This window comes from Rubellimicrobium rubrum (assembly GCF_006152115.1).
Lineage (GTDB): Bacteria > Pseudomonadota > Alphaproteobacteria > Rhodobacterales > Rhodobacteraceae > Rubellimicrobium > Rubellimicrobium rubrum.
The window spans coordinates 1-57519 of sequence record NZ_VDFU01000024.1 but is presented as its reverse complement, the minus strand read 5'-3'; the positions used below and the strand labels follow the sequence as shown (position 1 = coordinate 57519).

General features: G+C 65.7%; 46 protein-coding genes, 4 pseudogenes and 1 riboswitch (1 of these 51 only partly in view). Of the genes and pseudogenes, 28 read left to right on the top strand and 22 right to left on the bottom strand.

The genetic code is table 11. From position 1 onward, the window contains the following. The 12 genes and pseudogenes from FHG66_RS16380 to FHG66_RS16325 form a co-directional block, all read left to right on the top strand. A protein-coding gene (locus FHG66_RS16380) for an ABC transporter permease (protein ID WP_139078129.1) crosses the window boundary here: on the top strand, positions 1-457 show its 3' portion. Its footprint begins 344 nt before the window's first position; only the last 457 of its 801 coding nucleotides appear in the window; the start codon falls outside the window, past its left edge; the stop codon is at positions 455-457. A gap of 23 nt (positions 458-480) precedes the next feature. Further along, positions 481-1095 carry a cysteine hydrolase family protein gene (locus tag FHG66_RS16375; RefSeq protein WP_139078128.1) on the top strand — a complete coding sequence of 205 codons (615 nt, stop codon included), beginning with the start codon at positions 481-483 and terminating at the stop codon, positions 1093-1095. After that, the gene (locus tag FHG66_RS16370) at positions 1092-1838 is read left to right on the top strand and encodes a hypothetical protein (protein ID WP_139078127.1); all 747 of its coding nucleotides are present in this window, start codon (positions 1092-1094) and stop codon (positions 1836-1838) included. Before FHG66_RS16375 ends, FHG66_RS16370 begins: the two co-directional genes overlap by 4 nt. Continuing rightward, positions 1835-2665 (top strand): MBL fold metallo-hydrolase, encoded by an 831-nt coding sequence (locus FHG66_RS16365; RefSeq protein WP_218013877.1) that lies wholly within the window; start codon positions 1835-1837, stop codon positions 2663-2665. Before FHG66_RS16370 ends, FHG66_RS16365 begins: the two co-directional genes overlap by 4 nt. Before the next feature lie 164 nt (positions 2666-2829). Continuing rightward, positions 2830-2939, top strand: a riboswitch (guanidine-I (ykkC/yxkD leader). A gap of 68 nt (positions 2940-3007) precedes the next feature. Next, a complete protein-coding gene (locus FHG66_RS16360; RefSeq protein ID WP_139078126.1) occupies positions 3008-4075 on the top strand; it encodes a putative urea ABC transporter substrate-binding protein in 1068 nt (355 codons plus the stop codon). Between the two features lie 10 nt (positions 4076-4085). Next, positions 4086-4814: an ABC transporter permease gene (locus FHG66_RS16355; protein WP_246082651.1), complete on the top strand. Its 729-nt coding sequence runs from the start codon at positions 4086-4088 to the stop codon at positions 4812-4814. Positions 4815-4900: 86 nt separating this feature from the next. Further along, positions 4901-5737, top strand: a complete 837-nt coding sequence (locus tag FHG66_RS16350) for an ATP-binding cassette domain-containing protein (RefSeq protein WP_139078125.1) — start codon at positions 4901-4903, stop codon at positions 5735-5737. Beyond that, positions 5734-6531, top strand: a complete 798-nt coding sequence (locus tag FHG66_RS16345) for an urea amidolyase associated protein UAAP1 (protein WP_342777494.1) — start codon at positions 5734-5736, stop codon at positions 6529-6531. Before FHG66_RS16350 ends, FHG66_RS16345 begins: the two co-directional genes overlap by 4 nt. A 4-nt stretch (positions 6532-6535) precedes the next feature. Beyond that, complete coding sequence (locus FHG66_RS16340; protein WP_218013876.1) at positions 6536-7129, top strand: urea amidolyase associated protein UAAP2; 594 nt, start codon at positions 6536-6538, stop codon at positions 7127-7129. Between the two features lie 3 nt (positions 7130-7132). Then, positions 7133-10636 (top strand): 5-oxoprolinase/urea amidolyase family protein, encoded by a 3504-nt coding sequence (locus FHG66_RS16335; protein ID WP_139078123.1) that lies wholly within the window; start codon positions 7133-7135, stop codon positions 10634-10636. After that, positions 10633-12435 carry an allophanate hydrolase gene (atzF, locus tag FHG66_RS16330; RefSeq protein WP_246082649.1) on the top strand — a complete coding sequence of 601 codons (1803 nt, stop codon included), beginning with the start codon at positions 10633-10635 and terminating at the stop codon, positions 12433-12435. The genes FHG66_RS16335 and atzF overlap by 4 nt, the downstream gene beginning before the upstream one ends. A gap of 1299 nt (positions 12436-13734) precedes the next feature. Then, positions 13735-14473, top strand: a pseudogene (locus FHG66_RS16325) (IS6 family transposase). A 531-nt stretch (positions 14474-15004) separates the two neighbouring features. On the opposite strand, the gene FHG66_RS16320 reads toward FHG66_RS16325, so the two are convergent. Further along, positions 15005-16300: an ABC transporter substrate-binding protein gene (locus FHG66_RS16320; RefSeq protein WP_139078122.1), complete on the bottom strand. Its 1296-nt coding sequence runs from the start codon at positions 16298-16300 to the stop codon at positions 15005-15007. 797 nt (positions 16301-17097) lie between these two features. On the opposite strand from FHG66_RS16320, the gene FHG66_RS16315 reads away from it, so the two are divergent. The 4 genes from FHG66_RS16315 (at position 17098) to FHG66_RS16300 (ending at position 21420) form a co-directional block, all read left to right on the top strand. Next, the gene (locus FHG66_RS16315) at positions 17098-17301 is read left to right on the top strand and encodes a hypothetical protein (protein ID WP_139078121.1); all 204 of its coding nucleotides are present in this window, start codon (positions 17098-17100) and stop codon (positions 17299-17301) included. Positions 17302-17920: 619 nt separating this feature from the next. Beyond that, on the top strand, positions 17921-18316 hold the full coding sequence (locus tag FHG66_RS16310; RefSeq protein WP_139078120.1) for a DUF6481 family protein: 396 nt from the start codon (positions 17921-17923) through the stop codon (positions 18314-18316). A gap of 547 nt (positions 18317-18863) precedes the next feature. Further along, a complete protein-coding gene (locus tag FHG66_RS16305) occupies positions 18864-19637 on the top strand; it encodes an SDR family NAD(P)-dependent oxidoreductase (protein ID WP_139078119.1) in 774 nt (257 codons plus the stop codon). A gap of 163 nt (positions 19638-19800) precedes the next feature. Beyond that, positions 19801-21420: a GMC family oxidoreductase gene (locus FHG66_RS16300; RefSeq protein ID WP_218013875.1), complete on the top strand. Its 1620-nt coding sequence runs from the start codon at positions 19801-19803 to the stop codon at positions 21418-21420. Positions 21421-21444: 24 nt separating this feature from the next. Here FHG66_RS16300 and FHG66_RS16295 read toward each other — a convergent pair whose 3' ends face one another. The 11 genes and pseudogenes from FHG66_RS16295 to FHG66_RS16250 all read right to left on the bottom strand — a co-directional run bounded on the left by FHG66_RS16295 (position 21445) and on the right by FHG66_RS16250 (position 30700). Next, entirely contained in the window at positions 21445-21978 is a 534-nt protein-coding gene (locus FHG66_RS16295; protein WP_139078118.1) for a flavin reductase family protein, read from the bottom strand. Between the two features lie 59 nt (positions 21979-22037). Then, positions 22038-23264 carry an acyl-CoA dehydrogenase family protein gene (locus tag FHG66_RS16290; protein WP_139078117.1) on the bottom strand — a complete coding sequence of 409 codons (1227 nt, stop codon included), beginning with the start codon at positions 23262-23264 and terminating at the stop codon, positions 22038-22040. A 66-nt stretch (positions 23265-23330) separates the two neighbouring features. Then, on the bottom strand, positions 23331-24110 hold the full coding sequence (locus FHG66_RS16285) for an alpha/beta fold hydrolase (protein ID WP_139078116.1): 780 nt from the start codon (positions 24108-24110) through the stop codon (positions 23331-23333). Positions 24111-24132: 22 nt separating this feature from the next. Then, on the bottom strand, positions 24133-25146 hold the full coding sequence (locus FHG66_RS16280) for a zinc-dependent alcohol dehydrogenase (protein WP_139078115.1): 1014 nt from the start codon (positions 25144-25146) through the stop codon (positions 24133-24135). A 10-nt stretch (positions 25147-25156) separates the two neighbouring features. Next, positions 25157-26194, bottom strand: a complete 1038-nt coding sequence (locus tag FHG66_RS16275; protein ID WP_139078114.1) for a branched-chain amino acid ABC transporter permease — start codon at positions 26192-26194, stop codon at positions 25157-25159. A gap of 4 nt (positions 26195-26198) precedes the next feature. After that, positions 26199-27056, bottom strand: a complete 858-nt coding sequence (locus FHG66_RS16270; RefSeq protein WP_139078113.1) for a branched-chain amino acid ABC transporter permease — start codon at positions 27054-27056, stop codon at positions 26199-26201. Next, the gene (locus FHG66_RS22775; RefSeq protein ID WP_342777495.1) at positions 27043-27297 is read right to left on the bottom strand and encodes an ATP-binding cassette domain-containing protein; all 255 of its coding nucleotides are present in this window, start codon (positions 27295-27297) and stop codon (positions 27043-27045) included. Before FHG66_RS22775 ends, FHG66_RS16270 begins: the two co-directional genes overlap by 14 nt. Before the next feature lie 70 nt (positions 27298-27367). Then, a pseudogene (locus tag FHG66_RS22770) lies at positions 27368-27769 on the bottom strand (ATP-binding cassette domain-containing protein); the annotation flags it as partial. After that, positions 27766-28494 carry an ABC transporter ATP-binding protein gene (locus tag FHG66_RS16260; protein WP_139078112.1) on the bottom strand — a complete coding sequence of 243 codons (729 nt, stop codon included), beginning with the start codon at positions 28492-28494 and terminating at the stop codon, positions 27766-27768. The pseudogene FHG66_RS22770 and the gene FHG66_RS16260, both read right to left, overlap by 4 nt. A gap of 14 nt (positions 28495-28508) precedes the next feature. Beyond that, a complete protein-coding gene (locus FHG66_RS16255; RefSeq protein ID WP_139078111.1) occupies positions 28509-29804 on the bottom strand; it encodes an ABC transporter substrate-binding protein in 1296 nt (431 codons plus the stop codon). Between the two features lie 77 nt (positions 29805-29881). Then, entirely contained in the window at positions 29882-30700 is an 819-nt protein-coding gene (locus FHG66_RS16250) for an SDR family NAD(P)-dependent oxidoreductase (RefSeq protein ID WP_139078110.1), read from the bottom strand. 396 nt (positions 30701-31096) lie between these two features. Here FHG66_RS16250 and FHG66_RS16245 point away from each other — a divergent pair, with 396 nt between their 5' ends. Beyond that, positions 31097-32710 (top strand): XylR N-terminal domain-containing protein, encoded by a 1614-nt coding sequence (locus FHG66_RS16245; RefSeq protein WP_139078109.1) that lies wholly within the window; start codon positions 31097-31099, stop codon positions 32708-32710. Between the two features lie 462 nt (positions 32711-33172). Here FHG66_RS16245 and FHG66_RS21685 read toward each other — a convergent pair whose 3' ends face one another. Then, the gene (locus tag FHG66_RS21685; RefSeq protein ID WP_176556290.1) at positions 33173-34357 is read right to left on the bottom strand and encodes a calcium-binding protein; all 1185 of its coding nucleotides are present in this window, start codon (positions 34355-34357) and stop codon (positions 33173-33175) included. A 392-nt stretch (positions 34358-34749) separates the two neighbouring features. On the opposite strand from FHG66_RS21685, the gene FHG66_RS21680 reads away from it, so the two are divergent. Beyond that, a complete protein-coding gene (locus tag FHG66_RS21680; protein WP_176556289.1) occupies positions 34750-34914 on the top strand; it encodes a hypothetical protein in 165 nt (54 codons plus the stop codon). Between the two features lie 557 nt (positions 34915-35471). Here FHG66_RS21680 and FHG66_RS16230 read toward each other — a convergent pair. From FHG66_RS16230 to FHG66_RS16220, 3 genes are all read right to left on the bottom strand, one after another. After that, on the bottom strand, positions 35472-35996 hold the full coding sequence (locus tag FHG66_RS16230) for a hypothetical protein (protein ID WP_139078106.1): 525 nt from the start codon (positions 35994-35996) through the stop codon (positions 35472-35474). A 237-nt stretch (positions 35997-36233) separates the two neighbouring features. Beyond that, positions 36234-37208 carry an alpha/beta fold hydrolase gene (locus FHG66_RS16225; RefSeq protein ID WP_139078105.1) on the bottom strand — a complete coding sequence of 325 codons (975 nt, stop codon included), beginning with the start codon at positions 37206-37208 and terminating at the stop codon, positions 36234-36236. Between the two features lie 205 nt (positions 37209-37413). Then, positions 37414-38193, bottom strand: a complete 780-nt coding sequence (locus tag FHG66_RS16220) for an SDR family NAD(P)-dependent oxidoreductase (RefSeq protein ID WP_139078104.1) — start codon at positions 38191-38193, stop codon at positions 37414-37416. Positions 38194-38364: 171 nt separating this feature from the next. On the opposite strand from FHG66_RS16220, the pseudogene FHG66_RS22380 reads away from it, so the two are divergent. The 7 genes and pseudogenes from FHG66_RS22380 to FHG66_RS16195 form a co-directional block, all read left to right on the top strand. Continuing rightward, a pseudogene (locus tag FHG66_RS22380) lies at positions 38365-38719 on the top strand (DDE-type integrase/transposase/recombinase); the annotation flags it as partial. Positions 38720-38902: 183 nt separating this feature from the next. Next, positions 38903-40396 (top strand): catalase, encoded by a 1494-nt coding sequence (locus FHG66_RS16215; protein WP_139078103.1) that lies wholly within the window; start codon positions 38903-38905, stop codon positions 40394-40396. Positions 40397-40869: 473 nt separating this feature from the next. After that, complete coding sequence (locus tag FHG66_RS16210) at positions 40870-41148, top strand: HlyU family transcriptional regulator (protein WP_139078102.1); 279 nt, start codon at positions 40870-40872, stop codon at positions 41146-41148. Between the two features lie 151 nt (positions 41149-41299). Further along, positions 41300-41949 (top strand): annotated as a pseudogene (locus FHG66_RS22980) (DDE-type integrase/transposase/recombinase). 495 nt (positions 41950-42444) lie between these two features. Then, on the top strand, positions 42445-42897 hold the full coding sequence (locus FHG66_RS16205; protein WP_139078101.1) for a (2Fe-2S)-binding protein: 453 nt from the start codon (positions 42445-42447) through the stop codon (positions 42895-42897). Further along, the gene (locus FHG66_RS16200) at positions 42897-45188 is read left to right on the top strand and encodes a xanthine dehydrogenase family protein molybdopterin-binding subunit (protein ID WP_139078135.1); all 2292 of its coding nucleotides are present in this window, start codon (positions 42897-42899) and stop codon (positions 45186-45188) included. Before FHG66_RS16205 ends, FHG66_RS16200 begins: the two co-directional genes overlap by 1 nt. 14 nt (positions 45189-45202) lie before the next feature. Next, positions 45203-45628 (top strand): hypothetical protein, encoded by a 426-nt coding sequence (locus FHG66_RS16195; RefSeq protein ID WP_139078100.1) that lies wholly within the window; start codon positions 45203-45205, stop codon positions 45626-45628. A 607-nt stretch (positions 45629-46235) separates the two neighbouring features. Here FHG66_RS16195 and FHG66_RS21675 read toward each other — a convergent pair. After that, entirely contained in the window at positions 46236-47843 is a 1608-nt protein-coding gene (locus FHG66_RS21675) for an NTP transferase domain-containing protein (protein ID WP_176556288.1), read from the bottom strand. A 528-nt stretch (positions 47844-48371) separates the two neighbouring features. Here FHG66_RS21675 and FHG66_RS16185 point away from each other — a divergent pair. Then, positions 48372-48659 carry an SH3 domain-containing protein gene (locus FHG66_RS16185; RefSeq protein WP_139078099.1) on the top strand — a complete coding sequence of 96 codons (288 nt, stop codon included), beginning with the start codon at positions 48372-48374 and terminating at the stop codon, positions 48657-48659. Between the two features lie 535 nt (positions 48660-49194). Here the strand turns inward: FHG66_RS16185 and FHG66_RS16180 are convergent. The 3 genes from FHG66_RS16180 to FHG66_RS16170 all read right to left on the bottom strand — a co-directional run bounded on the left by FHG66_RS16180 (position 49195) and on the right by FHG66_RS16170 (position 52254). After that, the gene (locus tag FHG66_RS16180; RefSeq protein WP_139078098.1) at positions 49195-50601 is read right to left on the bottom strand and encodes a TRAP transporter large permease; all 1407 of its coding nucleotides are present in this window, start codon (positions 50599-50601) and stop codon (positions 49195-49197) included. Positions 50602-50605: 4 nt separating this feature from the next. Further along, positions 50606-51178 carry a TRAP transporter small permease gene (locus FHG66_RS16175; RefSeq protein WP_139078097.1) on the bottom strand — a complete coding sequence of 191 codons (573 nt, stop codon included), beginning with the start codon at positions 51176-51178 and terminating at the stop codon, positions 50606-50608. Between the two features lie 98 nt (positions 51179-51276). After that, positions 51277-52254: a sialic acid TRAP transporter substrate-binding protein SiaP gene (locus FHG66_RS16170; RefSeq protein ID WP_139078096.1), complete on the bottom strand. Its 978-nt coding sequence runs from the start codon at positions 52252-52254 to the stop codon at positions 51277-51279. 518 nt (positions 52255-52772) lie between these two features. Between FHG66_RS16170 and FHG66_RS16165 the strand changes: the two genes are divergently transcribed. After that, positions 52773-53813, top strand: a complete 1041-nt coding sequence (locus FHG66_RS16165; protein ID WP_139078095.1) for an L-idonate 5-dehydrogenase — start codon at positions 52773-52775, stop codon at positions 53811-53813. A gap of 99 nt (positions 53814-53912) precedes the next feature. Here the strand turns inward: FHG66_RS16165 and FHG66_RS16160 are convergent, their stop codons facing one another. Further along, positions 53913-55088, bottom strand: a complete 1176-nt coding sequence (locus tag FHG66_RS16160) for an alpha-hydroxy acid oxidase (protein WP_139078134.1) — start codon at positions 55086-55088, stop codon at positions 53913-53915. A 480-nt stretch (positions 55089-55568) separates the two neighbouring features. Between FHG66_RS16160 and FHG66_RS16155 the strand changes: the two genes are divergently transcribed. Continuing rightward, positions 55569-56399 (top strand): transglutaminase-like domain-containing protein, encoded by an 831-nt coding sequence (locus FHG66_RS16155; RefSeq protein WP_139078094.1) that lies wholly within the window; start codon positions 55569-55571, stop codon positions 56397-56399. Positions 56400-56586: 187 nt separating this feature from the next. Here the strand turns inward: FHG66_RS16155 and FHG66_RS16150 are convergent. Continuing rightward, positions 56587-57519: alpha-E domain-containing protein (locus FHG66_RS16150; protein WP_139078093.1), on the bottom strand; the 933-nt coding region annotated here is incomplete at its 5' end.

The following is a 57519-nucleotide window of genomic DNA, read 5'->3' as shown; positions in this document are numbered from 1 at the left end:
GCTGGGCTTCTTCTGGGCCTTCCTCGGTGGGCTCGGCTCGATCTGGGCAGGGATCGTCAGCCACGCGGCGCTGTTTCTCGCGCTGCCGCTGGTCACCATCTCGATTGGGCTGCAGGCCATCGATCGCGCGCATCTGGATGCGGCTGCCACCATGGGCGCAACCGACGGTGTGATCTTTCGCACGATCGTCCTGCCCCAGACGCTGCCCTACACGATCTCGGGGTTCTTCTTCGCACTCGTACTGTCGTTTAACGAGTTCATCGTGATGTTCTTCGTCTCCGCCTCCGCGTTTGCGACCGTCACGCTCCAGATCTTCAACTCACTGCGCAACGGCTACACCCCAACCATGGCCGTGGCTGCCGTGGCCTTCATCGCCGTGTCCATCGCCGTGTTTTCCGCCGTCGCCCGCTGGGGGGACCTGCCGCGCCTGATGGGCGCGGACCAGTCCCGCCACTAAGCCCTCCAGAAAGGAAATCCCCCATGCCTGTCCAGCCAACGATCGTCGGGAACGCCGTCCTGGTCGTCATCGACATCCAGAAATCCGCCTTCATGGATGACAAGGCCGGCATCCCTATCATGCCGGGCTACCGCGCCAACATGGAGCGCGCCCGGGGCGTGGTGGATGCCGCCCATGGAGCCGGGATCCCCGTCGTGTTCATCCAGGAGATCCATCGCCGCGACATGGTGGACTACGGCCGCGAGCTGGATGGGACCGAAGACGTCCACTGCATGGAGGGAGAGCCCGGCACCCCGCCTGCCTTCGAGGAGATGGGCCGTCTGCCCGGCGACTACTTCATCCACAAACGCCGCTATTCGGCGTTCTTCGGCACCGAACTCGAGATCCTTCTCAAGGGTCTCAAGGCGCAGACCCTCATCCTGATCGGCGGGCTGACGGATGTCTGCGTGCATTATACCTTCGCCGATGGCCACCAGAACGACTACTACTGCCGCGTGATCGCTGATTGTGTCGGAGGGTCCTCCCTTGCGGCCCATGAGGCCTCTCTGAGGGCGATGGAATACCTTCAGACGGGTGCCGTGCTGACGGCCGATCAGATCATGGCCGAACTGGGTGGCCGAAGCGCGGCTGCCGCGTGATCTCACCGGCCGACCTGCAGGGCCACTGGCGGCGCAACTGGCTGCGTGCCCCGGGAACGGAGGACCTGACGACCCGTGTGCATTGGCTGCAGGCCGGCCAGTGGTGCGCCGACATCCGAGTGCCTCTGAGCCGCCCCGGCCTCGAGGCCGGAGGGTCACTCTCCGACATGGCGCCAAGTGATCTTGCCATCCTTCTTTCGGCCGAGGGCTTTGCTGGGCGCGTCACGCTCGATGGCGACCTTTGCACCTGGCATCGCGAATGGAACTGGCGGGGCTTCCCCACCCCGGTCGACGCCGGGATCCTGCGGTTCGACTCGTTCGGTCGGCTGGTCGAAGATGGCGCACATAGCGACTACAGGGAGGAATGGCAGTGCGTTCTGACCGGCCCATGGATAGCCGAGGCGGTGGAAGCGGATGGCGCCGACGGACTGCTGCTCAGCCATGATGCCGGGTTCGTTCTGGCGCTCGGACAACGTGGGGCACCGTCCTGGCCCGGGCTGCCGGAAGCCCTGCGAGATGGCAGCGCCAGCGCCGAGGAAGCCTCGGACGTTTTCGCCTCGGTCTATGTGCTGGGGCACTGGTCGGGGGAGGAGGGGATAGCTGACCTCTCCACCCAGCCCTTCTGCGAGGGCCATGCGGTGCTCTCGCGCCGAGGCGACCGCGCGCAACTCGTCTTGCCCAATTTCCACGGGCGCATGGTCGAGCAGACCCTCCGCCTGTCCGAAATTCCCGTTAATCCATGAAGTGCGAGACCATCCTGCCCCTTCCGATTGCCGAGACGTGGTATCAGGCCACACAGATCGACGCCGACACCACCCTGATCATCGAGCCGCATGTTCATGTGCTCGAGCAGGCCAACATGTGGCTGGTCCAAGGCCGGGATCGAGACATGATCCTCGACACAGGAATGGGCGTGGTGCCACTGCGCCCTTTCCTCGACCACCTGCGCCGCGATCCTGACAAGCCCATCGTATGCGTGTCGTCGCACACCCATATCGACCATATCGGCGCGGCCCATGAGTTCGAGACCCGCCTTGTCCATCCTCTGGAAGCCGAGGAGATGGCGAGGCCGTCCGGCCTGCATTCGCTGTTCAGGCGCGACATGCCTGAACGCCTGCTGCAGACCTTCCTCGATGCGGGCTATCCGCCGATCGGCGAGATGCTGATCGAGGCGCTGCCCCATGAGGGATACGACCCCGAGAGCTATCGCCTGCGGGGCGCCCAGGCGACTGGGCTCCTGAACGAGGGCGATACGCTCGATCTTGGGGGCCATCTCTACGAGGTGCTCCACCTGCCTGGCCATTCGCCGGGGGGCATCGGGCTCTTCGAGCGGACCACGGGCATCCTGTTCGCGGCTGACGCAATCTATGACGGGCCTCTGATCTATGACGGCCCAGGCATGAGCGTGGCGGCCTATCGGGACACCTTCGCCAAGCTTCGTGCCCTGCCGGTGACCACCATCCACGGCGGCCACGACCCGAGCTTCGGGCGCGAGCGGATGCTTGCAATCATCGATGCCTACGAGGCGCGCTGGGCTTCGGAAGAGGCTGCCTTGCCTCGTGAGACCTGAGTCGGGTGGAAACCTGCCCCATCCAGCCTGCCACCGGTGCCTAGTCTGCCCATTTTCCTGGCACTGTCGGTTCTGCGTTGCCCGTTCCGGCGGCAGTGACACTCTCCTAGCCTAACGCGTCGCGCTGTCCATTGCCGGTGCCCCGCGATCCGGCATCCTGAAGAGGAGTTGACGGCTAGGGTTCCGGCGCCGTGGGGCGCGGCTGGTCCGAGAGCTGTCACCGCACGGGAGAGACATCCCCGGCGGCGCACGGCGGGACAAAAACCCGGGAGACCTCGTCGAGCCACGGGATTGGCTGCACGAAGGTTCGTCCATTCCCAACTGAACAGGAAAGGAAGAACCATGATTTCACGCCGCACCACGCTTCTGGCCGGGCTCACGGCGCTCGGAACGCTCGCGCTGCAGCCCGCGATGGCCCAGACCCGAACGGACTTCCGCGTCGCTTGGTCGATCTACGTGGGCTGGATGCCTTGGGGCTATGCCGCCGAGACGGGGATCGTGAAGAGATGGGCAGACAAGTATGGCCTGACGATCGAGGTCACGCAGTTCAACGACTACGTGGAGTCCATCAACCAGTACACCGCCGGCGCCTATGATGCGGTGACGGTCACGAACATGGACGCGCTGTCGATCCCGTCGGCCGGTGGTGTGGACACCACGGCTGTCATCGTCGGGGATTTCTCGGCCGGCAACGACGCCGTGTTTCTCAAGGGCCCGGGGACGCTTGCCGATGTCGCAGGTCGGCCGGTGAACCTCGTCGAGTTCTCCGTCTCCCATTACCTGCTCGCCCGGGCGCTCGACTCGGTCGGCCTGACCGAAGCGGATGTCACCGTGGTCAACACGGCCGATCCCGACATGGTCGGTGCCTTCCAGACCGACGACGTGACCGCGATGGTGACGTGGAACCCCATGGTGGCCGAGATCGAGGCCCTGCCGGATGCGACGAAAGTCTTCGACTCGGGCCAGATCCCGGGAGAGATCATCGACCTGATGGTGGCGAACACCGCCGTGCTGGCCGAGAACCCCGATTTCGGCAAGGCGTTGGCGGGCATCTGGTACGAGACTGCCGCGCTGATGACATCGGACACGCCCGAAGGCGCGGCGGCACGGGCAGCCATGGGCGCGGCCTCGGGAACCGACCAGGCGGGGTTCGAAAGCCAGCTTGCCGCGACGCGGCTTTTCGACGTGCCTGCCGACGCCGTGGCCTTCACTACCTCGCCCGAACTCTCGGAGACCATGGATCGCGTCCGCACCTTCCTGTTCGACAATGGGCTACTGGGAATGGGGGCTGCCTCTCCCGATGTCATCGGCATCGAGCTGCCGGGCGGAGCGGTGCTGGGTGACGCAGCCAACGTGAAGCTGCGTTTCACGGCCGATTACATGCAGATGGCTGCCGACGGCGCGCTGTAAGGGCTCGGCGATGCGGCTCATCAATCTTCGCCCGGACCGGGGGGCACGGATCATCCTGGGCGCGCTGCCCTTTGTGGTGCTCGCTCTCACCTATGTTGTCGGCTCGGCGCTGCGACTGGCGGACAACCCGTCGGACAAGCTTTTGCCGGCTCTCTCGGCCATGGCGCGAATGGTGGAGGTCATGGCGTTCGCCCCGGACCAGAGGACAGGGGACTACCTTCTCTGGGCAGACACCGCGGCCAGCCTGAAACGCCTTGGATCGGGGCTGGCGATCGCCACGGCCATCGCTTTGTTCGTCGGCCTCCTGACCGGAGTGCTGCCGGTCGCGCGTGCGTTGCTGGGCCCCTTCGTCGCCTTTCTGTCGATGGTGCCCCCGCTCGCGCTGCTGCCGGTCCTGTTCATCGTGCTGGGCCTGGGCGAAGTATCCAAGATCGCGCTCATCGTCATCGGCGTGGCCCCGATCCTGACACGCGACCTCGCGCTTACCGCCGCCGATCTTCCCCGCGAGCAGATCGTCAAGGCCGAGACGTTGTCAGCCTCGACCTGGCTCATTGCATTACGGGTGGTGCTGCCTCAGATCATGCCACGCCTGATCGACAGCCTGCGACTGCAACTCGGCCCCGCTTTCCTGTTCCTCATCGCGGCGGAAGCGATCTCGGCGGAGGCCGGCCTCGGCTACCGCATCTTTCTTGTCCGCCGCTATCTCTCGATGGACATCATCTTTCCTTACGTCGCCTAGATCACGCTTCTCGCCGTGGCGATGGATCTGAGCCTGCAGGCGCTCCGACGCTGGGCCTATCCCTGGGCCGAGCCGGAGGCGCCGACATGAGTGGGCTGGTGATCGAGGGGCTCTGGAAGGAGTACGGGCAGCAGGTCGTCCTGGAGAACATTCATCTTACGATCGCGCCTCGTGCCTTCGTGGCGCTCGTCGGTCCGTCGGGCTGTGGAAAGACGACGTTTCTCCGAATGATGCTGGGGCAGGAACGGCCGACGCGCGGAACGATCCTGATCGACGGCGTGCCTCTGCCGCCCGAACCGGGTCCCGATCGCGGGGTGGTGACGCAGCGCTACTCCGTCTTTCCGCACCTGACCGTGCTGCAGAACGTGATGCTGGGGCCGGAACTTCGGGCGTCCCGGCTGAGCGGACGGGTCTGGGGCGCCGCGAGGCGAGGCTTGGCCGATCGGGCCAGCGCCCTCCTGGCGGAAGTCGGGCTGGCTGGGGCCGAGCACAAGTTTCCCGCCCGGCTGTCCGGCGGGATGCAGCAGCGGCTTGCGCTGGCCCAGGCCCTCATGATGCGGCCCAGGCTCCTCCTGCTCGACGAACCCTTCGGCGCGCTCGACCCTGGCATTAAGGTCGAGATCCACGCGCTGATGCGGCGACTTTGGCATGAGCACGAGATGACGGTCATCATGGTCACCCACGACATGCGCGAGGCCTTCTCCCTTGCCACGCGGGTCATCGCCTTCGATCGCCGCCGCAACCGCCCCGAAGAACTCGAGCGCTACGGCGCCTCCGTGACCAACGACATCTCCATCTGGCCGCCTCGCGTGGCAGGACAGCAGACGCTTTACGACGCCGACATTCCGCCCGGTCGGGACGACCCGACTCTGACAGGGATTGCCACCGGGACGACCCGGGCCGCCCAAGGAACCCGTGCATGATGCCGCACACTCCCCGTTCGCCAGAGGCCATGGCTGCCGATCGCGCCCGCTATGAGGAGCACCAACGCAGAGGCCTGAACTTCGCGCCCAAGGCTCCGCCTTCGCCAAGCCCTCGCCCCGCCCCCACAGCCGAAGATGTCCTTCATGTTCGGTCGGTGCCGGGCGGTTGGTACACGACGATGGCGATAAACCAAGGTCAGGTGCTGCGCCTCCAGGCGGGGGGATTGGGCGGCAGCGTCTCGCTCGCTGCGTGGGCGGCGCGGGATTCGTCGGAACGGCTGAACCTGGCCGATACGGTCAAGGTCCAGTGGACGACCGACCTTGGGAAAGGTCGGGTGCTCTTCTCGGACATGGGCCGCGTCATGCTGTCCATCATCGAGGACAGCTCCGGCGCGCATGACGCCCTGACCGGCGGCTCCGGCCCCACCGGCGCGGGGACGCCGAACGAACGCAACACGCGCGACAACATGATCCTCGCCGCCGCGAAACTGGGCCTGGACCGGCGCGACCTGCCGGCTCTGCTGACCTTCTTCGCTCCGGTCCGGGTGGATGCGGCGGGGCGGTTCTTCTGGAATGCCGCGCTGCTGTCTGGCGACGACTGGGTGGAGCTTCGGGCTGAAATGCCGCTGACGCTCGCTCTGTCGAACAACCGTCACCCGTTGGACGCCAGCCTTGCTGAGGTGCCGCCTGTCACGATCACGCTGCGGAAGCCGGGACCCGTGGGAGAAAACGACCTCTGCCGAAGTGCGACGGCCGAGGCGATCCGGGGCTTCGAGAACAATGCAAGGGGCTGAGGCGATGCAGGTCCACGACATTCCCGCCGAACGACCCTGGTCCGGCATCGTCCGCAAGGGACAGACGATCCGCATCATCGATACCTATGGCCAGCAGGCCATCGACACCATCTTCTACAATGCTCACGACTTCGGCGAACGCTACTCCGCGCAGGACACGATGCGCGCGCAAGGGGCTGCCTACATCACGACGGGCACGCGGATCATGTCCTCGGAGGGCCGCGTCATGCTGACGGTCACCGCGGACACCGCCGGGCGGCACGATACCTGCGCGGGCTGCTGCTCGTGCGAGTCCAACACCGTTCGCTTCGGAGAGGAAACCCGCCATCTCCATGCCTGCCGCGAAAATTTCATCCTCGAGCTGGCGCGTCACGGCATGACGAAGCGCGACATCGTGCCGAACATCAACTTCTTCATGAACGTGCCGATCAGCCCGAACGGCGCGATGACGATCGATGATGGCATCTCTTCGCCGGGCGATCATGTGGAGATGGTGGCCGAGATGGATGTGCTTTGCGTCATCTCGAACTGCCCGCAGATCAACAATCCTTGCAACGGTTTCGATCCGACCCCGATCTCGGTCGAGATCTCGGGGTAGATCATGTTCAAGTCCGTCCTTGTAGCGAACCGCGGCGAGATCGCGGTGCGCATCATCAGAACCTTGCGCGCCATGGGGATCTCTCCCGTGGCGGTCTGGTCCGACGCCGACCGCTTTGCGCCGCATGTCCGGCTGGCCGACCAGGCCGTTCGTCTGGGCCCCGCGCCTGCGGCCGAAAGCTATCTGAACGCCGAGGCCGTGATTGCGGCCGCGAAGGCCACGGGGGCCGAGGCGGTCCATCCAGGTTACGGCTTCCTGTCCGAGAACGCGGACTTCGCAGAGGCGCTCGCGGCGGCAGGCATCACCTTCATCGGGCCGTCGCCGCCGCAGATCCGCGCCTTCGGGCTCAAGCATACGGCGAGGGAGCTGGCGCAGGCCGCCGGAGTGACGCTGCTGCCCGGCACCGGGCTGCTGCCGGATGTGGACGCGGCGGTGACTGCGGCAGCCGCGCTCGGCTATCCGGTCATGCTGAAATCGACGGCGGGCGGGGGCGGCATCGGGATGAGCCGATGCGACGACGAAGCCGCGTTGCGCGCCGCGTTCCAAGGCGTGGAGCGCACGGCAAAGGCCAGTTTCGGCGACGCCCGCGTGTATCTGGAACGCTTCATCGCCCGCGCGCGGCACGTGGAGGTGCAGGTCTTCGGCAATGGCCACGGCCGGGTCGTGGCGCTGGGCGAGCGGGACTGCTCGCTCCAGCGGCGCAACCAGAAGGTCATCGAGGAGACTCCGGCGCCGCGCCTGCCCGACGCCCTGCGCAGACGGCTCCTTGGCGAAGCCGAGGCACTCTGCGCCAGCGTCGGTTATGCCTCGGCCGGGACGGTGGAGTTCATCTATGACCCCGATCGGGAGGAAACCGCCTTCCTTGAGGTCAACACCCGCTTGCAGGTCGAGCACCCGGTGACCGAAGCGGTCCTTGGGATCGACTTGGTGGAATGGATGGTGCGGCAAGCCGCCGGCGAAGACCCGATTCCCGCGGTTCTGCCGCAGCCCAGGGGCCACGCCATCGAGGCACGGCTTTATGCCGAGCAGCCGCATGCGGGCTTTCGTCCTTCGGCCGGGCGGCTGACGGAGGTCGCCTTCCCCGAGGGCGTCCGGGTCGATGGCTGGATCGAGACGGGCACAGTGGTCGAGCCCTACTACGACCCGATGCTGGCCAAGATCATCGTGCATGGCCCGGACCGCCCTGCCGCCATCACCACCCTCCGCAAGGCCCTCGCGGCCGCCCGCGTTGCAGGGGTCGCCACGAACCTCGCCTACCTCTCTGCCATTGCGGAATCGGATATCTTCTGGGCGGGCGATGTCACCACCTCGGCCTTGGCCGCTTTCTCCTTTGCGCCCCAAGGGGTCGAGGTTCTCGCTCCGGGTGCGCAATCGAGCCTGCAGGAACTGCCGGGCAGGCGAGGGCTCTGGCATGTGGGGGTGCCGCCGTCTGGACCGATGGATCCACGCAGCCTGCGCAATGCCAACCGCCTTCTGGGCAACCCGCCGGACACCGCGGCGCTGGAACTGACGATGACTGGCCCGACCCTGCGCTTCCTGTCGCCCGCCCGGGTGGCGCTGGCGGGTGCGCGAATGCGCATGGAGCTGAACGGCGCGCCGATGCCGGGCCTGGTCGTCGATGTCCCCGTAGGCGGAGTGCTGGCGCTGGGCAGCATCGAAGGGCCGGGGCAGCGCGCCTATCTGGCGGTCGAGGGGGGCTTCGCCGCGCCCGAGATACTGGAGTCCCGCGCAACCTTCGCGCTGGGCGGCTTTGGCGGTCATGCCACGGGCGTGCTGCGGACAGGTGACTTCCTGACCTTCGCGGGGAATCCTGTCGGCACCCCTGCCGTCCCCGAGCCGGCGCCTTTGACACGGGACTGGACTCTTTCAGTGGTCTATGGCCCGCACGGCGCGCCGGACTTCTTTGCTCCCGACGATATCGAAACCCTGTTCTCGTCCCCGTATGACGTGCACCACAACTCCGACCGGACGGGCGTGCGCCTGATCGGCCCCCCGCCGCGCTGGGCGAGGGCCGACGGAGGCGAGGCGGGGCTTCACCCCTCGAACCTCCATGACAACGCTTACGCGGTGGGCGCCATCGACTTCACCGGCGACATGCCGATCCTTCTGGGACCTGACGGCCCGAGTCTCGGCGGTTTTGTCTGCCCGGGCGTGGTGGCGGCGGAGGACTTGTGGAAGCTGGGCCAGTTGCGGCCCGGTGACACCGTGCGCTTCATCCCAGCCGAGCGACCGGCCGATCCGGTGGCCGGGCCGGCCTACAATGACGCGGGCTCGCCGATCATGTGGCAGGCCGGGGATGGCATGGCGGTGACCTACCGGCGGCAGGGGGATGAGAACCTGCTGGTCGAGTACGGACCGATAACCCTGGCTATCGCTCTTCGGCTCCGAGTGCACCTGTTGATGCGGGCCGTGGCAATGGCGGGGCTGCCGGTCATTGACCTGACGCCGGGCATACGGTCGCTACAGATCCATTACGACTCCACCCGCATCACCCGGTTGGACCTGATTGCGGAGCTGCAGCGGATCGAGGCGGCCCTGCCTATGGCCGGATCGGTTCGGGTTCCCAGCCGCATCGTACATCTACCCTTGTCCTGGAACGATCCCCAGGCCGAGCTCGCCATGCGCAAGTATCAGGAGCTGGTGCGTCCGAACGCGCCCTGGTGCCCGTCGAACATCGAGTTCATCCGCCGCATCAACGGCCTGACCGACGAGGCCGAGGTGCAGCGCACCATTCTAGACGCGCGCTATCTGGTGCTGGGCCTGGGCGATGTCTATCTGGGCGCGCCCGTCGCGACGCCCGTGGACCCTCGACAGCGCCTCGTGACGACCAAATACAACCCTGCTCGCACTTGGACGCCGGAGAACGCCGTAGGCATCGGCGGCGCCTATATGTGCATCTACGGCATGGAAGGGCCCGGCGGCTATCAGCTGTTCGGCCGCACGGTCCAGGTCTGGAACACTTGGCGCCGAACGCCCGTCTTTGCCGGTCGACCCTGGCTGCTCGACTTCTTCGACCAGATCCGGTTCCACCTCGTTTCCCCCGAGGAATTGGCCGACGCGCGCACGGCCTTTCCATACGGTGCTTATCCCTTGCAGATCGAGGAAACCGTGTTCGACTGGTCGGCCGAGGAGGCCGCGCTCTCACGCGAAGAGGCCAGCATCACCACCTTCAAGGCGCGCCAGCAGGCAGCGTTCGAGGCCGAGCGCACGCGCTGGCGCGAGGAGGGGCTTGACAGCTTCACCCCGTTCGATGCCCCGTTCGCGCCGGCGGCGGATCTGCCGCCCGGATGCATCGGGGTGGAAAACCCGGTGCCGGGCAGCTTGTGGAAGTTCCTTGCCGTGCCCGGCGCTCGGGTGATGGCAGGGGAACCGGTTGCAATCATCGAGTCGATGAAGATGGAATTCGCGGTGAACGCCCCTGTCACAGGTCGGCTGCGCAGCGTGAACGGCATCCCGGGGCGGACGGTCCGCGCGGGCGAAATCCTTGCAGTGATAGAGAGCGAATGATGCTTCCCCCGATGATGACGATTGCGGCTCTGAACGCCGCCTACGCAGGCGGCCATACGCCGCTCGACGTGGTGGAGGAAGTGATCCGCCGCCGCGATGCAATACCCGACCGCGCCGTGTTCATCACCGAGACACCGGCCGAGGCCCTGCGCGCCGCTGCCCAAGCCGTGATGGCTGGCCCGCGCGACCTGCCGCTCTGGGGCATCCCCTTTGCGGTCAAGGACAACATCGATGTCGCGGGCCTACCCACCACCGCGGCCTGCCCGGCCTATGCCTATGCGCCCGACCAGGATGCGACGGTCATCGCCCGGCTGCGTGCCGCAGGCGCTATCGTCATCGGCAAGACCAACCTCGACCAGTTCGCGACGGGCCTGAACGGCACGCGTTCACCGCATGGCGCACCGCGCTCGGTTTTCAGCGCCGATCACGTCTCGGGCGGGTCTTCGTCGGGGTCGGCGGTCGCTGTCGCCTCGGGCCTCTGTGCCTTTGCGCTTGGCACCGATACGGCTGGCTCGGGCCGGGTGCCCGCCGCCTTCAACAATCTCGTCGGCATCAAGCCCACACCCGGACTTGTCCCAAACACCGGTGTCATTCCGGCCTGCCGGTCTGTGGATGTCGTCACCGTTCTTGCCGGTTCGGTGGAGGACGGTGTGGCCGTCCGCCGGGTCATGGATGGATTCGACGCCGCTGATCCGTTCTCCCGGCCAGCCGTGCCCGCCGCGCTGCCGCCGCGCTTGCGGATCGGAGTCCTGCACGGCACCGAGCGTGAATTCTTCGGCAACGCAGAGGTTGAAGCCCTGTATGATGCCGCCATCGCGCGGGCGCAGGCGCTGGGGGCGACAATCCTGCCCTTCGACTACGCCCCATTCCGCGAAGCGGCGGCGCTGCTCTACGAAGGCCCTTGGGTAGCCGAACGATTGGCGGCCGTCGAAGGGTTCCTTGGGACCAACGCGGATGATTTCGACCCGACGGTGAGGAGGATCATCGAAGGCGCCAAGGGGCGGACGGCGGTCGAGGCCTTCAACGGTCTTTACCGGCTGAAGGCGATCTGTCAGCAGGTCGCCCCCGTCTGGGAGGCCGTGGATGTGCTGATGCTGCCGACCGTGCCCACCACCTGCACCGTGGTCGAGATGCTTGCCGACCCCATCACGCGGAACAGCCAGTTCGGGCGTTATACGAATTTCGTCAACCTCATGGGCCTTGCGGCGATCGCCGTGCCTGCGGGGTTCGGGCCCTCGGGGCTGCCCGCCGGTGTCACGCTGGTCGGACCAGCCTTCAGCGACGATGCGCTGGCACCATTCGCCGCTGCCCTGCATGCGGCCGCCGCTTGCGGCGCAGGTCGCGACCGCCAGGCGCAAGTGCCGGCGGCGCCCTTGCCCGAACTGCCGTCGGGTTGGCTCCCTATCGCGGTTGTAGGTGCTCATCTGACCGATATGCCGCTCAACCACGAACTGACCGGGCCGGGTGGCGTAAGGCTTTCCGAGACCACGACGTCACCAGAATACCGTCTCTACGCCCTGCCGGGCACCGTGCCGCTGAAGCCGGGGTTGCTCCACGACCCGGCCTTTACCGGCCCCGGCATCGCGGTCGAGGTCTGGGCGCTTCCCGCAGCCGCCTTCGGGGCCTTCGTCTCACGTATCCCGGCTCCCTTGGGCATCGGTAAGCTGACGCTCGCCGACGGCAGCGCGGTCAGCGGGTTCCTGTGCGAGGCCCATGCGTTGGATGGGGCAGAGGAGATCACCTCCTTCGGTGGCTGGCGGGCTTATCTCTCGTCCAACGCTTTACGGGAAAGCACGTAAAGGCGAGAAAGATCAGAGATGATGTGCGTGGCGGCACCCAGGTCCTTGTGGTTGCCATGTGACTGGCTTCAAGATGGCAGGATGCACGACGTGAGTGGATGGAATCCGTGAAAAGCGGATCGCCTTTGATCCGAGGAACAGTCGGCCGCTCGGGAGCAGTTTTCTCACGTCATGGGCGTGAAGGGGGCAGGCGCTCCCCAAGGCGGTGAGGGGGCCTTCGAAGCTGCAGGGCATCTGGTCACTCGCAAGACGTTCAAGTGACTCCTGCTACTTCGCCGATGCGACATGGGCAGGCCCGCACCCGCCTGTTGCGGCCTGACGAACTGGTTCAACTCTGCCACGCGCTCCTCAGCGAGGTTCCCTGTTGGTCTGGCCGGAGCACGGAGCGGACTGGTCGGCTCAGGAGCGCGAACAGCCTGCGCAGGGAGGGAGGGAACTGCGCCGATGGAGCCACCAAGCTCTCACTCGACATCAAGGCGCCGTTCGGCTTGTCGTTGCGGCGAGCGATCAGCTGGATAGCAAGCGTGCCGACGAGCGGTCACTCCCATTACTGCGGGGCAGGAGCTTGGCGTTCTGCCGCTTCAGACCCGATTGGCCTGCGGGCCAAGTCTCAGATGACTTGTGCAGCAAGTGCGACTGTCGTTCCAATCTCTGGAATGAAAAGCAGAGTTTACCGTCGCAGGACCTCTTTCGCAGCATCTTGGCTGAGGAGCCTGCCAGCCCTGACCGCTAGAGCCATGAACAGCAAGTTGCGCAGGCGAAGCACATAGAAACTGGCGTTCCGCATTTCACACCTCTCAATGCCGTCACCTGCACTGACCGAAGTCCCTGAGTGCCCCGAGGTGACTGCCAGTGTCGCTACAGCTTGTCTTCGCACCGAAGCGCATCCGGGGGCCGTCCAGGTCTCCGAAGAGCGTGAAGGAGACGCCGCGGGGTCATGGCCTCAGCGCATCCATACTCTCCAGCCCCCACCCCTGAGGTCTGCCTCGACAGGCAGGTCGGGGAGCGTGGACCGAAGGCTCACCCGGTCACCATCGTCATGGCTGCGCAACCACTGACTGGTCGCTTGCGCCACAGCAATGCACACCGGAGCGTCGTCATGCTTGCGAGCGTAATACAGGGATCGTCTGAAGGCCTCGGCGATGTGGAGTGAGCTGCTCATGGATGCAGCCTATCGGGAGCGCTGGCACTTCGCCTTGCCAAGAGTGAGGCGCAGCCGCACGACACGCACTATTCCGTCGCACAGCGCTTGGAATAAGCAGAGTGCTCGATGCTTAGGCATTTCCTTCATGAGGTGCGATGACTCTGTCAGAGCGATGCCGCCTAAGCGGGGCGCGGCACAAGCTACCCTACCGAGGACGACACAGCGCAGCCCCGAGATCATCCGGCTGGCGGTGAGGATGTCTGTCTGGTTCCCCTTGTGGCTCCGGAATGTGGAGGACCTGCTCCACGAGCGTGGGATAGAGGTCAGCCACGAGACGGTACGGTTCTGGTCGATGCGCTTCGGCCCGATGTTCGCGGCCGAGACCCGCAGGAAGCGGGCAAGCGGTATGCACTCGTCCCAGTGGCGCTGGCACCTCGACGAGGTGTTCGTGAAGATCAACGGCGTGCAGCACTCTCTCTGGCGGGCGGTAGACCACGAAGGCGAGGTGCTCGAGGCCTTGGTTTCCAAGACGCGGGACAAGAAGGCTGCCCTGAAGTTCCTGCGCAAGTTGATGAAGCGGCATGGACGAGCCGAAGAGTTCGTGACGGTCGGTCTGCGCTCCTACGGGGCCGCTCTCGAACAGGTGGGGCTGAGGATAAGCAGGTCACTGGTCGCTGGGAGAACAACCGGGTCGAGAACTCCCACTAGCCATTCCGACGATGCGAGCGGGCTATGCTGCGCTTTCGACAGATGCATAGCCTACAGAAGGTCGTCGCCGTCCATTCCTCTGTTTGCAACGGTTTCAACTCGGATCGGAGCCTCTCAAGCCGCAATGTCCACAAGGCCGCTCGGACCGCCGCTCTCGCCGATTGGCGGCAGTTCTGCGCCGCCTAAGGTTGGACGCACCCGCCCAAACAGAGACTGGTACGCATCTGTCTGACAGCACCGCCATAGAATAGCATTTCCTGCAAACAGTTCGATCCGGCTCGTTGGTCGCCCCACATTCTGGCCCACATTGCAGATTCGCTGGACAGTGATGAGGCTGTGGTGGAATCGGAGTTCCATCCTTGCGGACTGGGCGCCGAAGTGGGCCATCCGAGGCTTGGATGTGACCCACGACGCCACGGCCGAGCGTGACCTGCCGACACTCCAACGGGGTGCACAGCGATCCTCTCCCTCCGCCTGGGCGCCTTGAGCGCCACAGCCAGCAGGTTAAACTCGACCACATGGCCCCGGACCTAGTCGTCAGGGCCAATCACCTCATCCGTCTGATCGGGACTTGGTTCGTGGCCCTCGTGGAGGCCGGCGGTCCAATGCGTCGCGCCCAAAGGCCGAAGACACGACCGCTCCCGCTCCGATCGTCATGCCGCCAAATCAGCACTTGCTGAACGGCGCCATCCGGACATGACATGACCTGAGGCTGGCTTACTCGAGAACGTCCTCGATATCAGCTTCGACGTCCTCAAGCGCGGTGGCGGCTTCTTCCTCACCCGAGATCACGCTGTGGACTGCGGTGAAGAACACCGTCGAGACTTCGTTATAGTCCTGCTGTGTGGGCGCGGAGGGCCGTGGCACGGCGTTCTGGAACACCTCCAGCCACCGCTCGAAGTACGGGTTGGCTGCCAGCACCTCAGGGTCTTCATAGAGTGCCTGGAGCGTGGGAAGATTGCCTAGATTGATGGCCCGGAACTCCTGCGCCTCGGCCGAAGCGAGATAGACCGCAAGGTCGATCGCGATCTCCTGGTTGTCGCTGTAGCGGGACACCGCCATGTTCCAGCCTCCCAGCCCCCCGGCCGACTGTGCACCCTCGCCTTCACCCATGGGCAGCGGCGCGACGTCGAACTTGCCTGCCACCGCTGACTCTTCGCCTTGGCTCAGGGCATAGGCATAGGGCCAGTTGCGCATGAAAACGGCGTTGCCCGTTTGCCAGACGCCGCGTGCCTCCTCCTCCCCATAGGCCAACACACCCTCGGGCGAGATGGTGCCGACCCAGCCAGCTGCCATCTCCAGCGCCGCGACCGCCTGCGGGTTGTTGATCGAGATCGTGCCATCGGGCTCGATGATCTGGCCACCTCCATAGGACTTGATCCATTCCAGTGCGTTGACGGTCAGGCCTTCGTAGGCGTTGCCCTGCCAGACAAAGCCCCAAAGCTCTGAATTGCCCTCGGCGCGCTCGGCGTCCTGAATAGCCTGGGCGGTGGACGTTAGCTCGGCCCAGGTAGTCGGAACCTCGAAGCCGTGCTTCTCTAAAAGGTCGGTCCGATAATAAAGCGCCGGGGCGTCGGTCTGGACCGGCAGCGCCACAAGCTTGCCGTCCACCGTCTGCGACTCAATGATCGAGGGAAAATTCGCCTCGATCAGGCTAGCCTCGATCAGGCTAGCCTCGGTGGCCGCCTCGGTCAGGTCCACAAAGTGCTCGGCGAGTTGCGGCGCCCAGATCACGTCGGTCTGGAACAGATCGATGTCCGCGTTCCCGGCGGAAAGCCAGAGCCGGTACTGGCCGAAGTTGTCGGTAGTCGATGATGGCATCGGCACGAGCACCGCGTCGTGCCCGGTCCGTTCCTCCCACGGTGCAACGAGCGCATCGAAGCTGGTGACGATATTGCCGGTCGAACCAATTACGACCGTAATCTCGACAGCGCCCGCGGCTGACGCCACCACTGTCGATGCGGCGACCAGGACCGTCAGCTGCAGCGCGGCCGACTCCAATTTGTGGATCATCGATGTATCTCCCCCGGTTGCAAACGTTTCGCTGCCCTCGTCTCTCCACGTCCCGACCGCTCCGCCCGATGATCTCGAGGCCATGGTGCGTTCTGTCAGCTCGCATCCCGGGGGTTCGCGCTCCGCATAATTTCAGACCTACCCCGTGCTTCGGGTCCGTCAATATCCTGCCAGCATGTGAACGCTGCCGCATCGGTGACATCGACGGCCTGCTCAGAAAGAACTGCCCTGGTAAGTTCGAGGCGCGGCTGGACGGCCTCTGTCATGGCGTTCCTCTTGGAGTTCAGTCAGGCAACGTCGGACGCATGCCCGAAAGGATGAAGGTCATGGCGAAAGGGAACGGCTTTTGCAGATAGGTCCGAGAGAGCCGGTCTGACCGGTCGCACGTTGACATCGTCGAGTCTCGCTCGGCCCCTGTCTCCTCAAGATGTCGGGCTGTTGCCGGATCTCGCCAAGTAGCGGCACCTGTTTACCAGCTGACATTCTGTCCGTGGAGGTCAAAGCACGGAAACTGACAGAGCAATGCACATACGCCTTCCGCGGGACAGCAACGGGTGCTCCCGCTTACTGCTTGAAGCCTCGAACTGTGCATCTCGACAGCAGACTGACTGGGGCGACCATGGGTCAAGTTCGCACATGCCCTTACTAGGCCGACGATGCAGTCGGCCTCACTGAGCCCTTCGCGGTGCTCCGGCCCAAGGCCCTGCGGCGGCCGAAGGCCCGCCTTGTGATCACCTGTTCGTGAGTGCCATTGTGAGGTTGCGGGCCGGACGGCCCGGAGTGGCATGGAGGGTGCAATGGCGAACGGACAAACCGGTGGATCGAGGACGATCGGCTATATCGTCGGAGGAGTCATCCTTCTCCTGCTCCTCGCCTGGCTCTTGGGCTTTTTTGGTGGCGACGCGGAGGTCGACGAGGAGGCGGTCGTAACCGAGGAGGGCGTAGCAACAGGCGAGGCAGCCGAGGAGGCGGCGGAAGACGCGGAATACGCCGCCGACTGAGCCCGCTGCGGTAAAGACTCCGGCCGTTCAGCCTCTTGGGCCACGGCCGGACCCGAACCAACGTCGATCATGGGGAGTGAGGGGTAGGTCAGAGCGCGCGGGCGTTGACGTCAGCTTCGGCGGCTGCTAGATCGCTGAAAGGCCGGAGCTGGAAAGCCCGGGGCAGTGTCAGAGGAACTAGGCTTCAGCGGGGCAGGAGGGTCTGCCCAGGGTTGCCGGATCGTCAGGGGCAGCCCGTTTCGCTCCCTTGAGACCAGCCTCGAGATCATTCGCTTGGCGCCGTCAGCCTCGTGCGGAGCGTCTGACCCTGACAGCCGTTTAAGGCGATCCGTGCGGGTCGGCCTGCAAGGGATTGACATGCTGTGTTACCGTCGCTATCGGCCAGAGACCGATATTTGCTTGCCGAGCTTTGGTTGTTGCGCGATCAGCATCGCGCCCTGAGCAGACCTCCCTTTCAAACATCGCCATCATCTGTCCATGATGCTTGGCCTCATGGTTAAAGACGGCGCGTCTCGCAAGTGACCTGGACGGTTGCGGGAGGGTCACCGCCGTACGTGCCTCATAACGGGCCACAAAGGCCAGACCGTCAGGCCAACGACACTTTCAGCAGGACACATCCTTGAGAAACGCCAAAGACAACGATCTAGCCGACCGCCGCAGTGCCGCTGCCGATGCGAAGGCCGCTCTGCTCCAAACCTACCGTGCCACGAAAGACGCTGCGGAACCGACCCGCCTTGCACGGCAGGCCGAGCGACTGGCGGTAGCCACGGCCAGAGACAAACGCCGCGAGGAGCGGGATCGATTGAAGCTCGAGGAACTGGAGCGGCAGCAGGAGCAGGAGCGCATCCATGCTGAGGCTGTCCAGTATCAGGCAGCAGCCAATGTTGCAGCCAGGGCCCAAGCCGAAGCGCTCGAGAAGGCTGATAACCTGATCGCCCGGGTCATCAAGGATGAGGCGGCACGGAAGGCCGCACGCGACCAACGCTATGCCAATCGCAAGACAAGACAGCAGTAGCGGCCCTTCGCCCCGTGGCGGCTGCTCGAAGTCGTTCGGGTTCGTGGTGCGTGTTGAGGAACCGCCGGCCCCCAAGCCGGCGGCGTTTGTCGTTGACGTTCGAGCGCAAACCCACCGGCCTGACCACTGTCGCTCTGGCGAACTGGATCGCGTAGTCCGTGGTCGCGCGTAGAGGGTACTAGCGGCGTCCGGCACTGGCACGGGCTGAGACCGACCCGCAGCAGCAGGCCTGCCGGGGCCCAGACCTGCAAGGGTAGATGAGAGGATGACGATCAGGCGCAACTGCAGCCAGGACACCCGGTGGTGCTGTCAGGGCCCGACAGCCCGCTCCATCGATCGGGACCTAGCGTGCGGACCTCAGCGAGGCCATCGGCCAGATGCACCGCACCAGAGGGCCAGAGACATGGCTAAGCCCGCCGGTGTCGTCACCCATCAAATCGGGCCTTGCTGACACGGGGACCATCCAGACATGATCGCCGCAGCGGCCTTGGACTGCTGGCTGAAGTCGCGGGCGGGGGATAACTGCGTGGCAATCTCAGGGGACGGAATGGACGACCTGCCGAGCTTCGACCTGTCTGGCCAGGTGGCGCTGGTCACCGGCGCCGCCCGCGGCCTTGGCCGCTCCATCGCACTGGCGTTGGCCCATGCCGGAGCCGACATGGCGTTGGGTCTGAGAAGTCCCGAGGCGGACGGAGGCGTCGCCGCCGCGGTCGAGGCGATGGGGCGGCGCGCCCTGAGGCTCGACATGGATGTCACCGACCTGCCTGCCTCCCGGCAAGCCATCGACAGGACGGTCGCGACCATGGGGCGTCTCGACATCCTCGTGAATAACGCCGGGGGTGGCATCGGCGGCATGGCGCTCGATGTGACCGAGGCCGACTTTGGCGCCGTCATGGACCTGAATGTCCGATCCGCGTTCTTCCTGTCGCAGCATGCCGCCAAAGCAATGATCCGGGCGGGGCGGGGCGGCCGGATTGTCAACCTGTCGTCGCAGGCTGCGCTTGTGGCGCTTCCTGGCGAGGCGTCCTACTGCATCGCCAAGGCCGCCCTTTCGCACATGACGCGCTGCCTCGCGGTGGAGTGGGGACAGCATGGGATCACCGTGAACGCCGTTGCGCCGACGTTCATCGAAACACCTGGCACTGCGGCCGCCCTTTCGGACCCCGCCTTCCGTGCCGATACGCTGGAGCGAATTGCTGCGCTGCACCGGATCGGCCAGCCCCGGGACGTGTCAGGCGCTGTCGTGTTCCTGGCGTCCCCTGCCGCCTCGCTGGTGACCGGACACACGCTCGTGGTGGACGGAGGGTGGACCGCCCGGTAGTGCCTGCTTCCCTCATGACGAGATGGGCGGGCTCGGAAGCGTTACTCCTTGATCGGTGTTCACCGGCGCCTCACCTGGTGCTAACCGTGGTAGACGGGTCAGCAGCTCTCGCAGGTCTAGCACGTCTGCAACATCAGAGCCGCTGCGCGTACGGATTGAAGACATGCATGGATCCCTTGCCGAAAGTCTGGGCGACTTCGATATCGTCATCGTCGGCGCGGGCTCTGCCGGCTGCGTGCTCGCCAACCGCCTGAGCGCCGATCCGCGCTGCCGTGTCCTCCTGCTCGAGGCCGGGGGGAGCGATAACCGTTTCTGGGTGCATGTGCCCGTGGGCTATCTCTACAACATGGGCAACGCTGCGGTGGACTGGTGCTTTCGGACCATCGACCAAGCCGGCTTGAACGGCCGGGGCCTGAACTACCCGCGCGGCAAGGTCCTGGGCGGATGCTCCTCGATCAACGGCATGATCTATATGCGCGGGCAGGCGGCCGATTATGACACCTGGCGCCAGATGGGGAATGTGGGCTGGGGTTGGGACGACGTTCTTCCCTATTTCAGGAAGTCAGAGGATCACTATGGGCCTTCTGACGATGTCCACGGGACCGGCGGTGAACTGAAGGTCGAGAAACAGCGGCTTCACTGGCCTATCCTCGACACCATCGCGCGGGCGGCCCAGGAACTGGGGATTCCTGCCACCGACGATTTCAACGGCGGCGACAACGAAGGGGTTGGCTATTTTCCGGTCAACCAGCGCGGAGGCGTTCGCTGGAACGCGCGAAAGGCCTTTCTGAAGCCTGTGGCGCGCCGGGAGAACCTCCGGATCGAGTCGCACGCCCATGTGGAGCGGCTTGAGATCCGCGAAGGTCGTGTCGTCGGCGTGCGCTTCCGTCAGAAGGGGCGGGTCTGGTCCGCGCTCGCGCGGGGCGAAGTGGTGCTGGCCGCTGGCGCCATCGGTTCGCCGGGCCTTCTCGAACGGTCGGGGATCGGCCATCCCGAGGTGCTCCGCGCCGCTGGGATCGAGGTACGCCACGCCGTGCCCGAGGTCGGTCGCAACCTGGCCGACCACCTCCAGATCCGCACGGTATTTGCCATCCAGGGCGCGCGCACCCTGAACGAGCGGGCGTCGTCATGGATCGGGCGCGCGACGATAGCGGCAGAATACGCGCTCCGGCAGTCCGGACCCATGGCCATGGCACCCAGCCAGCTCGGGATCTTCACTCGGACCGGCCCGGAATTCGAGACACCCAACATCGAGTACCATGTCCAGCCGCTCTCGCTGCCGGCCTTTGGACAGCCGCTGGATCCTTTCCCGGCGGTCACCGTGTCGGTGTGCAACCTCAGGCCGGACAGCCGGGGCAGCGTCCATGTCGTCTCGCCCGATCCCGATGCGCCTCCGAGGATCGATCCGGATTACCTGTCCACCGAGTCCGACCGCAGGGTGGCCGTGCAGAGCATCCGGCACGCACGACGCCTCATGGCGACCGAGACGATGCGCGCCCATGACCCCCGGGAACTGAAGCCCGGGGCTTGGATCACCTCGGACGAGGAGTTGATGGGGGCGGTTGGGGACATCGCGACCACCATCTTCCATCCGGTCTCGACCGCCCGCATGGGGATCGACCCGGGGGCGGTCGTCGGACCCGACTTGCGGGTGCGTGGCGTGGACGGCTTGCGGATCGCCGACGCCTCGATCATGCCAACGATCCCATCGGGCAACACCCATGCGCCCGTCACGATGATCGCCGAAAAGGCGGCCGACATGATCCTGTCGACGGCCCGGTGAAGGCGACGTCCGCCCCTGTGCGACCTAGATCGCGACTTCCAGGACAGGGCGGACCCCGTGCCACTGCCGGTTCAGGTAGACCATCGACAGTTCCTCGTCCCGCGCCTCGGTTTCGGAAACCTCGCCGTCGAGCAGCTCGGCCACGATGAGGGTCGCCCCGGTGACCTGCAGCTCGTGCAGGGTACGGGCGCGGAACCAGATGCCGACGTCGGTGTAGCGTGGCTCGCCGGTGGGCAGCCGGGCCCAGGCCATTCCGGACCCGAACCGGTCGACGCCGCTGGTCGCGCAAAGTTGCGCCAGCGGCATGTCCTTGTGCCGCAGGAGGTGGATGACCATCGTCTTGGCCCGAAGGATCGCCCCGGCGGTCGAGGACTGCGCCGAGAGCGAGAAGGCCACGGTCGGTGGCGCCGCGCTCACCGAGATGAGCGAGCTCACGGTCAGGGCGACAGGCTTGTCCCCTGAGTCGGCGGCGATGACGGCGACGCCGGCCGGATGGTTCCGGAACGCCGCGCGGAAGGCCTTCGAAAGCCCAGGGTCGGAGGGGGTGTCGGCGATCATCGGGCAGGGGCCTCGTTCGAAGGTTGGCGGGGCGGCGAAACTGGCCGCCCCTGCCGGAGTCATTTCTTCTCGATCAGGTCATAGAACTGCCAGACCCGATCGCTCCAGATCCCGCCGATCTCGCGGCCTGCGTTCATCACGACGCTCGGCGCGATGGTGAAGTGGTTCGCCGCCACCAGCATCTCTCGGTAGATGCGCTGGATGGGGCCGCGACGGAGGCCGGCGCCGCCCGCTGCCCGGTAGGCGAACTCGCAGGCGTCCACGCCCGCCTCGTGAACCTCGGACTTGGCGAGGTGGGCAAGGCTGATCTGCCGGGTGCTGACCTTGGTGCCGCTCTCGACCGTCGCCTCGATGTCGCGCCAGACCTCGAAGAGGAAGGCGCGGGCCGCCCGGACGCGCGCCTCGGCGCGGCCGAAGTCATACCAGAACTTCTCGCTTTCGCCGATCATCCCGGCCCGGCCCGTCTTGCTGCGGGCAAAGTTGGCGATCTCGTCCATCATGCGCCGTGACGCGCCGATGGCCCAGCCCGAGTGCCCGATCGCGGCAAGGCCCACCACACCCAGGCTGAAGAACTCTTCCTGCCGGAGCGGCGGGGCGGTCAGGATCGGGAACACCATGTCGTCCGCGATGAAGACGTCCTCGGCGGCATAGTCGATGCTCCCGGTCGCCTTGAGGCCCAGCACGTCCCAGTTGCCCAGCACCTTGTGTTCGGAGATCGGCGCGTGGGCGCAGAGCACGATGACGTTGCCGTTCTCGTCCTTGGCAGGCTTGCCCGTGCCGTCGTCCAGAAGCGCGGCGCTGTGCGAGTAGGTGGCGTGGGTAAAGCCCGAGCCGTAACTCCACTTGCCGTTCAGGACGTAGCCGCCCTCGACCTTCTTGAGCATGCCCGTCGGCGCGCCCTGGCCCGAGAAGCGGTTGTCGGTGCCGGGTGCAAAGAGCCGCTCCACCGCGCTGTCAGGCAGGAAGGCCGCCGACATCGCGCCGATGCAGGCATGCACCATCGACACCCAGCCGGCCGAGCCGCTGTGGTAGGTGATGGCCTCGATCAGCTCCAGGCCCTTGGTGGGCGAAAGCTGGGTGCCGCCTAGGGACTCGGGGGCAAAGATGTGTGACATGCGAAGGGACTTCAGCGCTTCGAACGTCTCGGCGTTGAGTTCGCCCAACTCGTCGTTCGCGTCGGCGTTGGCCTCCAGAATCGGTCCGATGGCCTCGATCCGGGCAAGAAGCTCCGCGTGGTCGGTCGAGGTGCCCCAGTAGCCGGAGTCATGCTTGAGTGGTGCGTTCATGTCGTGTCCTCCTCGGTTGCTTAACGCCGCAGCCTCGTGATTCGAGCCGGGCCTGTTCGGGATGCGTCAGCCGGCGAGGAAATCGCCGATGGCGGAAACGCAGGATGGTTGTTCCTGCATGGCGAAGTGACCTGCGCCCGGAACCATGAGGATGCGGGCCCGGGCGATGCGGTCGGCCCAGATCCGGGCCTGGCCGGGGGGCAGCATGCGGTCCTTGTCGCCCCAGACGATCAGGGTCTCGTTGGGGATGCGGGACAGCCAGCGGCCTAGGTTCGGATGCCCCATGCCGTGGACCTTGAGAATGTTGCCGAGGGCGGCACCCTCGCGCTCCCGGTCCACGCCGAACTGCTCGGGCGGGGGGGCTTCGGCTCCGCCGGGGAAGTAGCGGAGCGCGACGGCCGGGTCGTGGGCGAGGTAGCCGGGCAGGTCCTGCGGGGCGATGGCGCCCAGGTCCGCCCCCGGATGGTCCGGGTGGTTGAGCCCGGCCGGCGCGTTCAGCACCAGTTTGCCGAAGCGTTCGCCCGCCACCACGGCGATCTCGGCCGCCATCCAGCCGCCCATCGAATGGCCCATGAGGTGCGGGTGGTCGAGGCCCAGCGCCTCCACGAGGCGCAGGTTGTGAACGACCAGATCCTGCATGCCCGTGATGTGCGGCGCCGGGCCGCTTTCGCCGAAGCCGGGATGGAAGGGCAGGTAGACCCGGAACCGGTCGGCCAGCCCCTCGGCCCAGCGCGTGCCCTCGAGCGTGGCCGCCCCGTGGAGCGCGATCACGGGCGCGCCCTGGCCTATGGCCTTGACGACCGTGTCGGTTCCATCGACGTCCAGGCGAAGGGTTTCGAAGTCCATGCAGTCCTCCCTGTGGGCCGGATCAGGCCGCGTCGGCCTGGATCAGCACCTTGCATTGCGATGTGCGGTGACGGAGCGCCTCGAAGGTGTCGGGCACTCGGCCAAATCCGATCCGGTCGGTGATGAGCGCCTGCGGCCGGAACCGCCCCGGGCCGAGCGCGTCGATGGCCGTGGCGAACTCGGGCATGTTGAAGAAGGCGGACATGGTGATCCGGACCTCCTTGGACAGGGCGGCGAACGGGTCCCAGGTGTCCCCGCCGACGCAGAGCCCCACGCCGACCACGGTCCCATGCACGCGGACCAGGCGGATGGCCTGGTCGATCAGCCCGCGCTTGCCCACGCATTCGAATACGATGTCGGGCATGCCCCCGGCTTGAGCGGCGAAATCCTCGGCTAGCCCGGGCCCGGAGATGGCAAAGCCGGTGGCGCCCATGGCCGCGGCCCGGCCCGCCTGATGACGGTTCAGGTCGGCCAGGATGACCGCACCCGCGCCCAGCCGCCGGGCCCAGAACGCGACCGTAAGCCCGATGGGACCCGCGCCCAGGATCAGAACCCGGTCCCCCGGCGACATGTCGGCCCGGTTCACCGCATGAAGGCCCACGGCCACCGGTTCGGCCAGCGCGCCCTCGGCCGTAGGCAGGTCGTCGGGGAGCTTGCGACATTGGCGGGCGGCGACGACCGCGAACTCGGCGTAGCCTCCGCCGATCAGGCGCATCCGGGGGCACCACGCCGGATCGCCCCGGCGGCAGGACTCGCAGGTGCCGCACCCCCACATGGGGGCCACGGCCACCCGGTCGCCTAGAACGAGCGACGTGACCTCGGTCCCGGCCGCGACGACCTCGCCCGCGAACTCGTGGCCCAGGACGGTGCCCTGGCCGATGCCGAAGGCGGTCGGGTCCTCGGTCATGTGGAGGTCCGAGCCGCAGATCCCGCAGGCGGCCACGCGCAGGACCACCTCATCAGGGCCGGGCTCGGGCTCGCGCATGTCGCCCACCCGCAGCGGCTGGCCTACGGCGTCGAAGATGGCGGCTTTCATGGCGCGCACCTCATCCCTTGCTGTCCAGAAGCGTCCGCCGGGTCGGGAACCAGGGCGCGTCGACCACCTTGCACAGGAGCCCCCAAAGCCCGCCGCGCGCGAAGAGCGCCATGAACAGCGTGAGAAGCCCCAGCACCACGAGGTAGATCGCGCCGTAGTCCCCGAACCAGCGGTCGGCGAAGAAGTAGATCAGGGCCCCGATCAGAACGCCTTCGATGCTGCCGATCCCGCCCACCATCACGATGAAGATCGCGATGTTGGCCCAGTTCGGGTCAAAGGCGGACGGGGGCGTGATCCGCAGTTGCGCCATGAAGTAGACCGCACCGGCGAGGCCGGTCCCGATGGCCGCCGCCACGAAGATCATGAAGCGCAGGCGGCTGACGTTCACCCCCTGCGAGGCCGCCGCGACCGGGTTGTCCCGCAGCGCCGTAAGCGCGAGCCCGTAGCGCGAGCGCAGCAGCCAGTAGCTCCCCCCCACCGTCACCAGCAGCATGAGCGCGCACAGGAGCGTGACGCCGATGGCCCGCTGATCTGCGGAGTAGGTGCTCATGACCCGCAGGCTCATGCCTGCGCCGGCGTTGACGTAAGCGAAGTTGGAGGTGGCCAGGCGCATGACCTCGGCCACGACCCAGGTGCCGATGGCGAAGTAGGGGCCGTCCAGCCGGTGCAGGAGCGCGTAGATCGGCACGGCCAGGACCGCCGGTGCCAGGAGGCAGAGCACGACAGCCAGGAACGGGTTGATGCCCCAGGTCTGCGCCAGGACGAACATGAAATAGGCCGCAACGCCCATGAAGGCCTGCTGCCCCACCGAGACGAGCCCGGCGTACCCCGCGAGCAGGTTCCACATCTGTGCGATGGCAATGTAGCAGCACAACTCGACGATCTGGCGGATCAGGCCCTGGCTGGCCCACCACGGCATCGTCACGAGGGCCAAAAGGAGGAGGATGCTGACGACCAGCGCGACGGCGCCGGAGCGGGTCTGGCGGCGGACGCGGACGGCGGGCGGGGCGGGGCTGTCGGTGATCGGATGGGCCAGTGTATCGGTCATCGGCTCACTCCCTGCCCAGGATGCCCTGGGGGCGGATGGCCAACACGGCCAGGAACACGAGATGGCCGGCAAGGATGCCAAAGCCCGGGTCGATGCGGAACCCGATCGATTGGCTGATGCCCAGGACCATCGCGCCCAGGAACGCCCCCCAGATCGAACCCATCCCGCCGATGATCACGGCCTCGAAGGCGTAGATGAGCTGGAACGGCCCATCGGCAGGGGCGACGGTGGCGCGAAGGCTCTGGAACACGGCGGCGAAGCCCAGGATGCCCACCGCGATCGCAGTGGCGCCGGCATAGATGGCGCGTGGGTTGATCCCGGTGAGTGCCGCCGCCTCCACATCCGCCGAGGAGGCGCGCAGGGCGCGGCCGAAGCGGGTGTGGCGCAGCAGACTGTCCAGCCCGCCGGTCAGGACAGTCGCCGTGACTAGCACGATGACGGGTAGCACCCCCACGAAGATCGGGCCGAGCTGGAAGGACGCCTGCTCGATCCCGCCGCCGGGCAGCGACCGGGTGTCCGCCTTCCAAATCTGCAGCATCAGGTTCTGCAGCGCGACCGAAAGGCCGAAGGTCGCGATCAGGGAAGGCAGCGGGTCCGCCCCCACCACGCGATTGAGGATACCCCGCTGGAGCAGCCATCCGAGCGCCGCCCCGAGCGGGACGACGACCAGCAGCACCGAGATGGGCCCGAGCGCGAAAGACCCGGCCAACGAGATGCCGACCAGCGCAAGAAGGACCATGAGGTCGCCATGGGTGATGTTCACGATCCGCATGACGCCGAACATCAGCGCCATGCCGAGGGCGTACTGGGCGTAAAGCCCGCCCAGGAGGACACCTTGGATCAGTCCATCAAGCCACTGCATGGGAGGTTCCGAAATAGGCTTCGCCGATGGCCTCGCGCGTGACCTGCGAGGATCGGCCCGACAGCGTGACCCGGCCCTCGAGCAGGCAGTAGAGCCGGTCCGAGGCGGATTGGGCCAAGCCCACATCCTGCTCCACCAGCACGATCGCGGTTCCGGCCGCGGAGATGGAGGGCAGCGCCGCGTAGATCTCCTTCACCACCTTGGGCGCGAGGCCGAGGCTGATCTCGTCGCACAGGAGCACGCGCGGCTGGCAGAGCAGCGCGCCCGATGGCCACCATCTGCTGCTGCCCGCCCGACAGGCTCTGAACCTGAATGCGGCGCTTTTCCTGGAGGATCGGAAAGAGATCGAAGACGCGTTGGATCGTCCAGCCGCCGCCCTGCGCAGGTCCGGCATGGTCCATGGCGACGCGCAGGTTATCCTCCACGGACATTCCCGAGAAGAGTCGGCGACCCTCGGGCACGATAGCGACGCCGGCCTCCACCATGCGGTGGGGGTCGGACCCACCGACCGCCCGACCGTCGAGCCGCACCATGTCGCGCCCGACCCGGTTCAGCCCCATGATCGACCTGAGCAGGGTGGACTTCCCCGCGCCATTGGCGCCGATCAGCGCCACGACCTCGCCCGCCGCGACCGAAACGTCGATGCCATAAAGTGCTTGGAAGTCGCCGTAGCGGGCCACGAGCCCATGCGTGGAAAGAAGCGCGTCGCTCATGCCTCGATGCCCATGTAGACCCGCTTCACGTCCGGGTCGTTGATGACGTCCTGCGGAAATCCTTCGGCGATCTTCTCGCCGAAGTTCAGAACCATTATGCGGTCCGCGACCGCGAGCAGGGCGTGCAGGACGTGCTCGATCCAGACGATGGTCACGCCGCGGTCGCGGATGCGCCGGATCAGAGCCACGAGCGCCTGCCCCTCCTCGTTGGTCAATCCGCCCGCGATCTCGTCGAGCAGCAGGAGCTTGGGGTCTGATGCCAAGGCGCGCGCAAGCTCCAGCCGCTTGCGGTCAAGCAGCGTGAGCGAGCCCGCCGTGACATTGGCCTTGTCGGACAGATCGCAGTCCCGCAGCACGGCCGCGCAGAGCGCGTAGCTGTCCCTCTCGCTCCGGCCGCCGCCGAAGGTCGCCGCCACGAGCAGGTTCTCGAAGGTGCTCATGCCGCCATAGGGTCGGGGGATCTGGTAGGTCCGGCCGATCCCCATCTGGCAGCGGCGGTAGGGCCGTTCCCCCCGCAGGGCCCGGCCCGCGAAGGTCAGGTTTCCCTGGTCGTTGCGCAGGTCGCCGCTGATCAGGTTGAACAGCGTCGTCTTTCCGGCGCCGTTCGGCCCGAGGATGCCCAGGACCTCGCCTGGGCGGACCTTGAAGCTCACCTCGTGAAGGACGCGGAGCGCCCCGAAGGACTTGCTCAGTCCCCGCGCCTGAAGAAGCAGAGGCTGGTCCATCGGGGCCGCCGTCCTCAGTTCGCCCAGGGCAGCAGCTTCATTGGCTGCTCCGGCTCGAAGAGCTTGTTCACCGTGTTGTCCACGATCTTGAGGTCGTAGGGCCACTTCTCTCCCTTGACCCACTGGCCGCCGAAGATCGGCGTGGTCGACACGTTCGGGTGCGGCCCGGTCGCGAAGTTCACGTTGCCGATCAGGGTGTCGAGGTTGGTGGCCTTGAGCGAGTCGCGGTTCGCCGTCCGGTCCAGCGGATCCGCCGAACGCTTGAGCACGTCGAGCGCAACCTCCATGATGGCGTGGCTGTAGCCCAAGGGCTGCGTCCACTGGCGGCCGGTGTCAGCCTCCCATTCGTCTGCGATCTCGCGGCTGACCTGCCCGGTGAGCGACGACTTGAACGGGAAGGCAGGGGTCCACCAGACCTCGGAGGACATGCCGTCGCCCAGGTCGCCCAAGGCCTCGATGCCAGATGGGAACAAAAGCGCGGCGGCGACCGTCATGGCCTTGGGGCGGTAGCCCTGTTGGGCGCATTGGTTCACGAAGGTCTTGAAGTCGTCCACATAGGTGATGCCGCCGACGATGTCGCAGTTCGCCTCCTTGAAAGCCGAGATCTGCGCCGAGTAGTCGTTGGTGCGCGGCTGGAAGTAGCCCGGCACCACGACCTCGTAGCCGGCGGCCTGCGTGGGGACGGGAAGGCCGTATTCGTTGTTGCCCCAGGTTTCCCCGTCGGCGTTCTGCGGGAAGAGCATCCCGACCTTCTTGTTGGTCTCGATCGAGTTCCAGAGGCCGACGAAGGTGTTGAGAGCCTCGTCGAGGCCCCAGAAGAAGTGATAGGTCCAGTGGAACGGGGCCTCGCCGCCGCCGCGCGGGAAAATGACGGCCTGCCAGGGCGCGCCCGTGGATACGCAGGGGCATTCGTAAAGCTCGGCCTGATCCGCCGCGGGGCTGATCGTGTCGGTGGTCGAGGCCGGGACGAGCAGGTGCACCTCGTCGTTGAGGATGAGGTCGCCCGCCACCTCGGCCGTGCGGTTCGGGTCGGACTGTCCGTCGCGGACCAGGATCTCCACGTCGTAGGTGCCGGCCGCGGTCTGCAGCCCGCTGGCCAGCAGCGCCTGCACCTTCTCTACCGCGTAGCCATCCGTCTCGCCAAACAGCGCGAGCGGGCCGGTCGCGGGGGTGATGAAGCCGATCTTGACGGTGCCGAGCGACTGCGCCCGCGCGATCATCGGCGTCGCGAGCGCCGCCGTTCCGGCTCCGATCCCCTTGAGGACGGTCCGTCGCGACGGAGCCCGGAGGCTCTTGGGCAGATAGGTCATGGTTTCCTCCCGTTATGTCTTGCAGTCCTGACCGCCTGCGCGTGCCCCTGGTGTTCCAGGTGGCCCGCGGGCGTCCCTTACGTCATCCGAAGCAGCGATCCCCCGTCGATCACGATCTGCGAGCCGGTCACATAGGACGAGGCGGGCGCGGCGAGGTAGAGCGCCAGCCCCTTGATGTCCTCGGGGTCGCCGATGCGCCCGATCAGCGACTGGGACTCAAAGGCCTTGCGGTCGGCAGGGTTTTTCAGCCGCCCGCCCGCGATGTTGGTCATGAAAGGGCCCGGGCAGATGGCATTCACGAGGATGCCGAAGGCGCCCAGTTCCATCGCCATGTGCCGCACCAGATGGTCCACCCCAGCCTTGGCCGGCATGTAGGGCGTGCCCACGATGCTTTCGTTGATGCGGGCCGCGATGGAGGAGGTCACGATGATCCGGCCGCCCCCCGTCTGCTTCATGTGGCGTGCGGCGTGTTTGATCGTGGTATAAACTGAGGACAGATTGACCGTGATGACCTTGTCCCAATGGTCGTCGTCGAGGTTTTCGATGGCGCCTTCGGGGTTGCGCTCGCCCTCCGGCGTCATGAACCCTGGCCCGGCGTCGATCCCCGCATTGGCGAAGACCACGTCGATGCGGCCGTGCTTCTCAGCCACGGCATCGAAGGCTTCGGCCATGCGCGGCCGATCGGCCACGTTCACGACTTGGCCCCAGACGTCGCGGTTGCCCGCCGTCATCTCGGCCACGACCTGGTCGAGGCTCCCGGCATCGATGTCGAAGATGCAGACCCGTGCGCCGTTGTCTGCCATGACCTCGGCATAGGCTCGGCCGATGCCGCTGGCGCCGCCGGTGACGATCACCGATTTGCCCCGCACATCGAACATCTGGTCCAAAGTCGCCATGGGTCCTCCCCCTTGCCGGGCCGCGCGTTCGGCGGAAAAGGACTTCCCGGTCAGGAACCTGACGGTCCTGATGGCAGCCCCAAGCCGCGCTTGGCTCCGATGCGTCTTTTGTGCTCGGCCCTCCTCCCTGGGGAATGCCGGCTGGACATAGTAAGCAGTGACACGGTCCGACCTGTCAAACGAGGTCGTATCTTTGCCTCACATCGAGCGGCGGCTGCTCGGTAAGTCTGCGATCTTCAAAGAATAAGGCATTAGACTTGTCCTGGACATCGTTGCCTTGGGCACCCATCGGTTGATCATTTGGAAAGATCGGCTTTCATGATATGATGAATTCGACGGGCGAGGGGCACTTGCAGAGCGACTGACAGGTGCACTGCCTCACGAAGGGTAGCTCACATGAAAACACCGGCCGAATCAGCGGCCATGCTCGACCGGGGGGGGCGGCCAACGGTCCGGAACCTCCTCGACCTGCTGGTCTTCGACCCGATGAAAGGCACGCTCCGGCTCGATGGCGAGCGGCTGGTCATGCAGCGCGCTGTCATGGTCCTCGATCTGCGGCGAGAACTCCTGCGGCTTCTTGGTCCGGCTGAGGCGCGCGTCTTTCTGATCCGCCAAGGCTTCCTGAGCGGGCAGTCCGACGCGCGTTTCGTTCGTGAGGCTTGGCCCGGGCTTAACATCGGCGACGCATTCACCGCAGGCACGCGGCTGCACATGTTCAGCGGCACCGTGCGGGTCGAAACGGTGCACAATGATTTCGACTTGCGGCGCAAGCGCTTCTCGGGCGAATTCCTTTGGCACAACAGCCTCGAAGCCAACGTCCTTGGCAAGGGGCAGATTGCGGCCGGGCCGGTCTGCTGGACCCAGATCGGGTATGCCTCGGGTTACGCCAGCGAGTTCTTCAAGACTCTTATCGTTTACAAGGAAACGGCCTGCGCCGCCGCCGGTCACAAGGCGTGCAGGGTCATCGGCAAGCCCGCCGAGGCGTGGGGTGCGAACGATCCGGAAGTCACCCTCTTCCGTGAGCGCATCGTGCGGCCGAGCGAAGAGATAGTTCCACAACTTACGCTCCCAATCCGCGCGGCTGAACCGCCGTCGAACGATTTGGACCGTATTCTGCTCGCACCGGTGCAGGAGCGGCTTGGTCGCGTCGCAGCATCAGGCCTGCCCACCTTGATCCTGGGCGCGCCGGGGACGGGTCGGTGGCGGGCCGCCTGCCGCTTGCACCGCCTGCGAGGAGGGTCCGGGGAGCCCCGACGCATCGCCGCGGCCGCGATCACGCCTGAGGTCCTGCGCGAGCTCTCCAATGCGAGCCGGGAGGCAGAGCGGCGGGGCGCATCAGCCGAGACCCTGGTCGTCGATGACATCGAGGACGTGCCGCGCGCACTGCAGGCCAGGTTGGCAGCAGTCCTGGAGGAGGAGGGCGCGGCCGGCGCGCCGCACCTCGTGGCGCTCTCCTCGTGGCCGGCGAGCCGCCTCGCCCGAGACCCGGCGTTTCGACGCGAGCTTTGGCTGGCCCTGTCGGCGGCGCCGATCGAGCTACTCGCCCTTGCCAACCGGCCCGGGGACCGTCTCGCGCTCGCAGAGGCGCTCCTGACGGGGTTGTCTCGGCGGCTTGGCCAGACGGGTGCCAGCTTCGACCAGGAGGCGGCACGGCTCGTGGGCGAAGCGACATGGCCCGGAAACCTGCCGGAAATGCGGGCTGTGCTGGCCGCCGTTCTCGCGGCGCGGGATCCTTCCGGGCCAATTCGGGCCTGCGAGATCGCGGCCCAACTGACAAGGCTGTCCGACCCGCCACCGCCCCAGGACGGCTTCCCCTCCTGGCTTGGGGCTGCCCTGGACTCGGGCGGGCTCTCGATGGAGGCGCTCGAGCGGGACATCTATGCCGCAGCGACGGCGCGGACGTCTGGGAATCTGTCGGCGGCAGCGCGGCTCCTTGGACTTTCGCGTGCCCAGCTCGCCTATCGTCTCCATTCGAAGACCGGAACGACGCCGCCGGACGGCAGGGCTTGAGTCCGAGCAGCCCGATGTGGATGCTGGGCAGGGACCGCCCGAGGCGGCCGGCCCGTGCCCCGGAACGAGGCAGCCAGCCGTGGCCGGCCGGATGAAGATCAGCGGACGAGGTTTGCCTGAAAGCCTTACCTCGGCGGACGTCCTGTTTGCTGCCGCGCTGGCCGCTGCTGACCCTACGACACCGTCCTGCCGCTTCGGCGAGTATTGGTGGGCGTGGGCAGGGCTTCGGCACGGACGGAGCAGGGTGCGCAGCCTACAGACATGCGCTGCTGTTCACTCGTCCGTCTTCAACCGTTTCAACTCGGATCGAAGCCTCTCCATCCGTCCGTCTTCAGGAGGACCCGAACCGCCGCTCTTGCCGAGTGGCGGGCGGTTTGTGCCGGCTGACGTCCGGTGCACCGGCCCAGGCTGAAACGAACTCGCATTCGTCCGGCAGCACCGGCCCGACGGGTCGGAGCCAGCTTAATACCAGCCCAGATCGTCGGCGAGTTGGCCCAAGCTGGTCACATCCTCGACGATGAAGGTGTTTCCGTTTCCGAAGTCGAAGACCGCATCCCCGCCCTTGAGGTCACAGAAGTTCAGGATGCCGGCAACCGTGCGGGCGCCACCGCCCCAAAGGGCGTCATCGAACTTCAGCGTGTCGAGGTTGTTCTGGAAGTCCTTCACGACGTCATGGTCTTTGGTGAAGTGGAACGTGTCGCCGCCGAGGCCTCCACGGAGGTCGTCGTCGCCACGTCCGCCAAAGAGCCTGTCGGCACCGGCTCCGCCCGACAGATCATCGGCGCCAAGACCGCCATCGAGGATGTCGTCCCCAGCCCGGCCAGCGAGCGCATTTCCAGCGGCATTCCCGACGAGGCGATTGGCCAACCCGTTGCCCGTGCCGTTCAGGCTGGACGTGCCGGTCAGCGCGAGGTTCTCCACGTTCAGTTGGAGAGCGAGGCTGATCGACGATCTTACCAGATCGATGCCGCCACCGGAGGCCTCGGCGACGATGTCCCCGATCGAACCAACGATGTAGGTGTCGCCGCCCGAGCCCCCGGCCATGCGGTCGTTGTTGGCGCCCCCATTGAGGAGGTCGTTGCCAGCCCCACCAAGAAGGGCATCGTTGCCGATGCCACCATCAAGGCTGTCATCGCCAGTTCCGCCGGAAAGGTCGTCGTTGCCCACGTCACCATCAAGAGCGTCATCGTCGTCCCCGCCGTCGAGATGATCGTCGCCGCTGCCGCCGTCGAGGAGGTCGTCGCCATCCTCACCATAGACCTTATCGGCCCCACCACCGGCATCGACCTCGTCACGGCCGCGGCCGGCGCGGATCTCGTCCGCGTCTCGCGTGCCCTCGATCAGGTCGTCGAGCGACTCCAGTCCCGTCTCGATGAACGCTTCAAGATCGCTTTCGACGCTGTCGAGCCAGTCGCTCAGGCGGTCCGCATCCGCGCTGGAAAGGCCGTCGGATACGATGTCGACCCAGTCCTCGAGATGCTCCATGACGTTGTCGAGCCACGATTCCAGCTGCTCCTCGTTGGCATCGATCCAGTCGTCGAGGCCCTGGGAAACCCCGTCAAGCGAGGTTGGCATGGAGGCTTCCAGAAACGTCTTGAGCTCCACTCCCAAGGCCGCAGTGTCGATGCCTCCTACAATCAGTGCCATGGAGCAATCTCCTTTGAATCTATCCAGCTGCCGTCTCTGTTAGGCACATACAGGACCGAGATTGTGGTGCGACTGCGGCCCGAGTGAGAGGAAGACAGGGAGAAACGAAGGGTCTTAGCTGATCAGGGCGATGTCGCCTCCGGCACGGCCCCGGCCGACCCGGACGCATCTCTTGGGCAACGACGCAGCCGTGATCCTGCACCAGGCGGGAGTCCGGCACCGCGGCTGGAGGGCTGGATCGCAACGATCGGACCCTGCCTCCTCGGTGGCACCGCCGCGCCCCAGCAGTTGCCGCACACGGGCTGGTGATGGCCCCGCACGGGCCCGCCTTGTTTCGGCCACATTCAGGGGTCATTCGCCTTGCCAACTGGGACCCGAAGGAGAAGCCTGTCATGGTCACGATCGCCATCAGCCCCTACCGTCAAGCTCAGGGAGAGCTCGTCTCGATCCACGGCCACCAAGCCGTTATCCGCGTGGGCGCGCGAGTCCTGACGGGCACGCTGATCACCGACCTCTCGAAGCGCTCGGTCGCGCTGGCTCTGGACCAGGTGGCCTAAACCCGGAGGGTGCCGGCGCTCTGGCCGCTCGGCCAGTGATCCCTTGGACAAGCTGTTCCAGTAGGGGGCCGCTGGGAGTGCTCCGAAGCCGGAGCGGGGCGGCTCGCCCGGGCGCTGCCGAAGGAACCTGGCTGGAGCGGTGCAGGGTGTTTACTGTCCGGCTGACCTCGCGCAGATCGCTCAGGTGCTTCCCCGCCAGCCCTGAGATGATCCGGCTCACGGTGATGCCTCGGGTTCAGTTGCTGCGCCCTTTGCGGAACGTGACTGACCTGCTGCACAAACTCGGCACCGGGGCGAGCCTTGAGACGGGCGGTTCCAGGGGCGGGGGTGCGGATCGATCCCTGTAGTCGAGATTTTGCGTAAACGGATGAGCCAGCCGCGCTCGTCCCGCTGCCCCTGACAGCTCGATGAGGTGTTCGTTGAGATCCCCGGAGGCCATCACACCTTCTGGCGAGCGTTGGCGTAAACGAAAGAGGGCCGCGTCCCCGGAGGTGGCGACGCGGCCCTCACGTCATTGAGGCCACGCGCTATAGGCGCGGGCCTTTAAGGTCGGCGTGTCAGCCGCCCGAGCTTTCGGCGCCTTGGGCCTGGGTCATGGCGTCCATTACCAGCGTGGCGTCGTTGCCGGCGCAAGCGGTCGTAAGCGCCTGCATCATCGGGTCCGCTGCGCCGCCGGTCGCAGCACCCGCGTCGGCAGTCTCGGTGGTCGCAGCGCCGCCGGCCGCAGCCGCATCACCGGTTGCACCCGCGTCGGCGGTTTCGGTAGTCGTAGCACCGCCCGTCGCAGCCGCATCACCGGTTGCACCCGCGTCGGCAGTCTCGGTGGCCGCAGCGCCGCCGGTCGCAGCCGCGTCACCGGTCGCACCCGTCTCAGCCGCCGTCGTCTGGGTGTCGGTCACTCCAGCCGTGCCGCCTGCCATGGCCGTTTGGAGGCTTTGAAACGCCCCTTGCTGGCCTGCGGTGTCCATCGCCATGAAGTCGGCGCAAGTCATGGTGGCGGGATCCATACCCGACGCGTCCTGAGCGACCGCTGGCAACGCCAGAGCGAATGTGGCCGCGACGGTTCCAATCATCAGTCTCATGAACAACCTCCCTTTGAGCCGCCTTGCTCGGCGACAGTAAGGAGGAGTTAGCTAGCCTGCGGCGAAGTCGAGCGAGCCGTAGCAAAAGCCGCCGACCCGGTCCCGGATCAGCGGCTTTCCCCTCGGACGAGGCTGAGCCGCCAGGCTAGGTCTCTAGGCCGAAGACGCCCGGCTCAAGCGCCTGATCGCGCTCATCAACCTGCTGCCGATGTCACGTGACCTGCATAGCGGCCTCACTCAGAGGCCCGCGCGGTTGCGGGCGCGATCAATGGCCGCGATCACGGCCTCAGGGGCGGCATGATGGGGCATGTGGCCCACGCCGGGAAGGAGGACCAGGTTTGCTCCGGGCGCCAAGCGGGACAAGGGGAGGGAGTGGATCTTGGGAGGCACGATGGTGTCGGCCTCACCATGGACGATTTCCAGCGGCACAGGGAAGGCGGCATAGAGGCGCGACTGCTCCACGATGTGGGCGCGCAGCGAGTTCACCTGTCGAGCGTTCTCCCGAAATGAAGCGCGCCGGATTGCCAAGCCGGTTCCCAAGTGCTCCGCGTAGCCGTCTGGCACCGGGTTGGGAGCGAAGGTGGCCTCCACGGCCCTGTCCACGAGCGGCGCCGGCGCGAAAGCAGCCACGAGGGGTGGAACAACAGTGCTCCCCACCCACGGAACGTTGGCCCGGTAAAGCCAGCCCAGCCGCCCCGGCCAGGGCATGGCCGCGCCCGACACGTCCACGACGGCGGCGGTGCCTTCCGGATCTCCCAAGGCCCAGGCAAGGGCAACCGCTCCCCCGAAAGAGTGACCGAGCACGATCGGCCGATCGATCCCGAGCTCACGGGCCGCGGCGCGCAGGAGCTCGGCCTGTTCCATCGGGCTCTCGCCGATGGTGTCGAAGCGGCCGCTCCGCGGTGCCGGATCCGTGTAGCCCAGTCCTGGCCGGTCAAAGGCGGTGACACGGTAGCGGTCAGCGAGACGGTCCATGAACCGGAAGGTCATGTCCCGCAGGTTGCCGGATGCCCCATGGATCAGGACAAGGTCCGGACCCGTCCCGCGCATCACCGCATGCACCTGGCGGCCTTGCACCCCCACCAACAGGCCTTCCGGCGGCCAAGCTTTCAAAGCCTCGACCTCCTGCCGGTCGGCGCGCCAGTCCGTCAGCCAGGCGCCACAGAGGACCACTACCAAGCCAACGGCGAAAGTCCTGAGCAAGGCAGTCATTCGGCTCCGTTCACCTCTCGGGCGCGAGCAGCGCCATCTAGTGCTGCACCGCGGGTCTGCTAGGACGCAATGCAGTGGCAGGCCACTGTCGGAGAGATGGAGCCCAAGCCGGGCAGGGACCAGCAAAGACGCAAGGCATCCCCAGCGCGGAAGGATCGTTGACAACGCCACGCCACGGAGCTTGCTGCCGGGCATTCGAGAGGCCCTATGGCATGAGCTGGCCTCCGTTCACTTCGATCGTCTGCCCGATCACGTAGCCAGAGAGCGACTCGGACGCGAGGAATAAGTAGGCGCCCACGCAGTCCTCTGCCTCACCGAGCCTGCCCTGCGGAACGGTCGCCAGCATCGCATCAAGCTGCGCCTGCGTGGAATACCGCTCGTGGAATGGCGTGGTGATGACGCCGGGCGCTACAGCGTTGACCCGAATGCCATAGCGGATGAACTCCTTGGCCATGCCGCGGGTCACGTTCGAGACGAAGGCCTTGGACGAGCCATACAGCCCAGCGCCACCACCGGCGCCGTTTCGTGCAGCAATCGAGCTGGTGTTGATGATGAACCCGCCACGCTCTTTCATGTGCGGCAGCACGGCCTTGGAAGCCACCAGCACGGACCGGGCGTTGAGGTCCATGATCGCGTCGTAGTCCTCATCCGTCGCGTCTTCGTACGGAATGCGCTTGACCATGCCGCCAGCGTTGTTGATCAGCCCGTCGATCCGACCAAACCGGCTCGCAATCTCCTCGACGGCGCTCCGCACCGCATCGGACCGCGAAACATCGGCCCGTACCAGCGCTACGCTGCCGCCGCTTTCCTCGATCCGGGCCGCCAGCGCCTTGGCCGCGTCAGCGCTAGAGTTGTAATGCAGCCCGACTTTCGAGCCCTGCGCCGCGAAGGCCATGGCGAGGGCTGCGCCGATGCCCGTGGAAGCACCGGTGATGAGCACGACCTTGTCGGTGAGCTCGGGAATCCTGATGGTGGACTGCTGCATGATCGTTCTTTCTCCTCGAAGCGCAGCCGGTTCATCCTGTGTCCGGCGCTTCCTGACGCAGTTAGGCTTGTCGCGCTCGCCTTGCCATGTCCGGACAGCCGGAACTCTTGAATGGGCGCTGTCAGGGGAACCCCGGTCGAAGCGGGCGCGGGAGCGAGTGAGCGTCGGGCGATGATCAAGCGCAGCCCGTTCCGGTGTTCCACGACGTCACCTGAGGTAATCCGCCTCGCGGTGACGCCCTGCGTGCTGTTTTCCTTGTCCGTCAGCAACGTGGAGGTCCTCCGCCACGAGCGCGGGAGCGAAGGCAGCCACGAGACGGTCCGGTTCAGGTGGCTTCGGTTCGGACCAGTCTTCGCAGCCGAAATCCGAAAAAGGGTGGGCCATATGAGATCCTCGCGCTGGCGCTGGCACCTCGGCGAGGTGTTCGTGAAGTTCAACGGGGTCCAGCACAGCCTCTCGCGCCGTGGACCACAAGGGCGACGTGCCCGAGGCTTATGCGACAAAGCGAAGGGACAAGACGGCAGCCTGAAGTTTCTCAAAGAGCTGGACGTCATCAGAGCCTCTCGGACGCTCTCTTTCAACGCGCTGTCCTCGTTTGGATCGAAGGTCCGAGCTACCGGCCGGCCCTTGAGGGCGGCCGAGTCGCCGCTAACCTCCTAGCCCAACCTGTCCGCCGCGCGTCGGCGCCCACTGCGAAAGGAGCCTCCCCATGGCTGAGGACAAGAAGGTTGGGCTGACCACCCGCCAGGGCCACCCGGTCTATGACAACCAGAACACGCGCAGCATCGGATCGCGCGGGCCCTTGGTTCTTGAGGACTACCACTTCCTGGAAAAGATCACCCATTTCGACCGCGAGCGCATCCCCGAGCGGGTGGTCCACGCGCGCGGGGCCGCGGCGCACGGGATCTTCGTGCCCACGGGCAAGCTCGGCGACGAACCCATCGAGAAGTACTCGCGGGCCAAGGTATTTCGCGCAGGGACGGAGACCCCGATCTTTCTGCGCTTCTCAACCGTGATCCATGGCGGGCACTCACCCGAGACGCTGCGCGACCCGCGCGGCTTCGCCATCAAGTTCTACACCGAGACAGGCAACTGGGACCTTGTGGGGAACAACCTCAAGGTATTCTTCATCCGGGACCCGCTGAAGTTCCCGGACATGGTCCATGCCTTCAAGCCGGACCCGATTCATAACCGCCAAATGAACAACCGCTTCTTCGACTTCGTATCGATGAGCCCCGAGGCCACCCACATGGTGACCCACCTGTTCTCGCCTTGGGGCATTCCGGCCACTTACCGCGAGATGCAGGGCTCGGGCGTGAACACCTACAAGCTGGTGAATGGCGAAGGCAAAACCGTCCTTTGCAAGTTCCACTTCCAGCCGCGCCAAGGCATTCGGAACCTTCTGCAGAGCGAGGCCGAGGCGATCCAGGCCAAGGACTTCAACCACGCAACGGGCGACCTCTACGACACCATCGCGCGCGGCGACTTCCCCGAGTGGGACATGTTCATCCAGATCATGGAGGATCACGAGCACCCCGAACTCGACTGGGATCCGCTGGACGTGACCAAGCTCTGGCCTGAGGACCAGTTCCCGATGCGGCACGTCGGGCATATCCAGCTCAACCGGAACCCGGCTGATTACCACAACGAGGTGGAACAGGTGGCGTTCGGGACAGGCGTGCTGGTGGACGGGATCGACTTCTCGGAGGACAAGCTCCTCCAGGGCCGAACCTTTGCCTATTCCGACACCCAGCGTTATCGCGTGGGGCCGAACTACCTCCAGTTGCCGATCAACGCGCCCAAGTGCCCCTACGCCACCAACCAGCGCGGCGGGCAGATGAGCTATCATGTGGACGGAGCGGAGCAGGGTGCAAACCCGCACGTGAACTATGAGCCGTCGAACTTTGATGGCCTCCGCGAGCAGGAGCGGGTCGGGCCGGGGCCGCGCACCTTCTGGCAGGGCGAAGTTGGCCGGCAGCAGATCGAGCGCACCAACGACTTCGCCCAGGCGGGCGAGCGCTACCGGACCTTCTCGGACGGGGAGCGCGAGGAGTTGATCTCGAACCTCGTGGGGGCGCTCAGCGAGTGCGTGCCCGCCATCCAGGAGCGAATGATCCGGCACTTCACGTTGGCCGATCCAGATTACGGACGCCGCGTGGCCGAGGGGCTGGGCCGGTCGGCAAGCAGCCAAGCGGCCGAGTAGCCTAGGCAAGACGCTGAATGGCGGCCTCAGAGGCATTCCTCGTGGGGCCGTCCATCCGCTGATCTTTGACCGAAGCGGCGGACGCCTCTGATATGCTCCGTGTCTGCAGCAGGGCGATCCGAATACGACGAGGCGGGGCGTTGTCCCCTGGGTGCTGTCAGGGCGATTTGGCTTGAGCCGGGCGGGGGGGCCGCTGCGCTGCTCGGCATGAGCGAGCCTAGCCCATCTTGCCACTGCCGGACCAGCCCCAGCAGTTCCGCCACGAATAGACGGCTTAAATTTGGATGCCCCTCGTGAGACGTACGGGCGTGCCGAGGCATGGTGCGTTTCACTCACCCTTACACTTCTGCGACGCGCTGGCGGGGCGGATCATTGCAAACGCGCCGCTTGCCGATCGGCTTCCATCGCCGCTACCCCTGCTCCTGTGAGGGCCACCCTCACCCCCGCTTTCGAATCTTAGAGGACGTCCCGCCATGCCGTTCTGGTCCCGCTTCTTCGGAGGCAAGCAAGCCAAGGAGCCTGACGCTGCTCTCTCCGAGGAGCACAAGGGCTTCCGCATCACGCCCAACCCCATCCGCGAGGGCGGCCAGTACCGCATCGCCGCGCGCATCGAAAAGGAGGTGGCTGGCGTTCTTCGCGTCCACGATCTCGTTCGCGCCGACACCGTAGCCGCTCCGGACGAGGCGCACGCGCTGTCGCTGGCGAAGGCCCGGCAAGTGATCAACGAGCGGGGGGAGCGGCTGTTCGACTGAGTGACGGCGGAGAACATGGGTGCAGTGGGCTCTGTCACATGAACTCGGGTCGGCGGTCTCGGAAGACCTTGGCTTGGGGGGAAGGGGACCGGCGACCCTCGCCGGCATGACCCAGAGCAGTCCGTTCTGCCACGTCATGACGTCGCCTTAGGTGATCCGTCCGGCGGTGGCGATTGATGGTCGCTTCCCGCTCTCATCTGGAACTTTCGGGGACCTTCTCCACAGTCGTAGGACGGAGGCGAGCCATGAGATGGCGCAGTTTCGATGGCGGCGCTTTGGCCCGATGTTCGCGGCAGAGACCCTCGGGTGGCGCGTAAGTGGAATGCGCCTTTGCCGCTGGCGATGGCACCTCGAAGAGGTGTACGTGAAGAGCAATGGCTTGCAGCACACCTCCTGCAGGCGGTGAACCACGAAGGCGAGGAACTATGGCCTGATGTCTCCAAGCAGAGCGAGGGCCTGCAGCACTGACGTCCCCTAGAAAGCGGCTGAAGCAGAGCTGACGCGCAGGCGACGGTTGTGCTCAAATCATAAGGAGCGGCCCTCAAGGAGGTTGGGACAAAGCGCAAGCAGGTCGCCGGGCAGTGGGAGAACAACCGGGCCGAAGACGACCACCAGCCGTTCCGACGAAGAGAGCGAACCACACTTCGTTTCCGGCGCGTGCGGAGTCTGCAGACATCCGCTACCGTCCACGGGTCAGCGTAGAACCGCCTCCAGGCCGAGCGGAGCTTCGCATGCCGAGTCGCCTGCAAGCATACATGTGCCGCCGCTCTCGTTGAATGGCGGGCGCGCTGGGCCAACTGACGAACGGCGCAGTTGCCGGAACCCACACGACTTCGCATCCGACTGACAGCACGTGCCATGGGCCAGAGTAACCTCGGTCCCATGTCCCTGGATCGAGAAGAACTGCGGGGCCATTCAGGGAGGACAGCACTGTCTTGTCTATTTCATCCAGCTGCCCCGCCGGCCGTCGGGCTGGGCCGCTCCGCTCGGCGGAACCGCAGGCGGCGCCCAAGCGATCCCGACGCTGTGACATGTGTGAACTTGCATTAGCCGAGCCAGGCAAGAGGCCGGACCCATTTCGGCAAGCACCATTTGGTTGTTGATGAACTGCTTTCTTCTCGTCTACCGTGAGATGCGGATGACCGCCCCGGCAAGTTTGATGAGATGATCCGTCGAGCGCGAGCGAAAGCCGCGTAAAGACTGGAAGGAAATGCCGCAAACCAGTTTCGCAGCATCAAAGCAAAGCGGCGGGGCGGTGCAGCGATCAGCCTCGCGACAGTTTAAGGAAAGCCGATCATGGTGAACTTTGTTGTCAACAGCGAGCAGCAGCGATTTGACGGCGACGAGGACACCCCGCTGCTGTGGGTCCTTCGCGACGAGCTTGGTTTTACCGGCACCAAATACGGCTGCGGGATCGCCGCTTGCGGTGCCTGCACGGTCCACATCGACGGCCAGCCATCCTTCGCTTGCATCACGCCGGTGGGCACCCTCGAAGGAGCGGAGATCACCACCATCGAAGGCCTCTCCCCGACCGGAGATCACCCGGTCCAGGTTGCCTGGCGAGAGCTCAACGTTGTGCAATGCGGCTACTGCCAAGCTGGGCAGATCATGCAGGCGGCGGCGCTCGTGGACAACTCCGAGTCCCTCAGCGACGAGGACATCGACGCCGTGATGAGCGCAAACCTGTGCCGCTGCGGCACATACCCACGCATCCGCGCAGCAATCAAGCAAGCGATGGAGGCCAAGTGATGCGAGCAGCCCAGATCACCAATGTGAGTCGCCGCTCGCTGCTGGGGGGCATCGGCGCAGGGGCCTTTGTGCTTGCTGTGGGGCTTCCGAGCACGGGCCGGGCGCAGGAAGAAGAGCCGGGCTTCGGGCCCGATGCCATGCCGAATGGCTGGCGCGATGACCCCAGCACGTTCATCGCCATCGCGCCCGATGGCACTGTCACTGTCACCTGCCATCGCTCGGAGATGGGGCAGGGCGTGCGGACCTCCATCGCTATGGTTATCGCCGATGAGTTGGGCGCTGATTGGGACAAGGTGCGGGTCGCGCAGGCGCCCGGCAACGAGGAAAAGTACGGCAACCAAGACACCGACGGCTCGCGTAGCCTGAGGCATTTCTTCATGCCGATGCGCCGCGCGGGCGCGGCTGCGCGTGTCATGCTCGAACAGGCCGCGGCGAGCCGCTGGGGAGTCCCTGTCTCGGAGGTGTCGGCTGATAGGCACACGGTGACCCATGCCGGCTCCGGCAGGACGCTGGGTTATGGTGAGCTGGCCGAGGCGGCACGGGACCTCGAAGTCCCCGAGCGCGACAGCCTTGTGCTCAAGGACCCCTCCGCGTTCCGCTACATCGGCACCGACCGGGTCGGCTTGGTCGACAATAGCGGCATCACTACCGGCAAGGCCACTTACGGCATCGACGTGCGGCGTGATGGCATGCTCTACGCCGTGGTCGCGCGGCCACCCGTCTATGGCGGACGGGTCAAGAGCTACGATGACAGTGCCGCACTGGCGATCGAGGGCGTGGAGAAGGTCGTCAAGATCGATCCGGTTGAGTTCCCGACCGAGTTCGCGCCCCTGGGCGGCATCGCGGTGATCGCGCGGAATACCTATCTCGCGATCCAGGGCCGCAACGCCCTCACGGTCGAATGGGAGAGCGGCCCCAATGCAGGCTACGACAGCGAGACATACAGGGAGACACTGTCGCAGGCGGTCAGTTCCGCCAGCGGCACGGTGATCCGCGAGCAGGGTGATTTTGACAAGGCGTTCGCAGGAGCGGCGCAGGTTGTCGAAGCCGAATACTACATCCCCCATCTCGCGCAGGCGCCGATGGAGCCGCCTGCGGCGGTGGTCGAGATCCGGGACGGTCTGGTCGAAGCCTGGGCTTGTACCCAGGCCCCACAGGTCACGCGTCTTCGGCTGGCTGAGCGGCTCGGCCTCCCCGCAGAGGCGGTGACGGTCAACGTGACGCTGCTCGGCGGCGGCTTCGGCCGCAAGTCCAAGCCCGATTTCGTCCTGGAGGCGGGCATCCTCAGCCAGGCGATGGGCGGCACGCCCGTGAAGCTGACCTGGACCCGCGAGGATGACATCCAGCACGGCTATTATCACACCGTATCTGTCGAAAGGATGTCGGCCGGTCTCGACGCGACCGGCAAGACCATGGCTTGGCGGCACCGCACGGCTGCGCCAACCATCGGCTCGATCTTTGCGCCCGATCCCACGCAGAAGCTGCCTTTCGAGCTGGGCATGGGGCTGCTCAACATGCCACTGGCCATCGAGAACATCCGCGCCGAAAATCCAGCGGCCCCAGCCCATGTGCGCATCGGCTGGTACCGCTCGGTGTCGAACATTCCGCATGCCTTTGCGATCCAGTCCTTCGCGGCCGAGCTCGCCCATGCTGCCGGACGCGACCAGAAGGACTATCTCCTCGAGCTGATCGGGCCGCCGCGGCGGGTCACCCCCACGGTTCAAGGCGATGTCTGGAACTACGGCGAGGACCCCGATCTTTATCTGATCGACACCGGTCGCATGGCGGCGGTGGTCGAGGCTGCGGCCGAGGGTATCGAATGGGGACGCGAGATGACGCAGGGGCGCGGACTCGGAATTGCCGGCCATTACAGTTTTCTCAGCTACGTCGCGGTAGCCGCCGAGGCCGAGGTGGTCGATGGCGCAGTCACGGTGCCGCGCGTGTCCATCGCGATCGATTGTGGCGCCCACGTGAATCCCGACCGCATCCGCTCGCAGATGGAGGGGGCGGTCATCATGGGGCTGGGCCAGGCGTTGATGACGGAGGTGTCCTTTGCCGAGGGTCGGGCGCAGCAGGAGAACTTCGATGGCTATCTGATCCCGCGCATGGAGAACGCCCCCAAGCGCATCGACGTCCATCTAGTCGGCGGCGATGCGACTTATGGCCGGCCGCTGGGCGGGGTCGGCGAACCGGGGCTTCCACCAGTCGTTCCGGCAATCACCAACGCGGTCTTCGCAGCAAGCGGCAAGCGGATTCGGCGGCTACCTATTGCCGATCAACTGCGTAGCTGAAGGGAGCCCTCACTGTGACGAACTTGAAGACTTCATTGATGGGCGTGGCTATGGCCGCCCTTTTTGCTGGCCCGGCTGCTGCGCATGACTGCGCCGGCCAGATTGATGAGTTTGAGCAGCTGCTCGACTTTGTTGCCGAGGAGGCGATCTCCACCTCCTCCGGTGGCCAGGGGGTTGCCGGAGCGCGCGAGGCGCAGGCGATCGAGGAGTCCGGCGCGGCCGAGGAAGGGCCGGGAACCGAGGAGCCTGTCATTCCGGTGCAGAATGAGGGCGACGAGGCTCTCGCCGTTCAGGAAGCGGATGACGCCGGCGATGCCGGCGGGAACGTGATCGAAACCCGCGTCAAGCTGCAGGAGGCCCGGCAGATGGCCGAGGAAGGTCAGGAGGCCGCTTGTGTCGAGGCGCTTCACGGATTGATCGCCCAACTGCTCGCCAACTAGGGCTGCCGCCCGAGCGAGAGATCCGACGGGAGCGCACGCGCTGCAGAGAGGCTGTGCCGGGGGCGATGCGTTCAGTGGCTCCCCCGGCGCATATTGCCGGACGATGGCGTCGAGGAAAGCCAAGTGCTTCCGCAGGACAGTGACAAGTGCAGTGCTCTTGGGCTGACAACGATCTGAGGGATTGTCCTAGAACAGTCTAGCAGGCCTCCGAAGGGGTCACCGCGACGGCTGGCGCTGGCTATTCTCGACTCCAAAGGCTCTGAGCCGCTTGCGGGCGAGTTCAGGAGCGTTGGGGACCCGAGCGGACATCTCATAGAACCGCCCGTTAAGGCCAGAAAGCGCCTCGTCCATCGGGGCCGTATGGCCCTGAGCGGGTGGCCGGCCGGCACACGCTTCTCCAAGCGAAGGCAGCCGAGCCTCCACTCCGGCCGCATGTCCTGATGGCGCATGCTCCAATCCCGCCTCGCGGGAAAAGCGAGTCTCATGGGACTGATGAGATTAGGACGTTGTGCAGCGGCCCGCTGATGGGCAGCGGCGCCGGACTACCATTCGGGCTGCCTTGTTGAGTACGTCCCGTACCTAGTTTCGTCGTCCCGTGATGGTCCTGCTAGGAAATGGCCTGCCCTCGAAGGAAGGCTTCGGCGCCCGCTTGGAGGTCCTTCGGGCAGTCGATGTCGAATGATGCACCGGGGTCATCGATCTCGAATCGCGCCACATCCGATCGGCGTGCGAGGATGTGCCTCCCGCCCATATCGCCGCGCAGTCCGCGCAGATCGTCGAAGAGCGTCCGTGAATAGGCTACGGGGTGAGCGGGTGCTCCGTCCCGCAGGAACTCCGCACCAGCCGCTCCGCTTTCAAGCGCGTCGATCAGGGTCGCCGCTGAGCCGGGCGGAACGAGCGGCATGTCGCCCAAGAACACGACGACGCCGCGGCTCGAGACCGGCGATGCTGCCAAGCCGCAACGAAGCGACGCCGAAAGGCCTTGGGCCCAGTCCGGCGCATGAACAATCTGCAGCGGTCCCTCCAGGCCTGCGAGGGCCGTGCCAACAAGGTCGGCGTCGCTGCCGGTCACGACAAAGCAGGTCTCGACCGGAGCCGAAAGGGCTAGACGAGCACTGGTCCGGATCAGCGGCTCGCCGCACCAGTCGGCCAGCAGCTTGCGTCCGCCGAACCTCGACCCCGCGCCGGCCGCTAGCAGAAGTGCGTGGTAGCCCGTTCTGGCTCCGCTTCGGCAGCCTCGATCGTCCGCTCGGGCGGGACCGCTCTGCCCGGAGCCAGCCCAGGGACGGCGGTCGATGATCTCGGCCACGACTGCCACAGCGATCTCTTGAGGCGTGCGAGCTGCGATGGGAAGTCCGATCGGTGCCCGCAGCCGCATCAGATCCGTCGGCGTCAGCCCCGCCTCCAGGAGGCGCATACGCCGCCCTTCCAAGCGCCGGCGGGATCCTAGCACTCCGATATAGCCAGCCGAAGATCCCAGGGCCGCGAGCAGCGCGTCCTGATCCAGATCCGCATCGTGGGTGACAACCGCGATGGCGGTCCAGGCGTCCGGCCTCAGGGAGGCAATCGCGATGTGCGGCGCATCGGTCAGATAGCGCACCGGGAGTGGTGGTGCCATCCGAGGACCGTTTGGCCGGACAAGCGTGACCTCCCACCCCTGATGCAGGCCCCCCGCCGCCATGGCCAGAGCAAAGGGATCACTGCCGATCACCACCAGGCGCTGCCCCGGCTCATGAAGACGGCGCAGCGGCCAATCGCCTGCGACTGGCCGATCGGCGGCCTGCACGCGCCGTGTCGATCCATCGCTCAGATAGCGCATCGGCCGGCGCTCCCTTGCGCCAGAAAGAAGCGTAAGCATTGCCGGATCATCCGGTGCCAGAGGCTCCACCAGTAGCTCGATGCGACCGCCGCAGGGCAGCCGGATGTCGAAGAAGGGGCTGCCATGTCCATAGACGATACGCCGTGGCTTCCCGGTCGCGAGGACATGTCGGGCATGCTGCGCCACGTCGGCCTCGACGCAACCGCCCGAAACGAAGCCCCAGTAGCGGTCGCTGGTGATCACCATCTGCGAGCCCACTGGGCGAGGCCCACCGTCCGCCGCGATGATGGTCGCCAAGGCGTAAGGCTCGCCTGCCGCTACCTGCGCCGCGATCACTGGCAGGACGTCGGTGGTCGCGTCCAGTAGCCAGTCCGGATCTGTCTCGAACTCAGGCATGGAACCCCGTTCTGGTTCGCCTCGACGGCTGCGCGACTGAAGTGGTCGGGGCACCCGATCAAAGACATTATGGACGATGGTGGACCCGTTCAGGGCTGGTCAAGCAGCATTCTCCTTCGGCTCGGTGCGATCAAGGGTGGACGTCGGGGCTGTTGAGGATCCTCAGGGAACTTCATGGCGGACCAGCCGAACGGGCCTTGTCCGAGCGATCTACTTGAGTTGGGCAGGCGTCGAACTGGAACAAGCGACCTTGCATGCATTCCCGACAGCCGCAGTGTCCTTACTCCTCCAGAGACGCTCCCGACCCTTGCCCCTGGTGCAGATAGCACGCCAAGGGAAGACTGTTGAACTGATCGAGGAACCATGCCGAAGAACCGTTACAGTGCTGATGAGATTGCCCAAGCTGCGCCAGGTGGCCGTCATGACGTTGCACGGTGGCCGGGGCCAATCTGGGGCTTTGCAAAGGGGAGGTGGCTTGAGTGGCGCAGGAGGGCTGCTACTCTCGCCGGCATGAAACGAGGTCAGATCATGCGCCGGCACGCCTTTCCGCTTCTTCTCGGTCTCGTATTCCTTGCCGGCTGCGGCGCCGGCCCCGCTGGCCGCGCGGTGGTCCAGGGAGCCGGTCCGGACGAGCTCGTGAAGCTGCGGGCGGGCCCAGGGCTTGGCTACAGCATCATCCTGGGCCTGCCGGACGGAACGACGGTTGATCGCCGCGACTGTGTGACCGAGTTGGGCCAACTCTGGTGCAGGGTGTCGCTGTCCGCCGCGCCGCGGTTCACGGGCTATGTCTCTGCTGACTATCTTTCAGCCCCCTGACCCCAACGGCCGCCGCTGGACGTGCCCCCAGGCCGAAGCAGGGCACGTTGATGGAAGCCGACCTTGGCTGACGGGACTGTCGAGACGATCAGGCTTGAGCAGGGCAGGGGCCGGCTATCCTCGACAGACGGGCAAGCCCAGCCCCGAAGTCATCCGGCCCTTAGTGATGCTCCAGGTCCGCGCCCCCTTGTCGCTCCACACCTTGGAGGACCGGCCCCACAAGAGAGACATCGAGGCGAGCCACAAGGCAGCACGGTTCTGGTCGATGCGTTTCGGGCGCCCGCACAACCTTCAGAAGAACGGCGCAGTCCGCTCTTTGGTGCGAAACCACCTCTAGGCTGAACGGACCCTCACCACCCGAGGATGGCAGCAAGCGGGCCCGCACTGCCGGTCTTGCCAGTTGGCGGGCGCTCTGCGCCTTTTGCCGGACGTCGCACCTGCTCGGACAGGGGCGAGTTCATACTCGTCCGCCAACAGAATGTCGAAGAATAGCCAGGCGGTCCCGAGCCGAGAGTGCGGACCCTGACAGACCTATTTATCTGATCATGCCGGCAGCCGTCGGCAGCCAAAGCGTGAGTTGGGGAATGAAGGTGATCGCGACCAAGGCGAGGAAGAGCGGCACCAGCCACGGCAAGATCGCCATGGTGGTACGCTCGACCGACATTTTCGATATACGGGCGAGCACGAAGATGATCATGCCGAGAGGCGGCGTCAGCAAGCCGATCATCAGGTTGAGCGTGATGATCAGCCCGAAGTGGATCGGGTCGATGCCGAACTGCGTCGCGATCGGCAGCAGGATCGGCACAAAGAGCGTGATCGCGGCAATCGTGTCCAGAAAGCAGCCAACGATCAGCAGCAGAAGGTTTACCAGGATCAGGAAGACCCAGGGCGACTCCGTCAGAGCGAAGATCCATGCTGAGAGGATCTGCGCGGCTTGGCTGACCGTCAGGAGCCAGGCAAAGATCGAAGCGGCCGTGACGATGAAAAGAACCGCGGCCGTGGTCTCGATCGTGTCCATGCTCGCCTTGGCGAGCGTGCGCAAGGTCATCGTGCGGTAGCGCACCAGCCCGAGGAAGAGTGACCAGAGCACCGCCGCCACCGCTGCCTCTGTCGGGGTGAACCAGCCCAGCGTCATGCCGCCGATCAGGATGACCGGCGTCATGAGCGCCATGACCGCGTCGAAGTCGAAGTACCAGTCCGCTGCGACCAGCAGGACAAGCGCTACGATCACGGCGACGTTCAGCGACAGCCCGGCGAGGATGAGAAGATATGCTGCCAGCGGGAACAGCCCCACGACCATGACCTCGATGGCGGCCCGGAACAGCCGTTGCCACTCGAAGGCCGCGTCGGAGCCCCAGTTGTTGCGGTAAGCGAGGACCCCGACCGTGGTCATCATCAGAAGCGTCATCACCGCGCCGGGGATCAGCCCCCCCAAAAAGAGCGCTCCGATGGAGACATTCGCCATCATTCCGTAGATCACAAAGGGCAGCGAGGGCGGGATGATCGGCCCAAGCGTAGCGGAGACGGCCGTCACCCCCACTGCCACTTCGGTGCTGTAGCCGTGGTCCTTCATCGCCTTGATCTCGATCGTTCCAATGCCGGCGGCATCGGCGATGGCGGTGCCGGACATCCCGGAGAAGACGACGGAGCCGATGATGTTGACCTGGGCCAGTCCCCCCTTCATCCAGCCAACCAGCGCGACTGCGAAGGCATAGATCCGGCCGGTGACACCGGCGATGTTCATGAGGTTGCCGGCCAGGATGAAGAACGGCACGGCGATGAGCGGGAAGCTCTCGACTCCGGCGATCATGCGCTGCGCTACGATCACATCGGGCACGACATCGTAGACCAGAATGTAGAGGATCGAAGCCGCCGCCATGGAGACCGCGACCGGTACGCCAATGATCATGAGCACAAGAAAGGCGCCGATCAGGATCCACATGGGGTCAGCTCTCCGCTGGTTCGGTTCCTTCGGGGCGTTCGAGCACCGAATGGCCTTGGCGCCAATGCACGACCGCCAGATGCGCCGCACGCAGGGCCATGAGCGCGAAGCCCGCGAGCACCGAGTAGAAGACGATGGACTTGGGTAGGTCGACGGTGACCATCCGCTCGGTGCTGATGATCGACGAGTAGCGCCAGACCAGATAGGCCGCGTAAGCGAAGAAGCTAACGTTGATGACATCCGCCACTGTTGCCAGCACACGCGCCGCGCGCGCCGGCAAGAGCCGGTAGATGAAGTCGACCTGGATGTGCCGGTACAGGCGCACGCACATGACGGACCCGACAAAGACCGTCACGACCAGGCAGTAGATCGCGATTTCCTCGGTCCAGGCGAAGCTGTTGTTGAGGACATAGCGTGTGAAGAACTGCAGGAAGACGGCCCCTGCCATGACCCAGAACACGACGAACACGAACCAGTCCTCCGGCGCGTAAACCGATAGGTCCACCGGCGCTGGCGGCTCGTCGAAGCTGTGGGCGATCTCTTCGCTGGTGATCGGGATATGTCGTTCGTCGGCCACGCGGCACCTCGCTCGCTGGTTGGACGAGCCAAGAAGGCTCGGGTCGGTGCGCCGGGCAGCACCGGCCGAGAGGGCCGGTGCGCCTTTCGGTCTGGCGATCAGCTCGCGCCGTCGGCAAGGGCCCTGATGGCCTGCCAATCTGCCTCACGGTAGCCGAATTCCTCGAACCCGACCTTTTCCCGGACGGACTCCTCGAACGTTGAGGTGTCGACCTCGATGACCTCGAGCCCCTGTTCGCGGAACTGGTCGACCAACTCGGCTTCGCGCTGCTGGACCGTCCGCGTCGCCCTTTCGGCCGCTTCCTGCGTCACTTCGACAAAGATCTGACGGTCCTTCTCGGACAACCTGTCCCACAGGCTGCCGGAGACGATCGTGTTGAGGTGATCGACGATGTGTCCGGTCAGGCTGATATGCGACTGGACCTCGTAGAACTTCTTGGCCTCGATCGTGGTGAGCGGATTTTCCTGCGCCTCAACGGTCCCGTTCTGCAGCGCGAGATAGACCTCGGCGAATGCGATGGGTGCCGTGTTAGCGCCGCAGGCCTGGGGCATCGCGAGGTAGGCCGGCACGTCGGGCACCCGGATCTTCAGGCCCTCCATGTCGGCGCAGGTATTGATCGCACGGTTCGCCGTGGTGTGGCGCGTCCCGTAGTAGGTCGTCGCGACGATGTGGTGTCCCGAGGCCTCCTGGTAGCCTGCTGCCAGTTCGTTGTAGACGTCGCTGCCAACGTAGTTCAGCAGGTGGTCCGGCCCGTCGAAGATGTAGGGGTAGTAGGTCACTCCGATCGGCGGATAGGCCCGGGCGGCAAAGCTCGACCCAGAGATGATGATGTCGACCGTGCCGAGAGACAGGCCTTGGTTGATGTCGGTTTCCTTACCAAGCTGCGAGGCAGGGAAGACGTCGATCTCGTAGCGCCCTTCCGTCCGCTCGGCGATCTGCTCGGCCGCCCAGACCGACTCCGTATGGAAGGGCTCCGAAGTCTCGTAGACGTGCGCCCACTTCAGCGTTTCCTGGGCTGAGACGGCGCTCACGGCAAGTACCGAGACGGATGCGGCGATCGCGACAGCTCGTAGCATGGCTTTCCTCCCCACTTGGCCTTTCTGGCCTTTCTCTGGTGGAACGTGACAGGTGCGTTTGCCACGGTCAACCTGACCGTGTCTCAACAGAGGCTGATATCGCTGCGTGACTCACCGGAACTGCTGTTGCTCGGTGCAGCCTTCACGTCTGCCTTTGCCCGAAGGCAGGCGACTTGGGGAGTGCGAGCGGTCACCGGACGAAGAACGGTTCTGTCTGGGCAAAGTGGCCTGCTGCCGGTTTCGTGGACAGCAAGTTAGGGTAGCACTGCCTGCCGCTCGAACTCCATCGGGCTGAGATAGCCCAAAGTGCAGGGATCACCTCCAGCGCGGATGGTCAGCGGATCTGATGGCGCGTCTCAAGGATTGAGGGCGGGCGCTGTGGCTTGCATGATCATGGAGAAGGAGGGCAGGATGATGAGGTCAGCTTCGGCTGCCGGCTCCGGTTATGCTGTTGTCGTTTCCTGTTTTCGCCCCCCAGTACCCCCGGCTGCCCTGACGCCACTAGAATGAGGTCGCCCATGTCCGTTCGCGTCTGCCGTCTTCACGGTCAGCATGACCTGAGGCTTGAGGTTGTGCCCGAGATCCAGCCAGGCGAAGGCGAGGTGTCGGTTCGTATCGGCGCTGCTGGAATCTGCGGGTCCGATCTGCACTACTTCCAGGATGGCGGCTTCGGCCCGATCCGAGTGCGCGAGCCGATCATCCTCGGGCACGAGGCCGCAGGCACGGTCGAGCGTCTCGGACAAGGCGTGACCGGCCTTGCCGTGGGTGATCGGGTCGCCGTGAATCCCAGCAGGCCCTGTGGGCGTTGCCGATACTGCCTAGAGGGGCTGTTCCAGCATTGCCTCGCCATGCGCTTCTCCGGCTCGGCCCTGCGCTTCCCTCATGAGCAGGGCCTGTTCCGCGACCGGGTTGTCGTGCAAGCGACGCAATGCGTTGTTGTCTCAGGTGGCAGAAGCATTGCCGAGACCGCTTGCTCAGAACCTCTTGCCGTGTGCCTGCACGCTGCGAACCGCGCGGGGGAACTCATGGGAGCCCGGGTGCTCGTCACCGGAGCCGGACCCATCGGCGCGCTCTGCGTCGCCGTGGCATCGCACCGCGGCGCAGCCGAGATCGTGGTCACCGATCTGCATGATCAGCCCCTTGCCGTGGCACGCCGAATGGGCGCGACCAAGACGATCAACATCGCCGCCGATCCGCGGGCCTTGGAGGTTTACGAGACCGACAAAGGGCACTTCGACATGGCCTTCGAGTGTTCGGCCGCGGCGGCTGCGATCGACGCTGCGATACGATGCGTCCGACCACTGGGCCGCATCGTCCAGGTCGGCGTGGCCGGAGCCCTGCCCGTTGCGATCAGCGCTCTCGTCGGCAAGGAGATCGCTTTCCTCGGGACGCATCGCTTCCACGCCGAGTTCACCGAAGCCGCTCGCCTGATCGACTCCGGAGTGATCGACGTAAAGACCATCATCACCCACAGTTTCGCACCGGAAGACCTGGCCGAGGCATTTCGGGTCGCCGGGGATCGCGCCCAGTCCGTGAAAACGCAACTGGCCTTCAGCTGACCACGACGAGCGGCGGGGCAGGCTTCCTCTGCCCCCCAGCCATGCCCTTCACCTAGCAGGAGGATCTGGGAAGGTTGCCGCGACGGGGCCGCCGTCGGCTCACGATGCTTCCGCCCACTCACCCTCGAAGGCCCTGGGGACCAGCACGATGTCCCTGTTGACCTCACGGAGGCTGCGTCGGCCACACAGTGCCATCGTGGTGTCCATTTCCCGGTGAAGGATCTCCAGCGAGCGGGTCACGCCATATTCGCCCATGGCGCCCAGGCCATAGATATAGGCGCGCCCGATCATGGTGGCATCGGCACCCAGGGCGATGGCTTTGAGGATATCCTGGCCAGACCGGATGCCGCTGTCGAGCCAGATCTCGGTTCGGCCCTTGACCGCTCGGACGATGGAAGGAAGCACCCGGATGGTCGACAGAGCGCCGTCCAGCTGCCGCCCGCCGTGGTTTGATACCACGATCGCATCCGCGCCCAGCTTGACGGCCATTTCGGCGTCCTCGGGGTCGAGAATGCCCTTGAGGACAAACTTGCCGCCCCATCGGTCACGCACCCGGGCGACCATGTCCCAATCCAGGCGTGGCTCGAGCTGGGCTGCCGACCAGGAGTGGATGTCGCCCAGGCTGGCGACACCGGGGGCGTGCCCCACGATGTTGCGGAATGTGCGCCGTTTCGTCCCGGCCATGCCGAAGGTCCAGCTCCACTTGGTGGCGAAGTCCCACAGGTTCCGAGCCGTGATCTTCGGCGGAGTAGCGACGCCGTTCTTGAGGTCCTTGTGCCGCTGTCCAACGATCTGGAGGTCCAGGGTGACGACCAGGGCCGAGCAGTCCGCAGCTCTGGCGCGGTCGATCAGGCTGTCGGTGAAACCCTTGTCCCTCTGGACGTAGAGCTGGAACCAGAAGGGCTTTTCGGGGGCATGCTCAGCGACATCCTCGATGGAGCAGACCGACATGGTGGAAAGCGTGAAGGGCACGCCGAACTTGGCGGCGGCGCGCGCGGCCCGGATCTCTCCATCAGGGGACTGCATGCCCAGACTTCCCACCGGGGAAAGAGCGACCGGCATGGTCACCGGCTCGCCCAACATGGTGCTGATGAGGGTACGGTCCGACATGTCCACGGCCACCCGCTGGCGAAAGCGGATCTTCTCGAAGTCGCTGGTGTTCTCGCGGAATGTCTGCTCGGTCCAGCTTCCGGACTCGCAGTAGTCGAAGAACATCTTGGGGGTACGCCGACGATGCAGGTGCCTGAGGTCGTCGATGCTAGTGATAGCAGTCATCATGGTTTCCCACTACGGAACAAGAGCCCGGGCCGGGATGCCTCGACTTCTTCCGCCGAGCCTTCGAGTCATATCACCCTTCTCAGGCCCTGGCAGTCCCTAGACGAACATCTCCGTCAGTCACACGGTTATTGATCACACAGGTCTGCATGATACTGCAGGCTGAACCGCGGCTGCGGGACAAGGCAACCCTCGATTGAGGTGTGCATGGGTCTGCCGAGCCACGTCTGCGAGTTCAGCGCCGGATGCGGTCGGGGTATGCGTCGAGAGGGCTCTCACTGCTTGTCATGGACCGTTACCGCGGATCAGGGCATCGGCGATGCAATGAACTTGTGCCCTGAGCCCCGACGCCGGCGCGATTTCGGTAATCTGGGTCCGTAGCAGTCGGGAACAGAGGCAACACGCGTGAGTTGCGCTCTATGCAGGTATCACAGACATTCTTTGGCTGTGGCCTCCATGTCCTCCCCCAAGGCCAAATCCATGCTCCTTCGTGTCGCATTCGACATCCAGATCTCCGCCCCTGCTTTGACTCCGCTCATCCTTGCCCTGTCTGCGTATCCGGACGAGATGCACCGGCTATCCGCTGGCCCGGTTCAGGTCGAGCCAGTTGTGCCGATCCACTGGTACCTCGATGCCTTCGGCAACGAGCGGGGCCGCCTAGTCATGCCCGAGGGTCACTTGCGCCTGACCTGGGAAGGACTGGCCTCCGATAGCGGGCGCCCCGACGACGTCAACCTCGGGGCTGTGCAGCACCCCGTGGAGGATCTACCCGACGAGGTGCTCCAGTTCCTCCAGCCCTCGCGCTACTGTGAGAGCGATCTCCTCTCCCAGGAGGCTTGGGACCGGTTCGGCAACATCGCCACGGGCTGGGGCAAGGTGCAGGCCATCTGTGATCACGTCCACGGGACCCTCACTTACGACTTCATGGCGGCATCGAGCTTCCGAACGGCCCATTCCTCCTTGCAGGACGGCAAGGGGGTGTGCCGCGACTTCGCGCATCTGGTGATTGCCTACGTCCGCGCGATCAACATCCCGGCGCGGTACGTATCGGGCTATCTGGACGACAGCGAGTTGCCGTCCCAAGATCCCGACCACGACCCCGGCGACTTCTGCGCCTGGACCGAGGTCTTCCTGGGCGGGCGGTGGTACACTTTCGACGCACGCTACAACGTGCCGCGCATCGGCCGCATCGTGGTGGCACGGGGCCGCGATGCGGGAGACGTGCCGATGATCACCTCGTTCGGCGTCACAAAGCTCGAAAGCTTCCAGGTCTGGTGCGAGGAGAGCGGCGCCCGCAGCGCAGCCGAGTGAGGGACATGGCGGTCCAACCGGCCGGGCCCGAGCAGGATGGCTGCCTGACCTCGTTTTGTAGGCTGTAACAGCCCGGTCTGGCACGCCCGATGCAACCCCGAGCCTATCCGGCCGGTTGGGAAGCTCGACAACTCGGGCTTCCCGCGTCCCAGATGAGAGGGCTTCCGGCTTCGCAAGTGGGACGTTGTCAGGTGCTCTGGGTCTGGCGCTGGCCGGCCCGGAACGGCCCCTCAGGCTGCGGGACGAAGTAGGTCGCCGCAAACGATTCATGCAGCGCGGCCAAGTCCTTCTGAACCGCCGTCAGAATGGCAGTGGGCTTGGCCTCGTTGTCGACCAGGCAATGCTCGGAGGCCAGCGCCGTGGAAAGACGCTCCGCGGCCGCCAGGGGTAGGCTCGATCCCGGCAACCGCGCAAGCGCCCGCTCGGCTTCCCTGGCGCAATAGGCGAGCGCACGGGGAAAGACGGTCGAGCAGGTGATGAACCGGATCACTCTTGGTCCGGTGACCGGTCCCAGCACGCTGCGGCGGTACATCTGGAAGGCGGTGAGGGATCTCAACGCCCCGACCCAATCCGCGCCGCGCAGCACCTGGTGGTCGCTGGCCCCATGCTCGATGATCTCGAGCCGTCCGAGCATCACCCGAGTGGCGAAGTCACCACGTTCGATGGCGCGCCCGAGCCGGAGAACGGCGTAGCCCTCATCGTCGTTCAGGGCACCCAGGAACAGGCCGGCCATGGCCTGCGCCCGCCCGATGACCTCGCGGAGGTGCTCTCCGCGTCGATCCGCTCTGGCAACGCCGGGCTGGGCGGTCAGCTGATGCAGTTCGTTGACCTCCTCCCAGCTCTCGCGCGGCAGAATATCGATCAGGGTGCGGTTATTCTCGCGCGCGCGGGCGCAGATGCTGAGGAGTGAGGAGGGGTTCCAAGGATCGCTGAGCAGGAACTCCGCCGCGTCCTCGTCGGTGCGCGAAAGCCCTCGCGCCTCGAAGTCGTCGAGCGTCCCGGTGATGCGCAGCACGGGCTCCCAGGCGAACTCGTCCGAGTCGGGCCAGTCGAGCCGTGTTTCCGAGTGGACGCTGACCAGGCGTGCGGTGTTTTCGGCCCGTTCGAGGTGGCGGGCCAT

What these genes read in the sequence shown, in the direction of transcription:
- FHG66_RS16180 (WP_139078098.1), bottom strand. Translation starts at nt 50,601, where the DNA reads ATGTGGATCCTGATCGGCGCCTTTCTTGTGCTCATGATCATTGGCGTA.
- FHG66_RS16345 (WP_342777494.1), top strand. Translation starts at nt 5,734, where the DNA reads ATGATGCCGCACACTCCCCGTTCGCCAGAGGCCATGGCTGCCGATCGC.
- FHG66_RS16300 (WP_218013875.1), top strand. Translation starts at nt 19,801, where the DNA reads ATGCATGGATCCCTTGCCGAAAGTCTGGGCGACTTCGATATCGTCATC.
- FHG66_RS16360 (WP_139078126.1), top strand. Translation starts at nt 3,008, where the DNA reads ATGATTTCACGCCGCACCACGCTTCTGGCCGGGCTCACGGCGCTCGGA.
- FHG66_RS16155 (WP_139078094.1), top strand. Translation starts at nt 55,569, where the DNA reads ATGCTCCTTCGTGTCGCATTCGACATCCAGATCTCCGCCCCTGCTTTG.
- FHG66_RS16375 (WP_139078128.1), top strand. Translation starts at nt 481, where the DNA reads ATGCCTGTCCAGCCAACGATCGTCGGGAACGCCGTCCTGGTCGTCATC.
- FHG66_RS16170 (WP_139078096.1), bottom strand. Translation starts at nt 52,254, where the DNA reads ATGCTACGAGCTGTCGCGATCGCCGCATCCGTCTCGGTACTTGCCGTG.
- FHG66_RS16290 (WP_139078117.1), bottom strand. Translation starts at nt 23,264, where the DNA reads ATGAACGCACCACTCAAGCATGACTCCGGCTACTGGGGCACCTCGACC.
- FHG66_RS16210 (WP_139078102.1), top strand. Translation starts at nt 40,870, where the DNA reads ATGCCGTTCTGGTCCCGCTTCTTCGGAGGCAAGCAAGCCAAGGAGCCT.
- FHG66_RS16270 (WP_139078113.1), bottom strand. Translation starts at nt 27,056, where the DNA reads ATGCAGTGGCTTGATGGACTGATCCAAGGTGTCCTCCTGGGCGGGCTT.
- FHG66_RS16245 (WP_139078109.1), top strand. Translation starts at nt 31,097, where the DNA reads ATGAAAACACCGGCCGAATCAGCGGCCATGCTCGACCGGGGGGGGCGG.
- FHG66_RS16305 (WP_139078119.1), top strand. Translation starts at nt 18,864, where the DNA reads ATGGACGACCTGCCGAGCTTCGACCTGTCTGGCCAGGTGGCGCTGGTC.
- FHG66_RS16285 (WP_139078116.1), bottom strand. Translation starts at nt 24,110, where the DNA reads ATGGACTTCGAAACCCTTCGCCTGGACGTCGATGGAACCGACACGGTC.
- FHG66_RS16230 (WP_139078106.1), bottom strand. Translation starts at nt 35,996, where the DNA reads ATGAGACTGATGATTGGAACCGTCGCGGCCACATTCGCTCTGGCGTTG.
- FHG66_RS16335 (WP_139078123.1), top strand. Translation starts at nt 7,133, where the DNA reads ATGTTCAAGTCCGTCCTTGTAGCGAACCGCGGCGAGATCGCGGTGCGC.
- FHG66_RS16340 (WP_218013876.1), top strand. Translation starts at nt 6,536, where the DNA reads ATGCAGGTCCACGACATTCCCGCCGAACGACCCTGGTCCGGCATCGTC.
- FHG66_RS16215 (WP_139078103.1), top strand. Translation starts at nt 38,903, where the DNA reads ATGGCTGAGGACAAGAAGGTTGGGCTGACCACCCGCCAGGGCCACCCG.
- atzF (WP_246082649.1), top strand. Translation starts at nt 10,633, where the DNA reads ATGATGCTTCCCCCGATGATGACGATTGCGGCTCTGAACGCCGCCTAC.
- FHG66_RS16260 (WP_139078112.1), bottom strand. Translation starts at nt 28,494, where the DNA reads ATGGACCAGCCTCTGCTTCTTCAGGCGCGGGGACTGAGCAAGTCCTTC.
- FHG66_RS16220 (WP_139078104.1), bottom strand. Translation starts at nt 38,193, where the DNA reads ATGCAGCAGTCCACCATCAGGATTCCCGAGCTCACCGACAAGGTCGTG.
- FHG66_RS16250 (WP_139078110.1), bottom strand. Translation starts at nt 30,700, where the DNA reads ATGGCGACTTTGGACCAGATGTTCGATGTGCGGGGCAAATCGGTGATC.
- FHG66_RS16355 (WP_246082651.1), top strand. Translation starts at nt 4,086, where the DNA reads ATGCGGCTCATCAATCTTCGCCCGGACCGGGGGGCACGGATCATCCTG.
- FHG66_RS16320 (WP_139078122.1), bottom strand. Translation starts at nt 16,300, where the DNA reads ATGATCCACAAATTGGAGTCGGCCGCGCTGCAGCTGACGGTCCTGGTC.
- FHG66_RS21680 (WP_176556289.1), top strand. Translation starts at nt 34,750, where the DNA reads ATGGTCACGATCGCCATCAGCCCCTACCGTCAAGCTCAGGGAGAGCTC.
- FHG66_RS16225 (WP_139078105.1), bottom strand. Translation starts at nt 37,208, where the DNA reads ATGACTGCCTTGCTCAGGACTTTCGCCGTTGGCTTGGTAGTGGTCCTC.
- FHG66_RS21685 (WP_176556290.1), bottom strand. Translation starts at nt 34,357, where the DNA reads ATGGCACTGATTGTAGGAGGCATCGACACTGCGGCCTTGGGAGTGGAG.
- FHG66_RS16350 (WP_139078125.1), top strand. Translation starts at nt 4,901, where the DNA reads ATGAGTGGGCTGGTGATCGAGGGGCTCTGGAAGGAGTACGGGCAGCAG.
- FHG66_RS16295 (WP_139078118.1), bottom strand. Translation starts at nt 21,978, where the DNA reads ATGATCGCCGACACCCCCTCCGACCCTGGGCTTTCGAAGGCCTTCCGC.
- FHG66_RS21675 (WP_176556288.1), bottom strand. Translation starts at nt 47,843, where the DNA reads ATGCCTGAGTTCGAGACAGATCCGGACTGGCTACTGGACGCGACCACC.
- FHG66_RS16275 (WP_139078114.1), bottom strand. Translation starts at nt 26,194, where the DNA reads ATGACCGATACACTGGCCCATCCGATCACCGACAGCCCCGCCCCGCCC.
- FHG66_RS16315 (WP_139078121.1), top strand. Translation starts at nt 17,098, where the DNA reads ATGGCGAACGGACAAACCGGTGGATCGAGGACGATCGGCTATATCGTC.
- FHG66_RS16200 (WP_139078135.1), top strand. Translation starts at nt 42,897, where the DNA reads ATGCGAGCAGCCCAGATCACCAATGTGAGTCGCCGCTCGCTGCTGGGG.
- FHG66_RS16185 (WP_139078099.1), top strand. Translation starts at nt 48,372, where the DNA reads ATGCGCCGGCACGCCTTTCCGCTTCTTCTCGGTCTCGTATTCCTTGCC.
- FHG66_RS16160 (WP_139078134.1), bottom strand. Translation starts at nt 55,088, where the DNA reads ATGACTGCTATCACTAGCATCGACGACCTCAGGCACCTGCATCGTCGG.
- FHG66_RS16280 (WP_139078115.1), bottom strand. Translation starts at nt 25,146, where the DNA reads ATGAAAGCCGCCATCTTCGACGCCGTAGGCCAGCCGCTGCGGGTGGGC.
- FHG66_RS16365 (WP_218013877.1), top strand. Translation starts at nt 1,835, where the DNA reads ATGAAGTGCGAGACCATCCTGCCCCTTCCGATTGCCGAGACGTGGTAT.
- FHG66_RS16255 (WP_139078111.1), bottom strand. Translation starts at nt 29,804, where the DNA reads ATGACCTATCTGCCCAAGAGCCTCCGGGCTCCGTCGCGACGGACCGTC.
- FHG66_RS16205 (WP_139078101.1), top strand. Translation starts at nt 42,445, where the DNA reads ATGGTGAACTTTGTTGTCAACAGCGAGCAGCAGCGATTTGACGGCGAC.
- FHG66_RS16165 (WP_139078095.1), top strand. Translation starts at nt 52,773, where the DNA reads ATGTCCGTTCGCGTCTGCCGTCTTCACGGTCAGCATGACCTGAGGCTT.